We start from the raw sequence: 57,671 nt of genomic DNA, 5'->3' as shown, positions 1-57,671 counted from the left end.
GGGCCGACAGGTGGTGGTGACCTCGGAAAGCCTGCGACCCATCATGGAGGCTGCCTACCCGGGCTGCCGCGACGCGATTTCCGTCATCACGCCAGGCATCAACATGCCCAGCTTGCCGGTGAACAGCGACCGCAAGCGCGAGGCAAGGGCCGGGCTGGGTTTGCCGGCGCAAGGCACTTGTTTGTTATTTGTCGGCAATGATTACCGCAAGAAGGGCCTGCAGGCCTTGCTGCAAGCCACGACCCAGTTGCCGGATGACGTGGTGCTGGCCGTGGTGGGCAACCCGGCCCACATTGCCGAGTTCCGGGCGCTGGCCGGTGCGCTCAAACTGGGCGACAGGGTGTTTTTCCTGGGTGCGCTCAAGGACGTGAGCCCGGCCTATGAAGCCGCCGACATCCTGGTGCATCCCACCTTCGAGGACACCTTTGCGATGGTGGTGCTGGAGGCCATGGCCCACGGCCTGCCGGTGGTGGTCAGCGGGCCGAAGTACTGCGGCATTGCCGGGCTGCTGGCGCAGGGTGCCAATGCGCTGCTGCTGGATGATCCCCGGGATGCGGGCGAGCTGGCGCGGGTCTTGGGGGATTTGCTGGGCCAACCAGCGCTGCGGGAAACGCTGTCAGAGGGTGCGGCGGCGTTTGCGGCGCACTACCAGTGGCGTGAAATCGCACTGCAGCAGGAAGCGCTGTATTTTTCAGCCGTCGCGGCGAAGGACGCGCCGCTCTGAACCGTGCCCGGCTTCAGGCCACCAGCTTGAAGTGCTTGCGGCTGAAGTCCAGCCCGGTCAATGTCTCCACCTGCCGCATGAAGTGGTATTTGTTTTCCTTGGGCGTGGGCTTGTAGGCCGGGTCTAGGTTCAGGACCGGCTCGGCCTCGGTGGCCAGCCATTGCCGCACCGCCTCGGGGTGCGTGCCGGTGAAGGGGGCGAGGGCGCGGCGGTCGAACTGGCTGTAGGTGATCTGCGCGGCCTGGGCTTCGCCCCAGTACTTGCTGACCTGGTCCAGCTTCTTCTGCATTTCCTCGTTGCGGCGTATCCAGCCGTAGTGGTAGATGTGCGCGTTGGCCAGCGCGGCCTGGGGATTGCGGCCGCGCTTGTGCTGGGTGGTGACCAGCCAGTACTGGCCGTCGGGCGCGTAGCTGCGTATGGTGTTGCGGATCAGCCGGCATTCGCGGCGGTACCAGCCGGGGCTGATGGAGATCCAGTCGGGTGAGCCGTAAAAATGCAGGTAGTCAAAGACCAGCGCCTCGACGGCCGGGTTGTTGTGGTGGCGCTCGACGCTGGCGCGTATGGCGGCGAGCTCGCCCTCATGCACGACTTCGTCGCCTTCGAGGTAGAAGGCCCAGTCGCCGGTGCACGAATACTGCGCGATCATTTTTTGCTGGGCGTAGACAAAACCGCGGTCAGCCATGCGCTCGTTCCACAGGGTTTCGATGATGCGGATCTTCGGGTCGTTGATGGCTTTCACGCGCTCCAGCGTGTCGTCCTCGCCCTTGCCCACGGCCACGACAAATTCATCGACCAAGGGCAGCAGGGAGCGGATGGAGGCCTCAAACGGAAAGCCCAGGCCCACGCCGTTGCGAATAAAGGTAAAGCCGCTGATGGAAACTGGCATCGGGAAATGACTTTCTAGGCTGCGCCCTGGAAGCCCAGGCGGTAGAGGTGGGCGTAAGCGCCGTTGTTCTGGAGCAGCGCCGCGTGGCTTCCCTGCTCGACGATGCGGCCGGCGTTCATCATGATGATGCGGTCGGCATGCTGGATGGTGGACAGCCGATGGGCGATGATCAGCGAGGTGCGGCCCGCGGCCAGCCGCTGTATGGCTTCCTGCACGGCTTTTTCCGATTCCGTGTCCAGGGCCGAGGTGGCTTCGTCGAGGATGAGCACCGGCGCGTCCTTGTACAGCGCCCGGGCAATCGCCAGCCGCTGGCGCTGGCCGCCGGACAGCTGCATGGCGTTGTGGCCCAGCACGGTGTCTATGCCTTGCGGCAGTTCCTCGAGCAGCTGGCCCAGGTTGGCGGCGGCCAGGCAGCGCACGACCTTGTCCCTGTCGAAGGACTGGCCCAGCGCGACGTTGAAGGCCATGCTGTTGTTGAACATCACGACGTGCTGGCTCACGAAGGCGAACTGCGAGCGCAGCGAAGCCAGGTCCCAGTCCCGCAGCTCGGTGCCGTCCAGCCGTATGGCGCCGGCGCTGTAATCGACAAAGCGCGGCAGCAGGCTGGCCAGCGTGGTCTTGCCGGAGCCGGAAGAGCCGACCAGGGCCACGGTTTCACCGGCGCGTATCGCCAGGCTGATGCCGTCCAGCGCCGGCGGCGCATCCGGTTTGTAGACCACGCTGACGCCGGAAAACTCAATGTCGCCGGCCACCCTGGCCTTGTTGACGCTGCCGCTGCTTTCGTCCTCGATGAGATCGACCAGGTCCAGCCCGCGTTCGAGCGCCGCCAGCCCGCGCGTGATCGGCGTGGCGCCGTCAGACAGGCTTTTGATGGGCGCGATCAGCAGCAGCATGGCCGTCACGAAGGCCACGAAACCTCCTACCGTGGTGGTGTTTTCGGAGCCCTGGAGCAGGGCGATGGAAATCACGGCCGACAAGGCCATGGCGGCCAGCACCTGGGTGATGGCGCTCATGCCGGCATAGGCGACGGTGGACTTGATGGACAGCCGGCGCAGCGTGTTGCTCAGCGCCTCGAAGCGCGACGCCTGGCCGGCCTGCGCGCCGTGCAGGCGCACGTCGCGGTGGGCCAGCACGTTTTCTTCGACGACGTAGGCCAGGTTGTCGGTGGCGACCTGGCTTTCGCGGGTCAAGCGGTACAGCCGCCGCGTCAGCAGCTGGATCACCAGCGCGACCGCCGGGAACAGCAGCGAGACGATCAGCATCAGCTTCCAGTTGAGGAACAGCAGGTAGGCCACCAGCGCCGCCAGCGTGAGGACGTCGCGCGCCAGCTTCATGACCGCGTTGATCATCATCGAGGAGCCGTTGAAGACCTCGTAGACCACGGTGTTGGCGATGGCGCTGGAGGACTGGTCCGCGAACAGCGACAGGCGCGAGCTCAGCAGCTTGCCGAACATCGCCCGGCGCAGCGACTGCAGGCCCTCGTTGGTGACCTTGGCCAGGGCGTACTGCGCCACGAAGCCGGAGATGCCGCGCACGGCGAACAGCAGGATCAGCGTGACCGGCACCAGCCAGAGGTCCAGCGCGCCTTTCTGGAAGCCGCGGTCCAGCAGGGGCTTGAGCAGGGCCGGCACGAAAGGCTCGGTGACCGAAGCGACGATGGTCGCGCCCACGGCCAGCGCCCAGCCGGTGCGCGAGCCGCTGAAGTAGGGCCAGACCCGCGCGAGGCGGCGCCACAGGCTCTGCCTCGGGGCCGTGGCGGCGGTAGCGGTGTCGGCGGAGGCGCTCACGTTGCGCGTTCGGGTGAGGGCGGGCCGGCGGGTTTGCTCAAGCCCAATGCCAGCAGCAGGCCGATCAGGACGCAGAAGAAGTCCCCGATCAGGCCGTCATAGAGGCTGGAATTGAACAGGCAGGCGACAGCCAGCGCCAGCAAGGCGGACTGCGCGGCCCGGGCGTAGGGCGTTTCCATTTTCAAGGTGTCGCGCAGCACGGAGAGCATGAAGGCGGCGATCAGCAGCAGGCCGGGAATGCCGAGCTGCACACCCCACAGCAGGTACTCCTGGTGCGGGTTGCCGTTGGGCTCTATGTCTTTATGCGCCGGGTTTTTCTGGTGTTCGATCCGGTTGTATTCAGTGCTCCAGCTGCCGATGCCCGCGCCGGCAAGCGGCTTTTGGGCGGTGAGCTGGGCGGCCGTTCGCCAGAAAGTCAGCCGGACACCCGATGAGGTGTTGGTGTCCCGCTGCGGCGAATAGGCTTGCACTTCGGTCTTGAGCAAGGTCAGCCTTTCCCGCATCGTCGGCGAACTCACAAACAGCGCCAGCACCAGCAGGAAGGGCAGCGCGACCGCGGCGATGCGGTACTTTTTGGGAAGCTGCCACATGATGGCCAGCGACAACAGGGCGACGCCGACCACCTGGCCGCTGCGGCCGGCCAGCACGAAGAACACGTTGGCCAGGGAGGCCACGGCCACCACGGCGGCCACGTGCGGGCCGTAGCGGCCGGGCACCAGGCTCCGCAAATGCCAGCATACCGCGGCGAAGACGGCGCTCATGATGCCCTGGTCGAGATAGCCGGAAAAGACCGTGTAGTGGCTCAGGGTGGTGCGGGAGCTTGCCCAGGCGACGGGCAAGTGGGCAAAAAGCAGCCATGAACTGGCGACCACCAGCACTTGCGAAAACGCAAACGCGCCCAGGGCATACATAGCCTCGCGGCGCTCCCGGATCAGGCCCATCATCACGATGATGATGAGGAGCTTGCCGTATTTGGCGAGCGAGCCCAATGCCTCTCCTTGCGGCGCGGCGGTCCAGGCCAGGCTCAGCGCAAAGGCCAGCAGCGCCGCGAGCACCGCCCACGGCGTCCAGGTTTTTGTCAGGGAGGCGCCATTTTTGGGCAGGTTCCTGGCGAGCAAGGGGACAGCCAGGACGCAGCCGAGCAGAAACAGCTTGGCGATGCTGATGATGGCGATTGACAACCCCACGGAGGCCGCCGCCAGGCAGATGACGGCAAGCCGGAAATTGATTGTCTTGATTCGCAAAATGGTCGTGGGGGTTGCCTGATGGATGCCGCATTATCGGCGATTCCACTTGCCGTCCGGAGGCCGGGCGGTGGGGAGGGCTCTGCTATGCTGTCGGCGCATGGAGAGGGCCTGTTTCACTGGCAAAATCCTGTGCCGGCGTCCTGCGCTGGCGCTTCTCCCACCTCATCGAAAAGGCACCGTTGGCAAGCTTGTCCGTCACCGTCATCACCCACAACGAGGCCCACAACATAGCGGCCTGCCTTCGTTCCGTGAGCTTCGCGGACCAGGTCGTGGTGCTTGATTCCGGCAGCACCGACGACACCGTGGAGATCGCCCGTTCCCTGGGCGCCGAGGTCAGCACCAGCCCCGACTGGCAGGGCTTCGGCATCCAGAAGAACCGCGCCCTGGCGCTGGCCACTTCGGACTGGGTGCTCTCGCTCGATGCCGACGAGCGGGTGACGCCCGAGTTGCAAGTGGAAATCCTGGCTTGCCTGAAGGCGCCGGCCTTCGACGTGTATTGCTTTCCCCGGCTCTCGAGCTATTGCGGGCAGTACATGCGCCATTCGGGCTGGTACCCCGACCGGGTCACCCGTTTGTTCCGCAGCGCCGCGGCGCGCTTCAGCGAGGACCTGGTACACGAAAAAATCCTGGCCCAGGGGCCGATAGGCCAGCTGCGCTCGCAGCTGCTGCATGAGAGTTTCCGCAACTTCGAGGCGGTGCTGGACAAGGCCAACCGTTATTCCACGGCGGGCGCGCAAAGCCTGCTGGGCAAAGGCCGGTCGGCCTCGGTCGGCAAGGCCATAGGGCACGGCCTGTGGGCCTTCATACGCACCTATGTCCTGCGCCTGGGTTTCCTCGACGGCAGGATGGGCCTGGTGCTGGCGATCTCGAACGCCGAAGGCACCTATTACCGTTATCTCAAGCTCTGGCTGCTGCGGCGCGAGGCCAAGGGAGCGTCGGACGCCCCATGAAGATCAGCTTCATCGTCCTGACCTACAACCGCACGGATGCCTTGCTGGCCGTGCTGCGTTCGCTGGCCGCGCAGTGCGGTGAAGGCCATGAGGTGCTGGTGGCCGACGATGGCTCGCGGCCCGAGCAGGTGCAGATGCTGCTCGACCAGTGCCCGGCGTTCAGGTGCCCGGCGCGCCACATCTGGCATCCCGATGTGGGCTTTACGGCGGCGCGGGCTCGCAACCTGGGTGCCAGCCAGGCGACGGGCGACTACCTGGTGTTCCTCGACGGGGACTGCGTGCCCAACAAGGCTTTTGTGGCGCAGCACACGCGGTTGGCCGAAAAAGGCTGTTTCCTGAACGGGAGCCGGGTGCTTATCAGCGAACGTCTGACAGAACGTGTAGTCAATGGCGCTATCGACCTGCCCAGTCGTCCTGTATGGTTCTGGCTGGGTGCGCGGCTCAGGGGGGACAGCAACAAATTATTGCACCTGCTCCCCTGGCCGCGGCGTTTATTCAGGGTAAAACAAGGCTTTCACTGGCATGGCATACGCAGCTGCAACTTTGGTGTCTGGCGCGCGGACTTTGCCGATGTCAATGGATTTGACGAAACCTTCCAGGGATGGGGGCATGAAGATGCCGACCTCGTGCTCAGGCTCCACCACCTGGGCGTCCACCGGAAAAACGGTTTCATGGGCACCGAAGTTTTCCACCTCTGGCACCGCGAGAACCCGCGCGACCAGGAATCCATCAACAAAAAAAGGGTGCTTGAACGCATGAAAACCGATGTGGTCATGGCCGAAAGAGGGCTTCGTGAACTTGAGCCTTCCTCTGCCCTTGCTTCCACCGTCAAAATAACCTCCCTGCACGGATCCCAATCTCCCCTATGAGCATTGCACCTTTTCTACGCCGCCGTACCCTCGTCAGCCTGCTGGCGGCCAGCGCTTTCCCTGTCTTGCCGGCTTTCGCGCAGTTTCGCGTCGAGGTGTCCGGCGTCGGCCTGACCCAGCTGCCCATCGCCGTTGCCGCGTTTCGCGGCGATGCGCAGGCGCCGCAGAAAATCGGCGCCATCGTGCGGGCCGACCTCGAACGCAGCGGCATGTTCCGCCCGGTCGACACCACCGGCGTCACTGCCGATGAAAACACCCGTCCTGACCTGGGCGCCTGGCGGCAAAAGGGCGCGGATTCCATGGTCACGGGCAGCGTGACGCTGCTGGCCGACGGCCGCTACGATGTGCGCCTGCGCCTCTGGGACATCGTGCGCGGGCAAGACCTGGGCGGGCAGAGCTACACCGTGGGCCCGGCCGACCTGCGGCTGTCGGCCCACCGCATTTCCGATTTCGTCTATGAAAAACTGACCGGCGAAAAGGGCATTTTTTCGACGCGCATCGCTTATGTGACCAAGGCGGCCCAGAAGTACAACCTCTGGGTGGCCGACTCCGACGGTGAGGGCGCGCAGTCGGCCCTGACCAGCCCGGAGCCCATCATTTCTCCGGCCTGGTCGCCCAACGGCTCGCAACTGGCTTATGTGTCCTTTGAATCCCGCAAGCCGGTGATCTACGCGCACGACGTGGCCAGCGGCAAGCGGCGCCTGCTGGCGAACTTCCGCGGCTCCAACAGCGCACCGGCCTGGTCGCCGGACGGCAAGCAGCTCGTGGCGACGCTGAGCCGCGACGGCGGCTCCCAGCTTTATGCGATCGGCCTCAATGGCGGCGAGCCGAAACGGCTGACCCAGTCTTCCAGCATCGACACCGAACCGGCGTTCTCGCCCGATGGCCGCTACATCTACTTCGTGAGCGATCGCGGCGGCGCGCCGCAGATCTACCGCATGAGCCCGGGCGGCGGCAATGCCGAACGCGTCACCTTCACCGGGGGCTACAACATTTCTCCCGCGATCAGCCCCGACGGGCGCTGGCTGGCCTATGTCTCCCGGGTGGGCGGCGCCTTCAAGTTGCACGTCATGGAACTTGCCACCGGGACGGTCACTCCAATCACCGAAACCACGGCCGACGAGAGCCCGAGCTTCGCGCCCAACAGCCGCCTGATCGTCTACGCTACCCAGCAGCAGGGCAGGGAAGCGCTGATGACCACCACGCTGGACGGCAAGATCAAGGCGAAGCTGTCCGGCGCCAGCGGCGATATTCGCGAGCCCGACTGGGGCCCTTTCCAGCGCTGATCGGCAGCGGTCTTTTTTTCAATCGTCAACCCGGCCCATTTTTTTTATTTTTTGCAGAGGTACTCCATGAAACGCACCGTTTTTTCCATCATCTCCTCTCTGATCCTGGCGGCCACGCTGACCGCTTGCGGCTCCAACGTCAAGCTCAATGACGTTCCCGTCGAAGACCGCACCGGCCAGGCCACGCAGGGCGACCCGTCGGGCGCCACAGGCCGGGGCGTCGCGCCCGTAGAGATCCAGGGAGCCGATGCATCGCTCCAGGGCCCGGCCAATGTGGCCAAGATCATCTACTTTGACTTCGACAGCTATGTGGTCAAGCCCGAGTTCCAGGGCACGATCGAAGCCCATGCCAAGTTCCTGACCGCCAACAAAGCCCGCAAGATGAACATCGAAGGCCATACCGACGAGCGCGGCGGCCGCGAGTACAACCTGGCCCTGGGCCAGCGCCGCGCCGAAGCCGTTCGCCGCGCGCTGGGCCTGCTGGGCGTGTCGGATGCGCAGGTCGAGGCCGTGAGCTTCGGCAAGGAAAAACCCGCGGTTCCCGGCTCCGACGAGGAAGCCATGGCGAAGAACCGCCGCGCTGAACTGAACTACCGTTAAGCCGGATACCGACGTGAAGACGTTCCGGATCGCCGCGGCCCTCGCGGCCGGCCTGTTCGCGTTCAATGCGCACGCGGGCCTGTTTGAAGACGACGAGGCTCGCCGGGCGATCCTCGATTTGCGCCAGAAGGTCGACGCGGCACAAACCCGCACGGCCGAAGAGTTGCGCAGGACCACCGAAGACAATGCCCAGTTGCGCCGCAGCCTGCTGGACCTGTCCAACCAGATCGAGGCCTTGCGCAACGAGCTGGCCACCATGCGCGGGCAGAACGAAAATCTCACGCGTAATGTGGCCGAGATGCAGCGCACCCAGAAGGACCTGACGACGGGCGTGGATGAGCGCCTGCGCAAGTTCGAGCCCGGCAAGGTCAACGTGGACGGCAAGGAGTTTGTCGCCGAGCCCGCCGAAAGGCAGGAGTTCGAAACCGCGCTGGCCACGCTTCGCAAGGGCGACTTCGCGGGCGCGCAGACCGGCTTCCTGGCCTTCCTGAAGCGCTATCCGCAAACCGGTTACCGGGCTTCGTCCCTGTTCTGGCTGGGCAATGCGCAGTACGCCTTGCGCAATTACCGTGATGCGGTGACCAATTTCCGCTCGCTGGTGACGGCCGAGCCCGACCATATGCGCGCGCCGGAAGCGATGCTCTCGATGGCCAACTGCCAGGTGGAACTCAAGGACGCCAAGTCGGCCCGCAAGACGCTGGAAGACCTGGTCAAGGCCTATCCCCAGGCCGAGGCGGCTTCGGTCGCCAAGGAACGGCTGGCCAAGCTGAAGTAGGCCGCCTCGGGCAGGCTATGCGGCCTGCGGGGGTATCGAGCCATTCTCCCGGAGCATTCGCCCCTAAAATCGGGCGATGGACATCTCCGCACTCAACAGTCTCACGGCCCAGGTTCTCTGGGCCGGTTTTATTCTGGCCATGGTTTTTGGCGCGATTGCCCAGCGCACGCACTTTTGCACCATGGGCGCCGTCAGCGACATCGTGAACATGGGCGACTGGACCCGCATGCGCATGTGGGGCATGGCCATAGGCGTGGCCATGCTGGGCTTCTTCACCATGGCCGCGGCCGGCGTCATTGATCCCGCCAAGACGCTGTATGCCTCCAACCGTTTTATCTGGCTCTCGGCCCTGGTGGGCGGCGCGCTGTTCGGCTTCGGCATGGTATTGGCCTCGGGCTGCGGCAGCAAGACGCTGGTGCGCATAGGCGGCGGCAGCCTCAAGTCGGTCGTGGTGTTTGCCGTGATGGGCATCGCCGCCTTCGCCACGCTCAAGGGCATCACCGCCGTGGTCCGCGTGGCCACCGTCGACAAGGTGGCGCTGGATTTCACCGCCAACGCGAGCCTGCCCAACTGGGTGGCCGGTGCCATCGGCATCACGCCGGCCGCCGCCGGCATCGGCCTGGCCATCCTTATCGGTCTGGGCCTGATCGTCTGGGCGCTGTTCGGGGAGGAGTTCCGCCGCTTCGACAACCTGCTGGCCGGCCTGGGCATAGGCGGCGTCATTGCGGCCATGTGGTGGGTCAGCGGGCATCTCGGTCATGTGGCCGAACATCCGGAGACGCTACAGGAAGCCTTCCTCGCCACCAACTCGGGCCGGGCAGAGGCGCTGAGTTTTGTCTCGCCCGTGGCTTACACGGTGGACTGGCTGATGTTCTTCAGCGACAAGAGCAAGGTGCTCACGCTGGGCATCGTGTCGGTGTTCGGTGTGGTGGCCGGCTCGGCCGTCTACGCCTTGCTGTCGCGCAATTTCCGCTGGGAAGGTTTTCGTGACGCTGAAGACACCGCCAACCACCTGGTGGGCGCCACGCTGATGGGCGTGGGCGGCGTCTGCGCCATGGGCTGCACCGTGGGGCAGGGCCTGTCCGGCATCTCGACCCTGAGCCTCACCAGCTTTGTGGCGCTCGCGGCCATCCTCGCGGGCTGCGTGGCGGGATTGAAATACCAGATCTGGCGGCTTGAGCGCTCGGCCTGAGGCGCGCATCCGTTCACAGTCCATGACCTCTATCCTTGAAGACCTCCCCGCCGACCTGGAACGCCGTTTCGGCGGCCTGGCGCGCCTCTACGGCGCGGCGGGCGCCCAGCGTATACGCGAGGCGCACATCGCGGTCGTTGGCCTGGGCGGCGTAGGCTCCTGGGCGGCCGAAGCCGCGGCGCGCAGTGGCGTGGCCCGGCTGACCTTGATAGACCTCGACCACATCGCTGAATCCAACATCAACCGCCAGGTCCACGCGCTGGACAGCACCCTGGGCCAGGCCAAGGTGCAGGCCATGCGCGAGCGCATCGCGCAAATCCATCCGGGCTGCCGCGTGGACGGCATTGAAGAGTTTGTCGATGCCGCCAACTGGCCCGGCATCCTGGGCCTGGAAGGCGGCTTTGACCGCAAGCAGCTGGCCGTGATCGACGCCTGTGACCAGGTGAAAGCCAAAACCGCCATGGCAGCCTGGGCGATTGCCAACAAAGTAAACCTGGTCAGCGTGGGCGCGGCGGGCGGCAAGCGGCTGGCGCACCGCGTCGACATCGACGACCTGTCCCTGGTCACGCACGACCCCTTGCTGGCGCAGCTTCGCTACCGCTTGCGCAAGGAACACGGCGCAGCACGCAAGGGCAAGATCGGCGTGGCCTGTGTGTTCAGCCGCGAGGCCGTGCTGCAGCCCGCCGCCGCGGCCCAAAGCGACGGCAGCCTGAACTGCCACGGTTATGGGTCGGTCGTGAGCGTAACGTCCACCTTCGGCCTGTGCGCGGCAGGCTGGGCACTCGACAAAATTGCCGCCTGAGTTTTTGCGGGGCGCTGAAAAACCACGCTATAATTCAAGGCTTTGCTGCCCTCGAAGCAGTAAAAACCGGGATGTATCGCGAGATACCTTCTTGGGACCATAGCTCAGTTGGTAGAGCAGCGGACTTTTAATCCGTTTGTCGTGGGTTCGACCCCCGCTGGTCCCACCAGAATTTCCGGGTTCTTAGCTCAGTTGGTAGAGCAGCGGACTCTTAATCCGTAGGTCGACAGTTCGAATCTGTCAGAACCCACCAGCCCTTTAAAGGACTTGGCCGAAAGGCCAAGTCCTTTTGTTTTTGGGGCGTGGGAAAATCGCAGAGCCATCCATCAGGCCGAATACCCCAGCGCCGGCATATCCAGCTGCGCCTGCCTTGCCACCCGTATGCAGTCCTTCATGTGCTCTTCGCCGAAGTAGCGGATGGCCGCGTAACCGACGGCGGCCGCGACGGCCTGGCCTGCCAGTGGCACGTACTTGGCGGCCTGCTTGGCCGTCAGGCGCACGCCTATCTTGGTGGCGGCCTTGATGACCAGGTCGCGGCTGATGAATTTGCCGATCAGCACCGAACCCACCAGGGTCACGGCTTTTTGCACCTGGTCGCGTTTGTTGGGCTCCAACTGGTCGAGCTGCTGCGGCGTGAGGCCGAATTCCTTGTTGATCTCGGGAATGAGCCTGGACAGCATGGCCGCGTCCACCATCCAGTCGAGGCCGGGGACGGGCATGGCGCTGGCCGCGGCCGCGACCATGGCACGCCGGTTGAGCAGCTTGCGGCTGCGTTTGACGGCGGCCGCGAGGGCTGCGTCGCCGGACGCCATTTGCAGGGCGGTGGGCATGGCGTGCAGTGCGGCGGCTAGCCGCGCTTTTTGGTGAGCAGGCCGTAGATCAGCAGGAGGACGATGGCGCCAACGACGGAGGCAATCCAGCCCACGGCATCGCCTTCCTTGTAAAAACCGGTGGCGATGCCCGCGTACTTGGCCGCGAAGGCACCGGCGACGCCCAGCAGAACAGTCATGATGAAGCCCATGCTGTCGTTGCCCGGCTTGAGGGCACGGGCAATCAGGCCGACGATCAAACCGACAACAATGGTTCCGAGTATGGATAGCATGCTGCGAACTCCCTGTCAGTGAGGTGGTGAGGGACCGGATTGGCCCACCCAGCTCACTTTATACCGCAGCGGTCTCGATCTGCTCGGTCAGCTCCAGCCACCGTTCTTCCAGCATGCCTATTTCGCCCTCGATGGCCTTGAGGCGCTTGCCGGCCTGGGCCAGTTCCGCTGGTGCGGTCGTGGTGCCCAACAGGGCCTGCAGGCTGGCCTGCTCGGTGCTGAGGGCCTTCATGCGCAGGTCGATTTTCTCGATTTCCTTGCGCAGCGGCTTGGTGGCCTCGGCCTGCTGCTGGCGGCGCTGCGCGTCGAGCTTGCGCTGCTCGGGCGTCTCGCGCGGCACGGGCTTCTTTTCTTCCACAGCCGCGGCCGGTGCGGCTGCCTTGGCGGCCGGGGCCGCGCCGCCGGCCTTCTTGGCTTCTTCGCGCTGGCGTTTGGCGTGGTCAAGGAGGTATTTCTGGTAGTCGTCAAGGTCGCCATCAAAGGGAGCGACACCGCCTTGCGACACCATCCAGAATTCGTCGCAGACGGCGCGCAGCAAGGCGCGGTCATGGCTGACCAGCATCACCGTGCCTTCAAACTCGTTGAGCGCCATGGACAGCGCCTCGCGCGTGGCGAGGTCCAGGTGGTTGGTCGGCTCGTCGAGCAGCAGCAGGTTGGGGCGCTGCCAGACGATCATGCACAGCACCAGGCGGGCTTTTTCGCCGCCGCTCATGCTGCCCACGGCCTGCTTGACCATGTCGCCGCCGAAATTGAAATTACCCAGGAAGCTGCGTAAGTCTTGCTCGCGCGTGGGCTGGTTGCCCATCTTGCCGGCAGCAGTGACCTCCTTGACCAGTCGGATCATGTGCTCCAGCGGGTTGTCGGCAGGGCGCAGCACATCCAGTTCCTGCTGGGCGAAGTAGCCGATGTTCAGGCCTTTGCCCTCAATCATCTCGCCTTCGATGGGAGCGAGCGCACGGGCGACGGTTTTTACCAGCGTGGATTTGCCCTGGCCATTTGCGCCCAGGATGCCGATGCGCTGGCCGGCCAGCACCGATTTGCTGACGTTTTGCACAATGACGGTAGGCGGCGTGCCCTCAGGTGCGCCCTCGGGCGGCGGGTAGCCGAAGTAGGCGTTCTGCATCGACAGCATGGGGTTGGGCAAGTTGGCCGGTTCCTTGAACTCGAAGGTGAAGTCGGCTTCGGCCAGCAGCGGCGCGATTTTCTCCATGCGGTCCAGCGCCTTGACGCGGCTTTGCGCCTGCTTGGCCTTGCTGGCCTTGGCCTTGAAGCGCGCGATGAACTTCTGCAGGTGGGCGATTTTGTCCTGCTGCTTGGAAAACGCAGTCTGCTGCAGCGCCATCTGCTCGGAGCGCAGGTCTTCAAATTTACTGTAGTTGCCGCCGTAGCGGGTCAGCTTGGCGCTTTCGATGTGCACCGTCACGTCGGTCACGGCGTCCAGGAATTCACGATCATGGCTGATGACCAGCATGGTGCCCTGGTAACGTTTGAGCCAGGCTTCCAGCCAGACCAGTGCGTCCAAATCCAAATGGTTGGTGGGTTCGTCGAGCAGCAGTAAATCGGAAGGGCACATCAGCGCGCGCGCCAGCTGCAGGCGCATGCGCCAGCCGCCGGAGAAGCTGTTGACCGGGTTGTCCAGTTCGCTGACCTTGAAGCCCAGACCCAGGATAAGCGCCTGTGCGCGCGCCTGCGAGTCATGCGCGCCAGAGTCATACAACTCCATATAGGCGTGCGCCATGCGGTCGCCGTCGCCGCTTTCTTCAGCGGCTGTCACCTCGGCTTGCGCGGCCATCAGCACTACGTCGCCTTCGATCACATAGTCGGTGGCACTTTGCTCGGTTTCGGGCATGTCCTGTGCCACCTGCGCCATGCGCCACTGTGTGGGAATGGAAAATTCGCCGCCGTCCTCATGCAGTGTTCCGTTGAGCATGGCAAACAGCGAGGACTTGCCCGCGCCGTTGCGGCCCACCAGGCCGATTTTTTCGCCGGGGTTGAGGGTGACGGACGCGCTGTCCAGAATCACTTTGGCGCCGCGGCGCAGCACGACGTTTTTGAGGGTAATCATTGAATTGGAAACTTCAGGAAAATTAATCGGGCGGCGAGGGTGTTGCACGGCTTGCCATGCAAGCGCCGCGCCAGTCACCAGGCAAAGAGCCTGGGCATCAAGCCAGTTGTTCGCGCGTCAGCAGCAAGACCTGGTCGGCACCCGAGCTGGTTTCGAACCACAGCGGTTCAAGCATCGGGAAGGCGCGCTCGAAATTCTCGCGCTCATTGCCGATTTCCAGCACCAGGACCGCATTTTCGCTCATATGGCGCGCTGCGTTTTGAAGAAGGCCTCGAATAAAGTCCATGCCGTCGGCGCCGCCGGCCAGCGCCAGGCCCGGTTCCGCGCGGAATTCAGGGGGCAGGGCGGCCATGCTGGCCGCGTTGACATAGGGCGGATTGCACAAGATCAGGTCGTACTCGCCCGCGCAGGCGGCCAGGCCGTCGGACTCAAGCAGCGTGATGCGGCTGTCCAGGTGGTGGCGATCCACGTTGATGCGGGCCACCGCCAGCGCGTCCAGGCTGATGTCGGCGGCTTCTACCACGACGTCGGGATAGGTGATGGCGGCCAGCACGGCCAGGCTGCCGTTGCCGGTGCACAGGTCAAGCACACGATGCGTATGTTCGCCCAGCCAGGGGTCTATGCTGGCGTCGGCCAGCAGTTCGGCGATCAGGGAGCGCGGGATGATCACGCGCTCGTCGACGTAAAAGGGCAGGCCCATCAGCCAGGCTTCGTTCGTGAGGTAGGCAGCGGGTTTTCGGGTGCTGATGCGCGCGTCCAGCAGCGCGGCGACATGGGCTTCTTCTTCAGGGGTCACCGCCCGGGTCTCCACCGAATCAAGGTCGTCCAGCGGCAGGCCCAGCTTCCAGAGCACCAGCCAGGCGGCCTCGTCAAAGGCGTTGGTCGTACCCTGGCCGAAGCCATCGGCAAAACTCAGGCCCGCTGCGTCCAGCCTGGCCGCCATCTGCTCGACCAGCGCCAGCACCGTCAGGGGTGTCGCGGTTTGGGTCATGCCGCGGCCAGCCGTTCCAGCACGCCCTTGTAGATGTTCTTGAGCGGGGCTAGCGAGCTCACGGGCACATGCTCGTTGATTTTGTGGATGGTGGCGTTGAGGGGGCCGAACTCGATGACCTGCGGGCAGATCTTGGCGATGAAACGGCCGTCGCTGGTGCCGCCGGTGGTGGAGAGTTCGGTCTGCAGCCCGGTTTCGGCCTCGATGGCACCGCGCACCGCGTCGACCAGCGTGCCGGGTGTGGTCAAAAAGGGCAGGCCGCCCAGCGTCCATTTGAGGTCGTAATCGAGCTGGTGCCGGCTTAGCAAGGCCTGCACGCGCTGTTGCAGGCTTTCAGGGGTGGACTCGGTGCAGAAGCGGAAGTTGAAATCCACCACCAGGTCGCCCGGAATCACGTTGGATGCGCCGGTGCCGCCATGGATGTTGGACACCTGCCAGCTGGTGGCGGGAAAGAAGGCATTGCCTGCGTCCCACTGGGTGGCCACCAGCTCGGCCAGCGCCGGCGCGAACAGGTGGATGGGGTTTCTGGCCAGGTGCGGATAGGCGATATGGCCTTGCACACCCTTGACGGTGAGCTTGCCGCTAAGGGTGCCGCGTCGCCCGTTCTTGATCATGTCGCCCACCTGGGCGACGGAGGTGGGTTCGCCCACGATGCAATAGTCCAGTACCTCGCCGCGCGCCTTGAGCTGCTCGCAGACCATGACCGTACCGTCGACCGCCGGGCCTTCCTCGTCGCTGGTGACCAGGAAGGCGACGGACAGGGCCGGGTCGGGATCGGCGGCCAGGAATTCCTCGACCGCCACCACCATGGCCGCGATGGAGGTTTTCATGTCGGCGGCGCCGCGGCCGTAGAGCATGCCGTCGCGGTGGCTGGGTGTGAAGGGATGGCTCAGCCATTGGTCCAGCGGGCCGGTGGGCACGACGTCGGTGTGGCCGGCGAACACCAGGGTTTTGGCCGGCGCCGCAGGGCCGGAGGCCTTGCCTGCGCGCTTGGCCCAGAGATTGGTCACGCGAAAACTCTCGGGGCCGCTGACAATGGTTTCGCACTGGAAGCCCAGAGGCGCCAGGCGTTCAATCAGCAAGGCCTGGCAGCCGGCGTCGTCGGGCGTGACGGAAGGGCGGGCAATCAGTTGCTCGGCGAGGTGCAGGGTTCGGGACATGGTCGTTCAGTCGCGTTCGAGTCGGCCCGAAGAGACGAGCGCCGTCGTGTTTTTTCTAGTGCTTCACGTCCAGCGTGATTTCGGTGAAGGACGGTTCGTCATCCGGATCTTCCTCGGGCTCCAGCATCTTGGCCTTGACGGCAAAGTCATTCTCGAGGCGCCACATCAGGTTGGTCGGCGAGTCGGCGTACAGGATGCCTTCCTTGCGCGTGACGGTGCCGTCCACGATCAGTTTGGCGATGTCCTGCTCGAAGGTCTGGGAGCCCTCGGCCATGGATTTTTCCATGGCTTCCTTGACGCCGGAGAAGTCGCCTTTTTCAATCAGTTCGGCGATCAGCTTGGTGTTGAGCATGACCTCCACCGCCGGCGTGCGGCCGCCGTCCTGCGTGCGCAGCAGGCGCTGCGACACGATGGCCTTGAGGGCCGCGGCCAGGTCGCCCAGCATGGTGCTGCGCACCTCGACCGGGTAAAAGCTCAGGATACGGTTGAGCGCCTGGTAGCTGTTGTTGGCGTGCATGGTGGCCAGGCACAGGTGGCCCGACTGCGCATAGGCAATGGCGGCAGACATGGTTTCGCGGTCGCGGATTTCACCGATCAGGATCACGTCGGGCGCCTGGCGCAGCGCATTTTTTAGCGCCACCTGCAGGGATTGCGTGTCGCTGCCGACTTCGCGCTGGTTGACCACCGACTTCTTGTTGGTGAACAGGAACTCGACCGGGTCCTCGATCGTGAGAATGTGGCCCAGCGAGATCTCGTTGCGGCGGTCCATCATCGCGGCCAGCGTGGTGCTCTTGCCGGCGCCGGTGGAGCCCACCATCAGCAGCAGCCCGCGCTTTTCCATGATCAGGTCGGCCAGGATGGGCGGCACGTTCAGGCTGTCGAGCGGCGGAATTTCCGTGGGGATGAAGCGGATCACCGCGGCATAGGTGCTGCGCTGGCGGAAGGCGCTGATCCGGAAATTGCCCAGGCCGGCGATGGGCAGCGCCATGTTGAGCTCGCCGATTTCCTCCATCTCCTCGATGCGCTCGGGCGGCAGCACCTCGGCCAGCAGGTTTCGCGGCGCGTCCGGCGGCAGGATTTGCGCATTGATGGGAATGGCCTGGCCGTTGATCTTGATCAGGGCGGGCGAATGGGCCGACAGGTAAACGTCCGACGCTTTTTTGTCCGCCATCAAGCGAAGGATTCTTTCCATCGTGCTCATAGTCCGCTCCCATGCAATTCAATATGTGTCATCAAGCCCAAAGACCCGTGTTTCAGTCCCTGAGCAAATCGTTCAGGCTCGTCGTGGAACGGGTTTTCGCGTCCACGCGCTTGACGATCACCGCGCAGTACATGCTGTACTTGCCGCCGGCCTTGGGCAGGTTACCCGAGACCACCACGGAACCCGCGGGGATGCGGCCGTAGGAGACCGTGTCGGCTTCGCGGTCGTAAATCGGCGTGCTCTGGCCGATGTAGACGCCCATGGAGATGACCGAGTTTTCTTCGACGATCACGCCTTCGACGACTTCGGAGCGCGCGCCTATGAAGCAGTTGTCTTCAATGATGGTGGGGTTGGCCTGCAGGGGTTCGAGCACGCCGCCCAGGCCCACGCCGCCGGAGAGGTGGACGTTGTTGCCGACCTGCGCGCAGCTGCCCACGGTGGCCCAGGTGTCGACCATGGTGCCTTCGCCGACCCAGGCGCCGATGTTGACGTAGCTGGGCATCAGGATCGCGCCCTTGGCGATGTAGCTGCCGCGGCGCGCCACGGCGGGAGGCACCACGCGCACGCCGGTGGCGCGCATTTCGGCTTCGCTCAGGTGGGCGAACTTGGTGGGCACCTTGTCGAAAAAGCCCAGGTCGCCGGCGCGCATCAGTTCGTTGTCCTTCAGGCGAAAGCTCAGCAGCACGGCCTTCTTGATCCACTGGTGGGTGGTCCACTGGCCCACGCCTTCGCGGGTGGCCACACGCAGCTTGCCGCTGTTGAGCTGGGCGATGGTGTGCTCGACGGCGTCCAGCACTTCCTTGGGAGCCGACTGGGGCGAGAGGTTCGCGCGATTTTCCCAGGCCGCGTCAATGGTGCTTTGCAGGTTGTCTTGTGTCATGTTGGTTTCGGTCTTGTTTTCAGTGAACTTTGGATTGGATGAACTGAACGATGCGCTGCGCCGCTTCCACGCATTCTGCGGTTTCTGCCACCAGCGCCATGCGGATTCTGCCGGCGCCGGGATTGTGCCCCTGCGCGTCGCGCGCCAGGTAACTGCCCGGCAACACCACGACATTGTAGAGAGCGAGCAGCTCGCGCGAAAACGCGGTGTCCGAGCCCTTGAAAGACGCGGGGATTCCGGCCCACAGGTAAAAGCCGGCGTCGGGCAGGGCGACGTCCATCACGGCCGAGAGCATGGGCGTGACCTGGGCGAATTTTTCGCGGTACATCGTGCGGTTGGCTACTACGTGCTGCTCGTCGTTCCAGGCCGCGATGCTGGCCGCCTGCACGATAGGGCTCATGGCACTGCCGTGGTAGGTGCGGTAGAGCAAAAAGGGCTTGATCAGGGCGGCGTCACCGGCCACAAAGCCGCTGCGCAGGCCCGGCACGTTGCTGCGTTTGGAGAGGCTGGTCAGCGAAACCAGGTTCTTGAAGTCATGCCGGCCCAGCGCGGCCGCCGCCTGCAGGCCGCCCAGGGGCGCCTCGTCGCGGAAGTAGATCTCGCTGTAGCACTCGTCGGAGGCGATCACGAAACCGTGGCGGTCGCTGAGCTCGAACAGCAGTTTCCACTCGGACAGCGACATCACGGCGCCCGTGGGGTTGCCCGGCGAGCAGACAAACACCAGCTGGGTCTTGGCCCAGACCGCCTCGGGCACACCGGCCCAGTCGACCGCGAAGTTGCGTGCCGGGTCGCTGGGGGCAAACCAGGTCTGGGCGCCCGCCAGCAGGGCCGCGCCCTCGTAGATTTGATAGAACGGGTTGGGACAGACCACGGTGGCCCCGGGCTTGCCGGCGTCCAGCACGGTCTGCGCGAGCGAAAACAGTGCTTCGCGTGAGCCGTTGACGGGCAGGATCTGCGTGGCAGGGTCCAGCTTGAGGTCGTAGCGGCGGGCCACCCAGTCGGCCATGGCCTGGCGCAATTTGGGCTCGCCCAGGGTGCCGGGGTAGCTGGCCAGGCCGCTGAGGCTGGCCGTCAGCGCATCCTTGATCAGCTGCGGTGTGGCATGGCGGGGCTCGCCTATGCCCAGGCTGATGGCTTTGAAGGCGGGATTGGGGGTGACGTCGGCGTGCAGCTGGCGCAGCCGCTCAAAAGGATAGGGCTGGAGGCGTGAAAGCAAGGGATTCATACCCGGATTATCCAGCCTTGGCCCGGCCCCAAAACGACTGGCCACCCGACCCGCATGTCCAAGGGGGTCAGGTTGCTGCCAAATTGATAGCTTGAGCGCCAGACCCCATGCCGCGGCAGCGGCGCTGGCGAGGGTGGTTTAGGGCCGGACTGCCATGACGGGACGGAAGGCGCCCGGGCCGGGCGCGCGCGGTGCGAAGCAAAGTGTTTCACGCCGGCCCCGTCAAGGGCCTTTTTCCCGGCAAAATCCCGGTCCCGCTCGGGTAACATGACGGACCGTGCCGCTTGCCGAAAGCGGCGCCCGATATGTCAGCGTTTGCCGTAAAACGCTATAAAAATCAACGAGTTAGCCTCGGGCTACGCTCAAGCTCATAAAAACAGGGACAGCCGTGCGTCTCAATTCGATCAAGCTATCAGGTTTCAAGTCATTCGCGGAGCCCACCAATTTTGTCTTGCCGGGCCAATTGGTGGGTGTGGTAGGCCCCAACGGCTGCGGCAAGTCCAACATCATGGACGCGGTGCGCTGGGTGCTCGGTGAGAGCAAGGCCTCCGAACTGCGCGGCGAGTCCATGCAGGACGTCATCTTCAACGGCACCACCACGCGCAAGCCGGCCAGCCGCTCCAGTGTGGAACTGGTGTTCGACAACGCCGACCACCGCGCCGGCGGCCAGTGGGGCCAGTTTGTCGAGATCGCCGTCAAGCGCGTGCTGACGCGCGACGGCACCTCCAGCTACTACATCAACAACCAGCCGGTGCGCCGCCGCGACGTGCAGGACGTGTTCCTGGGCACCGGCCTGGGCCCGCGCGCCTACGCCATCATCGGCCAGGGCACCATCAGCCGCATCATCGAGTCCAAGCCCGAAGAGCTGCGCCTCTTCCTCGAGGAAGCCGCCGGCGTCTCCAAGTACAAGGAACGCCGCCGCGAGACCGCCAACCGCCTGTCCGACACCCGCGAGAACCTGACCCGCGTCGAGGACATCCTGCGCGAACTCAACGCCAACCTCGACCGGCTCGAAAAGCAGGCAGAAGTGGCCCTGCGCTACAACACCCTGCACGCCGACGCCAGCCTCAAGCAGCACCAGCTGTGGTTCTTGAAGCGCGCCGAAAGCGAGGCCGACCAGTCCAAGGTCAAGGCCGATGCCGAAAAAGCCGTGAACGACCTGGAAAGCCGCGTGGCCGACCTGCGCCACATCGAGGCCGACCTGGAAACCATTCGCCAGGCCCACTATGCGGCCGGCGACCAGGTCAACCAGGCCCAGGGCAAGCTTTATGAAGCCAGCGCCGAAGTCGGCCGGCTGGAAGCCGAGATCCGCTTTGTGGTCGACGGCCGCCAGCGCGTCGAGCAGCGGCTGAACCAGCTCAAGGAACAGACCGCGCAGTGGGCCACCCGCAAGGAAGACGCCGCCGTCGAAACCGAAAGCCTGGCCGCGCAAGCCATCGAGGCCGAGGAAAAGGCCGAACTGCTGGCCGCGCAGACCGAAGAACACCAGACGCAGCTGCCCGCGCTCGAAGATGCGCTGCGCCAGGCCCAGGCCAAGGCCAACGAGCAGCGCGCCAGCGTGGGCCAGGTGCAGCAGCAGATCCAGGTGCTGGCCGCCGACCAGCGCAACATCGAAGAGCAGTCGCGCAGCCTGGGCCTGCGCCTGGAAAAGCTCACCGCCGACCGCAACGCGCTGAACGCGCCCGACGAAGCCCGGCTGGCCAACCTGAACACCCAGTTCGCCGCCGCGCAGGAAGCCCAGGCCGAAGCCGAGGCCCGCCTGCACGAGCTGACCGACAGCGTGCCGCAGCTCGACGAAGAGCGCCGCACGCTGCAGCACACCGTCAACACCGAATCCGCCAAGCGGGCCGACCTGTCGGCGCGCATGGAAGCGCTCAAGGCCTTGCAGGAAAAGGTCAAGACCGACGGCAAGCTCAAGCCCTGGCTGGCCAAGCACGGCCTGGACGGCCTGCAGGGCCTGTGGAGCCGCATCCACATCGAGCAGGGCTGGGAGAACGCACTGGAAGCCGCGCTGCGCGAACGCCTGGGCGCCCTGGAAGTTTCCCGGCTCGACATGGTGCGCGGCTTTGCCGGCAGCGATGGGCAGGGCACGCCGCCGGCCAAGCTCGCCTTTTATTCGCCGCCCAGCGCCGCCGCGCCCGCACGCGTCAACACGGCCATCAACCTTAAGCCGCTGACCGAGCTGCTGCGCTTGAACGACGCCGGGCAATCGGCGTTGCTGGGCGACTGGCTCAACGGCTGCTACACCGCCGCCAGCCTGGACGACGCGCTCGCCGCGCGCGACAAGCTGCAGGCCGGCGAGGTGATTTTTGTGCAGAGCGGCCATGCCGTGACGCACCACAGCGTGAGTTTTTACGCGCAGGATTCCGAACAGGCCGGCCTGCTGGCCCGCGCCCAGGAGATCGAAAACCTCGACAAGCAGCTCAAGGCCCAGGCCCTGATCAGCGAGGAAGCCCGCTCCGCCCTGGTGCGCGCCGAAGCCGCCTATGCCGATGCCGCCCAGCGCCTGGCCACGGCGCGCCGCGAAACCGCCGAAGGCCAGAGCCGCACCCACGAGCTGCAGGTCGAAGTGCTGCGCCTTACGCAGCTGGCCGAGCAGACCCGCGCGCGCAGCGAGCAGATCCAGGCCGACATGGCCGAAATCGAAGCCCAGCTCGGCGAGCTGCAGGAGCGCAAGGTCACGGCCGAGGGCCGTTTTGAAGAACTCGACATGCAACTGGCCGACAGCCAGGAACGCCATGCGCAGCTTGATGACCGCGTGATCGAAACTGAGCGCAAGCTCGGCGAGTCGCGCGAGCAGCAGCGCACACTCGAGCGCCAGGCCCAGGAAGCCACCTTTGCATTGCGCAGCCTGGCCTCGCGCCGCGAAGAGCTGACCCGCTCCATAGACATCGCCGCCCAGCAGGCTGCCTCCATCGCCAGCGAAGAGGCGCAGGCCCGCGAAGAGCTCACGCGCCTGACCGACGCCGCCGCGCAGGCCGGCCTGCAAAGCGCCCTGAGCGTGAAGCTCGAGCGCGAGGCCGACCTGGGCGCCAAGCGCAGCCAGTACGACGACCTGACCAGCAAGCTGCGCGCCAGCGACGAGCGCCGCCTGCAGCTGGAGCGCGAGCTCGACCCGCTGCGCCAGCGCATCACCGAGTTCCAGCTCAAGGAGCAGGCCGCGCGCCTGGGCTTTGAGCAGTACGCGCAGCTGCTGGCCGACGCCCAGGCCGACCTTGCCGCGGTGGAGCAGTCCATCCAGTCCGGCAATGTGCGCCTCACGGGCCTGCAGGGCGAGATCGACCGCATCAACCGCGAAATCCAGTCGCTGGGCGCCGTCAACCTGGCCGCGCTGGACGAGTTGAGCACCGCGCGCGAACGCAAGCAATTCCTCGACGCGCAGTCCGCCGACCTGAACGAGGCCATGACCACGCTGGAAGATGCGATCAAGAAGATCGACATCGAAACGCGCGACCTGCTCTCGAGCACTTTCGAGACGGTGAACGGCCATTTCGGCCGCATGTTCCCCGAGCTCTTCGGCGGCGGCAACGCCAAGCTCATGATGACGGGCGAGGAAATTCTCGACGCCGGCGTGCAGGTGATCGCCCAGCCGCCCGGCAAGAAGAATCAGACCATCCACCTGCTGTCCGGCGGCGAAAAAGCGCTCACGGCCATCGCGCTGGTGTTTGCCATCTTCCAGCTCAACCCCGCGCCTTTCTGCCTGCTGGACGAGGTCGACGCGCCGCTGGACGACGCCAACACCGAGCGTTACGCCAAGCTGGTGCGCTCCATGAGCAAGGAAACCCAGTTCCTGTTCATCAGCCACAACAAGATCGCCATGGAAATGGCCGAGCAGCTGATCGGCGTGACCATGCAGGAGCAGGGCGTTTCGCGCATCGTGGCGGTGGACATGGAAGCCGCCATCGGTTTCGCAGAAGCAGCCTGATCCCAAAATGAGCACTTTGCAGATCAGTCTGGCAGTGGTGGGCGGGCTGGTGCTGGCCGGCGTCGTGGCGCATAGCGCCTGGTCGTCGCGCCGCAACCTGCCCAAGCGTGCTACGCCGGAGGCCGTGCCTATGCCTGAACCGGCTACGGCAACCCATCCACAAACCGAGGGTGATGAAGGCGGCGAGCCGGAGCGCCTGGAGCCCAGCTTCGACGCCGATTCGGGCCTGGCCTCCCTCAATTCGCTGACCCGGCTCACCACGCCCGAGCGCAAGCCCGGGCTGGACATCCTGATCGACGCCATGGCGGCCGTTGCCCTCGAGGGCGTGGTCTCGGGCGAAGCCGCGCTGGCTGCCATGCCCAGCACGCGCCGCGCCGGCAGCAAGCCTTTCGGCGTCGAAGGCCTCAGCGTGATCACTGGCGAATGGGAATTCCCCACGGCCGGCCATCGCTACAGCGCCTTCCAGTGCGGTGTGCAACTGGCCAACCGCACCGGCGCGCTGAACCAGATCGAATACTCCGAGTTCGTCATGAAGGCCCAGGCCTTTGCCGACGCCGTGGGCGGTGAGCCCGAGTTTCCCGAGATGCTGGACGAGGTCGCCCGCGCCCGCGAACTCGACCAGTTCGCCAGTGCCCACGACGCGCAGCTGAGTTTCACGCTGCGCGCCGTCAACACCGCCTGGAGCCCCGGCTATGTGCAGCAAAGCGCGGCACGCCTGGGTTTTGTCGCCGGCTCCATTCCCGGCCGCATGGTGCTGCCGGCCAGCCAGCAGGGCCACGCGCCCATCCTGGGCCTGGCCTTCGACACCCAGGCCGCCATGGCCGAAGACCCCGAACAGACGGCCTTGCGCGAACTCACGCTGTCGCTGGACGTGCCCCAGGTGCTGCGTTCCGAGCAGCCCTTCGCCCGCATGTGCGAAGCCGCGCTGGCCCTGGCCGCCAACATGGACGGCGTGATCATCGACGACAACGGCAACCTGATCCGCCCCGAGGCCATGGAAGTCATACACGCCGACCTTGAGCAGCTCTACGACACGCTGGACAGCCGCGATTTATCCGCGGGCTCGGTGCTGGGGCGCCGGCTTTTTTCCTGATTTTCCCCGGCCTTGCGCCCCATTTCGAGTGTTTTGATGGCCACCAAAGACCTGTTTGCGCAGCCCCAACCGTCGCCGCAGCCAACTTCCGCCGCGGCGCGTGCCGCTGCCTTGCGCGCGGAGCTGCACCTGCACGCGCACCGCTACTACGTGCTTGACGAACCCACGATTCCGGATGCCGAGTACGACAGGCTGTTCAGGGAGCTGCAGGAACTTGAAGCCGCCCACCCCGAACTGCTGACGCCGGACTCGCCGACCCAGCGCGTGGGCGGCAAGCCGCTGGACCAGTTCGCCAGCGTGCGCCACAAGCTGCCCATGCTCAGCATACGCACCGAAACCGATACCGAAGCCACCGGTGCCCAGAACTTCGACACCCGCGTGCGCAAGGAACTGGGCCTGGCCGAGTCAGACCCGCCGGTCGAGTACGTGGCCGAACTCAAGTTCGACGGCCTGGCCATGAGCTTGCGTTATGAAAACGGCATCCTGGTGCAGGCCGCCACGCGCGGTGACGGCGAGGTCGGCGAAGACGTCACGCAGAACATCCGCACTATCAACCAGATTCCGCTGCGTTTGCCTGCCGATGCGCCGCCCGTGATGGAAGTGCGCGGTGAGGTTTACATGCGCCGCGCCGATTTTGAGGCGCTCAACGAAAAGCAGCGCGAGAAGATCGCGCAAGGCGCCAAGGGCGAAAAAACCTTTGTGAACCCGCGCAATGCGGCGGCCGGCGGTGTGCGCCAGCTGGACCCGGCCCTGGCGGCTCGGCGGCGCCTGAGCTTTTTTGCCTACGGCCTGGGCGAGGTCACACCGGCGGAAGAGGGCGGCCCGGCCTTCGAGAGCCACCTCCAGTTGCTGCTGACGCTGCGCTCCTGGGGTTTCCCGGTGGCGACGCAGACGCAGCTGGCGCAGGGCGCGCCCGAGCTGATCGCCTTCCACCAGGCCATGGGCAAGCAGCGCGACAGCCTGCCTTACGACATCGACGGCGTGGTCTACAAGGTCAACAGCCTGGCGCTGCAGAAAAAGATGGGCTTTGTCTCGCGCGAACCGCGTTGGGCCGTGGCGCACAAATACCCGGCACAAGAACAGCTCACCACCGTGCAGGCCATCGAGGTGCAGGTGGGGCGCACCGGCAAGCTCACACCGGTGGCCAAGCTGGCGCCGGTATTCGTGGGTGGTGTCACCGTGACCAATGCCACGCTGCACAACGAGGATGAAGCGCGCAGAAAGGACGTGCGCGTGGGCGACACCGTGATCGTGCGCCGCGCGGGCGACGTGATCCCCGAGGTTGTCAGCGTGCTGCTTGAGAAACGCGTGCAGGACGCGCCGCAGTTCAGCATGCCGCGCAAATGCCCGGTCTGCGGCTCGGACGCCGTGCGCGAGGAAGGCGAGGCAGACTACCGCTGCACAGGCGGCCTGTTCTGCGGCGCCCAGCGCAAGGAGGCCATCCTGCATTACGCGCACCGCCGCGCCGTCGAGGTCGAAGGCCTGGGTGACAAGCTGGTCGAGCAACTGGTAGACGCCAACATCATCCGTACCCTGCCTGACCTCTACAAGCTGGGCCTCACGGCGTTGGCCGAGCTGGACCGCATGGCCGAAAAGTCGGCCAACAAGCTGCTCGAAGCACTCGAAAAGTCCAAGCAGACGACCTTGCCGCGCTTCCTGTTCGGCCTGGGCATACGCCACGTCGGCGAAGCCACCGCCAAGGAACTGGCGCGGCATTTCGGCAAGCTGGATGCCATCATGGGCGCGACGGAAGAGCAACTGCTGGAGGTCAGCGACGTGGGCCCCATCGTCGCGCAAAGCATTCGCACCTTCTTTGAGCAGCCGCACAACCGCGAAGTGGTCGAGCAGCTGCGCGCCTGCGGCGTGACCTGGGAAGAGGGCGAGCCCGCCGCCCGGGCGCCGCAGCCGCTGTCGGGCAAGACCTTTGTCATCACCGGCACCTTGCCCACCCTGAGCCGTGACGAGGCCAAGGACAGGGTCGAGGCCGCCGGCGGCAAGGTGGCCGGTTCGGTCAGCAAAAAGACCGACTACGTGGTGGCGGGCGAGGAGGCCGGCAGCAAGCTGGTCAAGGCGCAAACGCTGGGCGTGCCCGTGATTGATGAGGCTGCGCTGCTGGCCATGCTGGCCGGCCCGTCAGAGTGACGTTTCCTGACGATCTTTGCATGGTGAGCCAGGTCTGCCGCAGCGCCGGCACCACGGAGTAGCTGTCGCCGGCTTCGGCTTACATGGCGTTACCGGGGTTTGCACGCGGGACGTCAGGCCGGAGGCCCTCGCCGGACGTTGAAAAGACCTGTACACACAGGAGCTCTCCATGAATAACAAACGTTTGCCCGCCTTGGTGGCGGCCGCCGGCCTGGCCGCCTTGCTGTCCGGTTGCGTCGTCGCCCCTGTCGGCCCACCCGTGGCCGTTTACCCGTCCCGCCCCGTGTATGTTGAACCCGCCCCTGTGGTTGTGGTACCCGCGCCAGGTTATTACCGGGGCTGGGGCTACAGGCATTGGCGCTAAGCCAAAAAGGCTTCGCGCCGCCATAATCGGCGCATGACCATTCGCGAAATCCTCAAGATGGGTGACCCGCGGCTGCTGCGTGTCGCCCAGCCCGTCACCGCTTTCGACACCGACGAGCTGCACCTGCTGATCTCGGACATGTTCGACACCATGCGCGCCGTCAACGGCGCGGGCCTGGCGGCGCCGCAAATCGGTGTGGACCTGCAACTGGTGATTTTCGGCACCGACGCGGTGAACCCGCGCTACCCCGACGCGCCGCTGGTGCCGCGCACGGTGCTGCTCAACCCGGTGATCAAACCCCTGGGCCCTGAGGAAGAGGACGGCTGGGAAGGCTGCCTCTCGGTGCCTGGGTTGCGCGGCGTGGTGCCACGGTATTCGCGCATCCACTACGCCGGTTTTGACCAGTATGGCGATGCGATAGAACGCACGGTGGAAGGCTTTCATGCGCGTGTGGTGCAGCATGAATGCGACCACCTGATCGGCACGCTGTACCCCATGCGCATCCGCGATTTCACGCAGTTTGGTTTCACTGAAGTACTCTTTCCCGGGCTGGATGCGTCGGACGACGACTAAAAAGAAGGGCGGCCAGCCGGGGGCGATGGAGAAATATTAAAGAGACATTCCGATGTATGGCGTAGCGCCGGCCGTTGCGCACCGCCAGAAGATCACTCTGCTTTATGCCCATCTGCGATTGTCAGCAGACGAACGGTCAATGGCTAGCGCCTGAAGGAGAAAGCATGAGTGTGCATTTGTTCAAACTGGCCGTCCTGGCGGCGACGATAGCCGGGGCCACCCAATTGCTTGCGATCGCCCAGGCCACCCGTTCGCCGGAACCCATTCTTCCGTTGCCGGACAAGGTGACCGACGTTGACCCGGCCAAAGTGAAACTGGGCGAGAAGTTGTTTGCGGACAAGCGTTTCTCGGGCGATGGCTCGGTGTCGTGCCAATCCTGCCATCTCCCGCATGCTGGAGGGGCGGATTCCCGCCGGCATTCCGTCAGTGCATTCGGCAAGGTGCGTGAACTGAATTCGCCAACCATTTTTAATGTGCGCTACAACACGGCAGGACTCAACTGGACGGGCCGCACCAAGGACCTTGAGGCCCAGATTTCGGGATCGGTCGGCAACGCCGACACCATGGCCCACGACTGGGGCAAAGTGCTCCAGATCCTTGCGGTCGACCCCGCCATGGTTTCCGAGTTCAAAGCCATTTATGGCGGTGATGAGCCCGTGACCCAGAAGAATGCAAGCGAAGCCATTGTCAGTTTCGAACGTTCCCTGGTCACGCCCTCGCGCTTCGACGACTGGCTCAAGGGAGATGACAAAGCGATCACCGCGCAGGAAAAAGTCGGCTACGACAAGTTCAAGAGTCACGGCTGCGTGGGTTGCCACAACGGAATCAATGTGGGTGGCAACACGTTCATGAAGTTCAGCCTGATCGGCGACTACTATGGCGACCGTGCCAAAAAGGGCCGCGGCGCCATGGTCGAGGTGGACAAGGGGCGCTTGCTGGTCACCAAAAAAGACGAAGATATGCACGTGTTCCGCGTCGCCTCCTTGCGTAACGTCGCCATCACCGCCCCGTATTTTCATGACGGCGCCGTAGATAGCCTGGATGAGGCCATCCAGTTGATGGGCCGCCATCAACTGGGACGGGAAATCCCGCCGGCCGACCGCAAGGACATCGAAGCATTTCTGAAGAGCCTGACCGGCAAGCAGCTGGAAAAACGCTGAGTCTGGATGCGTTAGCCGATGACGAGGCCAAGGTGAGCATCGCTGCGACGGGGACGGCGGGGGCGTACACTGGCCCCGGTTGAGGGCAATTTCGCCCCGCTTGAGCGTGTTGCCACGCAAGGAAAATTCCGGATGTTGCTCGCTCCCGCGTCGGGAGCAGTTCCCATCACCGGAGCTGCCTCTCCGCCGCCTTACCTGCTCAAATATGAAACCGTGAGCGGCAGCGGCGACGACCTGCAGCTGCGTTCGCTGCTGGACCGCCAGCAATTCCACGATCCCCTGGGCGAGGCCGAACGCGAAGGCATCTCTTCGTCGGCCTGGCCGATCTTCGGGCTGCTCTGGCCTTCGGGCCGGGTGCTGGCCCATGCCATGCTGACCTTCGAGCTCGAGGGCAAGCGCATCCTGGAACTGGGCTGCGGCCTGGCGCTGGCCAGCCTGGTCGTGCACAGGCGCGGCGGCAACATCACGGCCAGCGACTGCCACCCGCTGGCGGCGGAGTTCCTGCTCGAAAACCTCAAGCTCAACCACCTGCCGGCGATGAAATACCAGACCGGAAACTGGTCGCGTGCCAACCCGCTGCTGGAGCGCTTTGACCTGATCATCGGCAGCGACGTGCTCTATGACCGCGGGCAGCCCGAGGTGCTGTCGCAGTTCATCGAGCTGCATGCACTGCCGCACACCGAGGTGCTGATCGTGGACCCGGACCGCGGCAACCGGGCCAGCTTCAACCGCAAAATGGATGGGCTGGGCTATTCACGCACCGAGATGCGTGTGACCGAATTGCCGGCCGGCGGCAGCTACAAGGGGCGGCTGCTGCGCTACCTGCGCCAGCCGGCCGTCTGACGCTCAGGTATTGAGCGCTTCCAGGAGTTCCGTTTCGATCGCGATCTGCGCCTTGTTGTGCTGCAGTTCGGGGCCGTCAATCAAGAACGTGTCTTCCACGCGCTCGCCCAGGGTGCTGACCTTGGCCAGCTGCAGGTTGATGCGGTGGCGCGCCAGTACCCGCGCGATGCGGTAGAGCAGGCCCACGCGGTCGCTGGCCGAAACGCTGAGCAGCCAGCGCTGGGCTTTTTCATCGGGCCGCAGGTCCACGCGCGGCGCGATCGGGAAGCTCTTGACGCGGCGCGACACGCGGCCCTTGCCGGGCGGGGGCAGCGGGCCGGGCTCCTCGATGGTGCGGTCCAGGTCGGCCTCTACCATGGCCGCGAGTTCGCGGTAGTGGTCGGCCAGCGTCGGGCTCACGACCTGGAAAGTGTCCAGCGCGTAGCCGTTCTGGGCAGTGTGGATCTTGGCATCCAGGATGCTGAAGCCGGCTTCGTCGAAGTAGCCGCATATGCGCGCGAACAGGTCGGGCGCGTCGGGCGTGTAGACCAGCACCTGCATGCCTTCGCCCGCCGAGGATCGACGCGCTCGGACAATCGCCTTGGCCTTGCCGACGTGGCGCGAGAGCTGGCGCGCGTGCCAGGCGATGTCGGAGGCCTCATGGCGCATGAAATAGCTGACGTCCAGCGTGTCCCAGAGCGCCTTGTGTGCCTCGAAGGGTTCGGCGTGCAGGGCCAGTGTGGTCAGGGCCTCGCGCTTGCGGGCCTCGACTTCGGCGTCCGCGTCGGGCGCTCGGCCGCCCAGCACGCGCAGCGTGTAGCGGTACAGGTCTTCGAGCAGCTTGCCTTTCCAGGCGTTCCAGACCTTGGGGCTGGTGCCGCGTATGTCGGCCACCGTCAGCAGGTAGAGCGCCGTCAGGTAGCGTTCGTTGCCCACGCGTTTGGCAAAGGCGGCGATGACCTCCGGGTCGCTGAGGTCTTCCTTTTGCGCGATGCGGCTCATGCTCAGATGCTCGCCGACCAGGAACTCGATCAGCTTCGCGTCCTCGGCGGCGATGCCGTGCTGGCGGCAGAAGATGTGCACTTCCCGGCAGCCCAGCTCTGAATGGTCGCCGCCGCGGCCCTTGGCGATGTCGTGGAACAGCGCGGCGATGTAGAGGATCCAGGGCTTGTCCCAGCCGCCCGCGAGTTGCGAGCACATCGGGTACTCGTGCGAGTGCTCGGCCATGAAAAAGCGCCGCACGTTGCGCAGCACCATCAGGATGTGCTGGTCCACCGTGTAGACGTGGAACAGGTCGTGCTGCATCTGCCCGACGATCTTGCGGAAAATCCAGAGGTAGCGGCCCAGCACCGAGGTCTGGTTCATGAGCCGCATCGCATGTGTGATGCCTTCGGGCTGCTGCAGGATGCGGCGGAAGGTGTCGCGGTTGACCGGGTCGCTGCGGAACTTGCTGTTCATCAGCCCGCGGGCGTTGTAGAGCGCGCGCAGGGTGCGCGCCGACAGGCCCTTGATGCCCACGGTGGTCTCGTAGACCAAAAAGGTTTCGAGGATGGCGTGCGGTTCGCGCGCGTACAGGTCGTCGCTGGCCACCTCCAGCATGCCGGCCTTGTCGCAAAAGCGCTCGTTGATGGGCCGCAGCGGGTAGGTATTGGGGTTCAGCCGCTCCTCGATGTTGAGCAGCAGGATCTGGTTGAGCTGGGTCACGGCCTTGGCGGCCCAGTAATAACGCTTCATGAGCGCCTCGCTGGCGCGGCGCGGCAGCTTGCTGCCGTCGTCGGCCTCGGCCGAATAACCAAAGGACTCGGCTACCGCGGTCTGCAGGTCGAACACCAGGCGGTCTTCGCGCCGGCCCGCGATCAGGTGCAGGCGGGCGCGTATCAGGCTCAGCAGCGCCTCGTTGGCCTTGATCTGCCGCACCTCGAAGGGCGTGGCCAGGCCCTTGCGGGCCAGGTCGTCCCAGGATTTGCCCAGGCCGGCGGCGCGCGCCACCCAGAGGATCACCTGCAGGTCGCGCAGGCCGCCCGGCGATTCCTTGCAGTTGGGCTCCAGCGAGTAGGGCGTGTTCTCGAACTTGTTGTGGCGCTGGCGCAGTTCCAGGGTCTTGGCCACGTAAAAGGCCTGCGGGTCCAGCACGGCGGCCAGGCGTTTTTGCAGTTGCTGGAAGTTCTTTTTGGAACCGGCGACCAGGCGCGCTTCCAGCAGCGAGGTCTGCACCGTGACATCCTTGGAGGCTTCCTCGACACAGCCGGAAGCGGTGCGCACGCTGGAGCCGATTTCCAGGCCCACGTCCCAGCAGGCGCCGATAAAACGCTCGACCTTGGTTTTCAGGGCGGGGTCCGCGTCGACGTCGGCGTTGTCGGGCAGCAGCAGCAGCACGTCCACGTCGGAATGGGGAAACAGCTCGCCGCGGCCGAAACCGCCGGCGGCGACCAGGCAGGCCGCGGCCGGAAAGCCCGCGCCTTCCCAGAGCGCCTGCAGCGTGGCGTCGGCGTGGCGGGCGAATTTTTGCAGCAGGCTGTGGATGCCGCGCGAGGATGCGCCGCTGGCCGCCAGCGAGGCCAGCAGGGCGGCTTTGCCGGCCTTGTACTGCTCACGCACCGGGCCGAGGCCGTTCAATGTGGCAGAGGCCGTGTCGGAGGACGCGCGCGGTACCGGCACTGGTGGTGCCCCGCTCAGGCGCTGACCGTGGCCTGGAGCTGGCTTTGCTGCGGCACAAAGGCCGGAATCGCCGGGCTGCCGGCGGAAAGGGTCAGCACCTCGTAGCCGGTCTCGGTCACCAGGATGGTGTGTTCCCACTGGGCGGACAGCGAATGGTCGCGCGTCACGATGCTCCAGCCGTCTTTTTCGGGGCCGTCCTTGATGTCACGCTTGCCGGCGTTGATCATGGGTTCGATGGTGAAGGTCATGCCGGGCACGAGTTCTTCGAGCGTGCCGGGGCGGCCGTAGTGCAGCACCTGGGGTTCTTCATGGAAGTTCTTGCCAATGCCGTGGCCGCAGAACTCGCGCACCACCGAAAAACCCTGCTTTTCGGCGAAGGCCTGGATCGCGAAGCCGATGTCGCCCAGGCGTACGCCGGGCTTGACGCGCATGATGCCCTGCCACATGGCTTCATAAGTGATGTTGCACAGGCGCTTGGCGGCGATCGAGGCCTCGCCGACCAGGTACATGCGGCTGTTGTCGCCGTGCCAGCCGTCCTTGGTGATGACCGTCACGTCGATGTTGACGATGTCGCCTTTTTTGAGCGGTTTGTCGTTGGGAATGCCGTGGCAGACCTGGTGGTTGACCGAGGTGCACAGCGATTTGGGGTAGGGCACATAGCCCGGGGGGCCGTAGCCCAGGGTCGCGGGGATGGTGCCCTGGACCTGGGTCATGTAGTCGTGGGCCAGCCGGTCGATTTCATTGGTGGTCACGCCCGGTTTCACGAAGGGGGCGAGGTAGTCCAGTACTTCGGAAGCCAGCCTGCCGGCCAGGCGCATGCCTTCAATCCCGTCAGCATCTTTGTAAGTAATACTCATGGCCCCGATTATCCCACCGCTCCCAGGCACATGCATTTTCAGCATGGGTGCAAGGGCCTTTAGGGTGTTTGGCCCGAATGGATCGCAAAACTTGCCCGGCTTTGGCGACCGCTTCGTCTGCCAACGCCCCAGTCGCTGATAAAATTACGGGTTAACGCGTACCCCGCAAAACCCGGCCCCACCAGGCACTTGCAGGCGGTGTTAAACCCCCAAACAGCCATGAGCTGCCCACCTCCCACTACAAGGCCACCGCTACCGTGACCCTGCACCTGACGACTTTTGAGGGCGAACCCCACGGGATCAGCGCCCTCAGCGACTTCCGCGTCCAGCAACTCCTTCCCCGCCTGCAAGCCATCCACGACAAGATCGTCGGCATCAGCGCCCGCTTTGTGCACCTGGTGGCGACCGAGTCGCCGCCCTCGGAGGCCGCCAAAGCCCAGCTCGCGGCGCTGCTCGCCTACGGCGAACCTTGCCCGCCGGCCGACGGAAAAGCCGGTGAAGCCCTGGCCTTTATCGTCTCGCCGCGTTTCGGCACCGTCTCGCCCTGGGCGTCCAAGGCCACGGACATTGCCCACAACTGCGGCCTGGCCGTCAAGCGCGTCGAACGCATCACCGAATACCGCGTCACGCTGAAAACCGGCTTCTTCAGCAAAACGGCCCTGAGCGCCACCCAGCGCGAGCAGGTCGCCGGCCTGCTGCATGACCGCATGACCGAAAGCGTGATGTTCGATCGCGCGGAAGCCGCGGGCCTGTTCACCGAGCTGCAGGGCGCGCCGCTGCAAACGATTGACGTGCTGGCCGGCGGCAAGGCCGCGCTCGAAAAAGCCAATGCCGAGTTCGGCCTGGCGCTGGCCGCCGACGAGATCGACTACCTCGTCAACGCTTTCACCCAGCTCAAACGCAACCCGACCGACGTCGAGCTCATGATGTTCGCCCAGGCCAACAGCGAGCATTGCCGCCACAAGATTTTCAACGCTGACTTCACGATTGACGGCGTGGCGCAGGAAAAAAGCCTGTTCGGCATGATCCGCAACACCGAAAAGCTGCACCCCCAGCACACGGTGGTGGCGTATTCGGACAACGCCTCCGTCATGGAAGGCTACAAAACCCAGCGTTTTTATGCCAAACCGGGCTCATCCGGCCAGCAGACCTACAGCGCCACCGACGACGTGCAGATGCACGTGCTCATGAAGGTCGAGACGCACAACCACCCGACGGCGATCTCGCCTTTCCCAGGCGCGTCCACCGGCGCGGGCGGCGAGATCCGCGACGAGGGCGCGACCGGCCGCGGCTCCAAGCCCAAGGCCGGCCTGACCGGCTTCACGGTCTCCAGGCTGTTTGATGGCGACTACGGCAAACCCGAGCACATCGCCAGCCCGCTGCAGATCATGACCGAGGGCCCGCTGGGCGGTGCGGCCTTCAACAACGAGTTCGGCCGTCCCAACCTGAACGGCTACTTCCGCGAATACGAGCAGACCGTGGGTGGCCAGCGCTGGGGTTACCACAAGCCCATCATGATCGCGGGCGGTGTCGGCACGATTGACGCGGCGCTCACCAAAAAAATCTTGTTCCCGGCCGGCACGCTGCTGATCCAGCTGGGCGGCCCCGGCATGCGCATCGGCATGGGCGGCAGCGCGGCCAGCTCCATGGCCTCGGGCGCCAACGCGGCCCAGCTCGACTTCGACTCGGTGCAGCGCGGCAACCCTGAAATCGAGCGCCGGGCCCAGGAAGTCATCAACCAGTGCGCCCAGTTGGGCGCGGCCAACCCCATCCTGGCCATCCATGACGTGGGCGCCGGCGGTTTGTCGAATGCATTCCCCGAACTCGTGAACGACGCAGGGCGCGGCGCGAAGTTCGACCTGCGCGCCGTGCCGCTCGAGGAAAGCGGCCTCTCGCCCAAGGAAATCTGGAGCAACGAGAGCCAGGAGCGCTACGTGATGGCGGTCGCGCCTGAATCGCTGCCGCAGTTCCAGGCCTTCTGCGAACGTGAGCGTTGCCCTTTTGCCGTGATCGGCGTGGCCACGGAAGAAAAGCAGTTGATGCTGTCCGACAAGGATGCGGCCGCTCCCGTGGATATGCCCATGAATGTGCTGCTGGGCAAACCGCCCAAGATGCACCGCGACGTGAAGTCCTCCAAACAATCGATCGAGCCCATAGACCTGACCGGCGTGGACCTGCAGAAGAGCGCGATTGCCGTGCTGGGCCACCCGACAGTCGCTTCCAAGCGTTTCCTGATTACCATCGGCGATCGCACCGTGAGCGGCCTCACGCACCGCGACCAGATGGTCGGCCCCTGGCAGGTGCCGGTGGCTGATTGCGCGGTCACGCTGGCCGACTACAGCGGTTTTGCCGGCGAGGCCATGAGCATGGGCGAACGCACGCCGTTGGCCACCGTCAACGCGGCCGCCTCCGGCCGCATGGCGGTCGCCGAGGCCATCACCAACCTGCTGGCCGCACCGATTGAACTGCCGCGCGTCAAGCTGTCCGCCAACTGGATGGCCGCCTGCGGCGAGCCCGGCCAGGATGCCGCGCTTTATGAAACCGTCAAAGCCGTGGGCATGGAGCTGTGCCCGGCGCTGGGCGTGTCGATTCCCGTCGGCAAGGATTCCCTGTCCATGCGCACTGTGTGGAAGGAAGGCGACGCCGGCAAGAAGGTCACCTCGCCGGTCTCGCTGATCGTGAGCGCCTTCGCCACGCTGCCCGACGTGCGCGGCACGCTGACGCCGCAGCTGGACCGCGACGAGGCCGACAGCACACTGATCCTGATCGACCTCGGCAAGGGCAAAAACCGCATGGGCGGCTCCATCCTCGCGCAGGCGCTCAACAAGGAAGAGGGCGAAGTACCCGACCTCGACGACCCCAAAGACCTGGTTAATCTGGTCAACGCCGTCAATGCGCTGCGTAAAGAAGGCAAGCTCATGGCCTACCACGACCGCAGCGACGGCGGCCTGTTCGCGGCGGTCTGCGAAATGGGTTTTGCCGGCAACGTGGGCGTGTCGCTCAACATCGACATGCTGCTGGTCGAAGGCGACGGCATTTCTGACAGCCGCATGGACACCGGCGACAGCAAGAACTGGGCAAGCCAGGTCGGCGCGCGCCGCGAAGAACTCACGCTCAAGGCGCTGTTCAACGAAGAACTGGGCGCCGTGATCCAGGTGGCCACCGCCGCGCGCAACGAAGTCATGCAGACCCTACGCGAGCACGGCCTGTCAAAGTTCAGCCATTTCATCGGCAAGACCCGCCCGCAACACGCTTCGCTCGAGGTCGGCAAGGGCGAGATCCAGGTCTGGCGCGACACCAAGGCGGTGTTCTCGGCCAAGCTGCAGGACCTGCACCAGGTCTGGGACTCCGTCAGCTGGAAGATCTGCCAGCAACGCGACAATCCCGATTGCGCCAACACCGAACACGCGGTCGCCGGCAATCCCGCCGACCCGGGCCTGCACGTTCAACTGGGCTTTGACCCCGCCAAGATGCCTGCCGCTCCTGCGCTCAACCTGTCGGCACGCCCGCGTGTGGCCGTGCTGCGCGAGCAGGGCGTCAACTCGCATGTGGAAATGGCTTACGTCTTCACCGAAGCCGGTTTTGAAGCCTGTGACGTGCACATGACAGACCTGCAGACCGGCCGCGCCAAACTGGCCGACTTCAAGGGCATCGTGGCCTGCGGCGGTTTCAGCTATGGCGACACCCTGGGCGCCGGCGTGGGCTGGGCGCGCTCGGTGACTTTCAACCCGGTGCTGTCCGAAGAGTTCAAGGCCTTTTTCGCGCGGCAAGACACCTTCGGCCTGGGCGTGTGCAACGGCTGCCAGATGTTCGCCGAGCTGGCCGACATCATCCCGGGTGCTGAAGCCTGGCCGCGTTTCACCACCAACCGCAGCGAGCGCTTCGAGGCCCGCCTGAGCATGGTCGAAGTGCTGGAGTCCCCCAGCATCTTCCTGCAGGGCATGGCTGGCAGCCGCATGCCGATCGCGGTGGCGCACGGTGAGGGTTATGCCAATTTCGCCTTCCGGGGCGATGCGTCCAAGGCGATTGCCGCGATGCGTTTCACCGACAACCAGGGCCAGCCGACGGAAGCTTACCCGGCCAATCCCAACGGCAGCGCCGGCGGCCTGACGGCAGTGACCACGGCCGACGGCCGCTTCACGGCTATGATGCCGCACCCCGAACGCGTGTTCCGCAACATCCAGAAAAGCTGGACTTCAGGCGACGCCAGCGAGCGCAGCCCGTGGATGAGCCTGTGGCACAACGCGCGCAAGTGGGTGGGTTGATCAACTGTCCCGAATGGGAGGAATGTCCATGAACCGACTACTCAAACGCGCCTTTATCGCCGTCCTGTCCGGATTGCTCGCCTGCGGCGCCATGGCCGCCGACATGCGCGTGGCGCTGCCCGAGCGGCCGGCGCTGGTCATCCCGCTTCCTGTCGGCTGGAGGGGCCAGGTGCGGCGCGCCACGCCTGAGCTGCCGCCCACCATCATCCTATCGTCCATCACCGAAAAGAACTTCACGATCATGGTCACGCCCATCTGGCCGACCCGCGCCGACGCCACGCCCCTGACGCCCGATTTTTTGCGGGCGATGGTGGCTGCCGCGGCTCAGAAGTCCAAGGCGCAGGCTGTCGAGGCCGACCTGCCAGTGCGCGACTTGTCGGGCCAGGGCCTGTTCGGCGCCTACTATTCGGCCACCGACAAGGCGCCCAAGCCCGGTGAATACCGCAACCTGACCCAGGGCATGGTGGCAATCGGTGAACTGCACGTTGGCTTCACCATCCTGAGCAATGGCGACGCGGCGGCGGTCAACAGGCCCGCGCTGCAGATGCTGCAATCCTTGCGGCGGGATTGATTCCCCGGCCTTAGGGACTTAGCGGCTGGGCGGGGCGACCGCCGCCCCTTCGATCCCATGCCGCGCCAAGGCCTGCGCGACAAAACCCGAGGCCTTCATCTCCTCGATAAAAGCCACCAGGTAACGCGCACCGGCCTCACGTCCCTTGGGCAGGCCCATGGCCTGGTTGATTACCATGAAGCGTCCTGGCAACAGGCGCACGCCCCCCACGCGTTTCGCGTCGGCTTCCAGCTGCTGCTTGACGCCGGCCGCGACCTCGACGTTCTGCGCGACCATGACGTCGGTGACCGCCGGCGAGGTCGGGGCCTTGACCAGCTTGGCCGCTTTCAGTTCGCGGCTCAGGTAGAGGTCGTAGGCGCTGCCATTGCCGACCACGACGCGGTTCGCCGCCTGGTCCACGTCTTCGTTGCGGCGTATCGCTGAATCGTTTCGTACCAGGTAGGCGCCTTCGATGATGACGTAGGGCGGCGTTTGCAGCATGTCGGCGCCGCGCACCGGGTCTATCGCGACAAAGGCGATGTCCACCTGCGCATCCTTCACCGCTTCCACTACCTTGCCGGCCGAGGTGAAGGTGACCAGTTCCACGGGCACGCCCAGGCGCTTGCCGAGCTCGTTGGACAGGTCCACCGAGACGCCGCGCGGTGAACCGTCCGGCATGCGAACCGCCAGGATGGGGTTGCCGAAGTTGATGGCGGCCTTGAGCCTGCCGGAAGGCGCCAGTTCGGCGACGGGCGCCGGCGGCGTGGAGGCGCAGCCCAGCAGCGCAAACGTAGCCAGCCCCAGCACGGCCAGCGCAACAAGCCACCACCACAAGCCGTTGGAGCCGCGCACCTGGCCGGGAGACAGGCCCTCGCTCGCGCCCGGTCCTGCGTCATCGCTCACGCCCTCCACCGCATCCTTGGCTTCCTTGAGCCCCATGCCCGTCAGGCCCCGCAAGCGCCGAACCGCCTCTATTTTGTTGCCCTGATCCAGCGCTTCTTGCACCTGTGCGGGCAGGGGCGCGCCGGTAGCCAAAGCCTTGGGGGCAAAGCCGCCAACCGGCGGCTCGCCGCGCATATAGGCTTCCAGCGCGTCCTTGGTTTCCTTGAGGCCCAGGCCGGTGCCGGCGCGCATCAGCTTGATGGCTTCGACCAGATTGCCGCGCTGCAGGGCATCCTGCACGGGCTGGGGAAGGGCGGGGGCGAGAGGGGTAGAAAGAGGGTCGAATCCGGCCATGGTGCTCAGAAGTCCAGTTTCTGGCCGGGGTCCAGCGCCACCATGCGCGCCGTGCCGGGTGCGGTCCCGAGCGCCGCGTTGAATTCGGCCGGCGTGCCGCGCAGCACGGGCGTGGTGCCGTAATGGATGGGCAGCGCGAACCTGGGCCGTATCATCTCGCGCACCGCCATGGCGGCGTCCACCGGGTTCATCACAAAATGGCCGCCAATGGGGATGAGCACCAGGTCGGGCCGGTACATGTCGCCGATCAGCCGCATGTCGCCGAAGACGGCGGTATCGCCCATGTGCCAGAGCTTGAAGCCGTTTTCCATTTCAAGGATGAAGCCCACCGGCTCACCGCCGGGCTGCACCTCGTCCTTGCCGGTGGCCGGGTTCTTGTAGGCCAGCTCCGAGGAGTGCTCGGCATGCACCGCCGTGATCTTCACGCCGGTGGGGCCGAAAGGCATGATGGTGCCGCCCTTGCCGAAGCGCGGTGCGAGTTCCGCTGGCAGTATGCCCAGCGCGGCCACCGTCTGGTTCAGGCCGGCGGGGCCGTACATGGGCGCGTTGTGCATTTTGGCCAGCGCGGGCGCATCGGCGAAGTGGTCGAAATGCGCATGCGTCACCAGGATCAGGTCCACCTTGCCCAGCGCCTCCAGCGCGCGGAAGTTGGCGGGCGTCTTGGGGTTGGACGTGAGCCATGGGTCGATCATGATGACCTTGCCCGTGGGTGTGGTGATGCGCGTGGCCGCCTGGCCCAGCCAGAGCACTTCGGTTTTGCCGTTCTGCGCGAAGGCCGGCAGGCCGAGCAGCAGGGCCGCGCCGAGCAGCAGCCCGCGCAGCAGCGGGGCGGGAAATGAGGAGAAGGGGATCAAGGCAAGGCGGTTTGACATGGGACCTCCTGAAAGATGTGAGCCATTGGAACGGCCCGCGCCACCTTCGTCAATCGGCAATTCACGCAAATCGCCCCCGATTGGAAGGCGCCCAATAAAAAAGCAGCCAAAAGGCTGCTTTTTTGAACCGGTTCGGTGGCGCTTATTCCACCTTGGCTTTCTTGCGCAGGTCGGTCTGGAAGGCGGCCAGCTTTTGCTGCTGCATCTGCTGGGCGATCTGCGGCTTGACTTCGTCGTACGAAGGCAGCTGCGCCGTGCGGATGTCGTCCACGCGGATGATGTGGTAGCCGAACTCGGTCTTCACCGGGGTGTCGGTGGTCTGGCCCTTGCTGAGCTTGACCAGCGCTTGGGTGAACTCTGGCACGTAGCTGGAGGGGTTGGCCCAGTCGAGGTCGCCACCCTTGGCGCCGGATCCGGGATCCTTGGATTTCTTCTTGGCGATGTCGTCGAACTTGCCGCCTTTTTTCAGGCTGGCGATGATGTCCTTGGCTTCGGCTTCCTTTTCCACCAGGATGTGGCGGGCCTTGTATTCCTTGCCGCCGTTGGCTTCGGCGAACTTGTCGTATTCGGCCTTCATCTCGGCTTCGGTGACAGGGTTGTTCTTCTGGTAGTCGGCGAACAGCTCGCGGATCAGGATGGTCTGGCGCGCCAATTCCATCTGCACCTTGACGTCGTCGCTGGTGGACAGGCCGCGCTTTTCAGCTTCCTGCATGAAGACCTCGCGCGCGATGACTTCTTCGCGCAGCTGGGCTTCCATGTCCGGCGTCACGGGGCGGCCCGACTTGGCGACCTGCTGGGCCAGCGAGTCCAGGCGGGTTTTGGGGACAGCCTTGCCGTTGACGATGGCCAGGTTCTGCGCCATCACGCCTTGGGCGCCCAGGGCCAGCAGGCCGGCAACGGCGGTGACCAGTAAAAATTGTTTCTTCATGATGTCTTGCAGTCCTTTGATGAATGCTTGTTGGTGTCTGGATAAGGCCCGGCCTTCGCGGCCGAAGTTCCGGGGCGCCGCCAGGTTTCAGGGTGACTCGATGATCTCGATCGCCAGGGCATGTAGACCCCCGTCAATGAAATTTTGCAGTGCATCATACACAAGCCGGTGCCGCGCCACCCGGCTTTGGCCGGTAAACAGTGGGCTCGCGATACGGATGCGGAAATGGCTGCCGAAGCCCTCGGCGTTGGCGCCGGCATGGCCGGCATGGGCGGCGCTCTCGTCAATCACTTCCAGCCGCGTGGGCTGCAGCCGCGCCTGGAGCTGCCGCTCTATCTCTTGAGTGCGCACGGGCAGCGCGCCGGAAAGGGCGCCGGAAGAGGCGATGGTCATGGCGTCGTGCCGGGTTTGATGTGTTTGTTGAGGTAAATCGCCTGCGCCAGCACAAACACCACCATCAGGCCCAGGCCGCCGAAGAGCTTGAAGTTGACCCAGGTGGCGGTGGGGAAGGTGAAGGCCACCCACAGGTTGAGGACGCCCATGACGGCGAAAAAGCCGACCCAGCTCAGGTTGACCACGCGCCAGATCGAATCCGGCAGGGCCATCTGCGCGCCCATCAGCGACTTGATGCCGTTTTTCTTGAAGACCAGCTGGCCGACCAGCAGGGCCGTGCCCATGACCCAGTAGAGCACCGTGGGTTTCCACTTGATGAAGTTCTCGCTGTGAAAATAAATAGTGGCGGCCCCAAGAACGGTAACCAGCCCACAGCTGACCCACAGCATGGTGTCGACCTTCTTGCCGCGCGCCTTGAGCCAGAGGATTTGCGCCAGCGTGGCGATGATCACCACCACGGTCGCCAGCAGCACGGGCGCTTCAGTGGCGCCCACCACGCCGCCGGACACCATAAAACCCAGCCATTCGGTGGCGGTGGCGGCGGCCCAGTCCTTGTGGCCTTCGGCGTACTTGAACATGCCGAAAAACAGGGCGATCGGCAAAAAGTCGAAAAGAATTTTCATGTGCTGATTATCTGGCCTAAGCGCAGGCCCTTGAATGATCTCCGGCCGGGCGCACGGCCCGGCCCCAATGCATTTCCCGCTTCAGGCTTTTGATTTGAAGTCCAGGGAGGCGGAATTCATGCAGTAGCGCAGGCCGGTTGGGGACGGCCCGTCGGGAAACACATGGCCCAGATGCGCGCCACAGCTGGCGCACACCGTTTCGGTGCGCAGCATGCCGTGCTTGCGGTCCACGATTTCCTCGATCGCGCCCGGCACCGCTTCCTCGGAAAAGCTGGGCCAGCCGCAACCCGCGTCGAATTTGGTTTCGGATTCGAAGAGCTTGGCGCCGCAGCAGATGCAGTGGTAGCTGCCGTCGGCCCAGACGGCCTCGTATTTGCCGGTGTAGGGACGTTCGGTGGCAGCGTGGCGGGTGACCTCAAAGGCGGCCGGCTCGGCGCCTTTTTCGGCCAGCAGGGCTTTCCATTCGGCGTCGGTTTTCTGGATCTTGGCGCTCATGTTCTAGGTCCTGAGAGTGTTGGTTTTGATGTTACGAACTGCAACTAATTTCAATCGATGACGCCCAGTCGGGCGGAAAACCGGCAAAGCTGTCATGGCCGGGATGTTCCTCACATGGGGACTGCAGCAGGGCAAGCAAGGTATCGACACCCGAAAAGTCTTTTAGTTTCGCGGCGCGTATGGCTTCTTCGCCCAGATGGTTGCGCAGCACGAATTTCGGGTTGTTCCTCTGCATCAAGCCGGCACGCAGGTCGGGGTCCGCGCCGGCCAGCCGTTCCGAATACTGCAGGGCCCAGGCATTGAAGGATTCGCGGTCGAAAAACAGGTCGCGCACCGGTTCATGGCCGCTTTGCGGCGTGAAGCCGTTCAGGCGTCGCCAGAAGATGCTGTAGTCGGCCTTGTTGGCGGCCAGCAGCTTGAAAGTGTCGTCCACCAGGGCCTTGTCCTCGGGCCGCTCGTCCGCCAGGCCCAGCTTGCCGCGCATGCGGGCGTACAGGGCCTCGGGGAACAGGGTTTTGTAGGGTTCCAGTGCGGCCAGCGCCAGTTCCTGTTCGCCGATCAGCGGCAGCAGGGCCTGGCCCAGGCAGAACAGGTTCCAGTAAGCCATATTGGGCTGCCGGTTGTAGGCATAGCGGCCCTGGGCATCCGAATGGTTGCAGATGTGGCCGGGGTCGAAGGCGTCCAGGAACTGGAAGGGGCCGTAGTCGATGGTCAGGCCCAGGATGCTCATGTTGTCGGTGTTCATCACGCCGTGGCAAAACCCCACGGCCTGCCAGGCCGCCATCAGGTGCGCCGTACGCTCGCTGACGGCCTCCAGCAACGCCGCATAGGGCTGCGGCGCCTCGCGGCAGGCGGGGTAAAAGCGGTCTATGACGTAGTCTGCGAGGGCTTTGAGCTGTGCGTGCTGGCCGGTATAGCTGAAGTGCTCAAAGTGGCCGAAGCGGATGAAGCTGGGCGCGGTGCGGGTCACCACGGCGGCGGTTTCGATTTCCTCGCGCCGCACCGGCGCGTCGGAACCCGTGACGCACAGCGCCCGCGTGGTCGGGATGCCCAGGCCGTGCATGGCTTCGGAACACAGAAACTCACGGATCGAACTGCGCAGTACAGCCCGGCCGTCGCCCATACGGGAATAGGGGGTCTGGCCCGCGCCCTTGAGCTGGATTTCCCGCGGCCCGAGCGGGGTGTCTATTTCGCCCAGCAGCAGCGCGCGGCCGTCGCCCAACTGCCCGGCCCAGACGCCGAACTGGTGGCCGCTGTAGACGCTGGCCAGGGGCCGCGAGCCCGGCAACAGGCGGTTGCCCGTGAGGGCCTCCAGCGTGTCCGCTGATTCGAGCCAGCTGTCTTCGAGCCCGAGTTCGCGCGCCAGCGCGCGGCTTTTGCCGACCCAGTAGGGCGAGGGCAGGGGTGTGGGCTGAAGCTCGGTGTAGAAGTCCGGGCCCAGGCCGGCGAAGCTGTTGCGCCAAGCCAGGGTGTCGCCGGTGGCCGCGGTATCGGTCGCTAAAAGGTTTGCGGAGGTCATGGGCAAATTGTCCCCTACCTGACATGGACCCGTGGATTCACGGGCAATCCCGCATGACCGTGCCGCTGTGCTGCGGCATGATGGGCCGCTTGCGGATGTTTACGTAAAACAATGGAGACTCTTGATGCTCGGGTTAATGCAAAGCCAGCCACTGCTGATTTCCGGTTTGATCGAATTTGCGGAACGCCACCACGGCGACGCGGAAATCGTCTCCCGGCGGGTTGAAGGCGACATCCATCGCTACACCTACAAGGACCTGGGCCAGCGCGCACGCCGCGTCGCCAGGGCACTGGACGGCCTCAAGCTGGCCTTCAGCGACCGCGTCGCCACGCTGGCCTGGAACGGCTACCGCCACCTGGAGCTTTATTACGGCGTAAGCGGCTCGGGCCGGGTGCTGCACACCATCAACCCGCGCCTGCACCCGGACCAGATCGCCTGGATCGCCAACCACGCCGAAGACCAGGTGCTGTGCTTCGACCTGAGTTTCCTGCCGCTGGTGCAGGCCGTGCACGCCCGCTGCCCGACCATCAAGCATTACATCGCGCTGTGCGACGCCGGCAAGCTGCCGGCCGATTCCGGCGTCCCGAATCTGCAAAGCTATGAAAGCTGGATAGGCGCGCAGGCGGCCGATTACGACTGGCCCAGCTTTGACGAGAACACCGCTTCGAGCATGTGCTACACCAGCGGCACCACGGGCAACCCCAAGGCCGCGCTCTACAGCCACCGTTCCAGCACGCTGCACGCCTATGCGGCCGCGCTGCCCGACGTCATGTGCATCTCCGCGCGCGACGCCATCCTGCCCGTCGTGCCCATGTTCCACGTCAACGCCTGGGGCATTCCGTACTCGGCCGCTCTCGCCGGCGCCAAGCTGGTGTTCCCGGGCCCGGCGCTGGACGGCAAGTCGATTTACGAGCTGATCGAGGCCGAGAAGGTCACCTACGCGGCCGGCGTGCCCACGGTGTGGCAGATGCTGCTGACCCACATGAAGCCCGCGGGCCTGAAGTTCTCCACGCTCAAGCGCACCGTCATCGGCGGCTCGGCCTGCCCGCCGGCCATGATCAATGCCTTCCGCGAAGACTACGGCGTCGAAGTGCTGCACGCCTGGGGCATGACCGAGATGAGCCCGCTGGGCACGCTGTGCACACTCAAGAACAAGCATGACACGCTGCCCGAAGCGGAAAAAATGAAGATACGCCTAAAGCAGGGCCGCGCCCTCTATGGCGTCGACATGAAGATCGTCGACCCCGACGGCAAGGAGCTGCCCTGGGACGGCAAGGTCTTCGGCGACCTCTACGTGAAGGGGCCATGGATCGTGCGCGAATACTTCAAGGGCGAAGGCGGCGACCCGCTGGTGGACGGCTGGTTCCCCACGGGCGACGTCGGCACCATAGACCCCGACGGCTACCTGCAGATCACCGACCGCAGCAAGGACGTCATCAAGTCCGGCGGCGAATGGATCAGCTCCATCGACGTCGAGAACATCGCCGTGGCGCATCCGGCCGTGGCCATGGCCGCCTGCATAGGCGTGGCGCATCCCAAGTGGGACGAACGGCCCATCGTGGCGGTGGTCAAAAAGCCCGGCATGGACGTCACGTGCGAAGAGTTGCTGCGCTTCTACGAGGGCAAGACCGCGAAATGGCAAATCCCCGACGACGTGGTCTTCGTCGACGCCATCCCCCTGGGAGCCACCGGCAAGATGCTCAAGACCAAGCTGCGCGAGCAATTGAAGGATTACAAATTGCCACAAGCATGAAAGCCCCCACGTTCGCTCACTGCGTGTAGCTCTCTGCCCCCCGAGGGGGCGCTGCGCCTGCGGCCCGGCAAAGCCGGTTCCGCGGCCCCGGCTGGTATGGACGAGTCTTTGCCATTAGCCTGGGTCACGTGGGAGACATACCGCTAGGGCATTCCCTGACGCAGTGCAACATTTTTTACCCTAACCTGTGCCGGTTCCCGCGTTAGATTTCGTTCGCAAATTCATAATTTCCAGGAGACAAGGGATGACAACCCAAACCCGATTTTTCGCACGGCACGCCGGCGTCGCCATGGCAGTGTCCGCCTTGCTTTACAGCGGCATGACGCTGGCCCAGGCACCCGCAGCCAAGGCCGCCGCACCGGCCAAGGCTGCCACCGCCGCGCCCGCCGCCGGCGGTGCGGTCAACCTGAACCAGACCGTCAAGATCGCCTGGCTGGACCCGCTGTCCGGCCTGATGGCGGCGGTCGGCACCAACCAGCTCAAGGGCTTCCAGTTCCTGGCCGAGCAGTTCAGCAAAAAGAACAAGGCCGGCGTGAAGTTCGAGATCATTGGCATCGACAACAAGCTCAGCCCACAGGAAACCACCAACGCGCTGAAGTCCGCCATCGACCAGGGCGCGCGCTACGTGGTGCAGGGCAACGGCTCCGGCCCGGCGCTGGCCATCATGGACGCGCTGTCCAAGTACAACGAGCGCAATCCCGGCAAGGAAGTCGTCTACCTCAACTACGCCGCGGTGGACCCCGACCTCACCAACAGCAAGTGCGAGTACTGGCACTTCCGCCTGGACGCCGACACCTCCATGAAGATGGAAGCCCTGACGGCCTTCATGAAGGACCAGCAGGACATCAAGAAGGTCTACCTGATCAACCAGAACTACTCGCACGGCCAGCAGGTCGCCAAGTTCGCCAAGGCCAACCTGGCCAGCAAGCGCCCCGACATCCAGATCGTCGGTGAGGACCTGCACCCGCTGGCGCAGGTGCGCGACTTCGCGCCCTACATCGCCAAGATCAAGCAGTCGGGCGCCGACACCGTGATCACCGGCAACTGGGGCTCCGACCTCTCGCTGCTGGTGAAAGCCGCCAACGAGGCGGGCCTGAACAACGTCAAGTTCTACACCTACTACGCCGGCGTCACCGGCACGCCGACCGCGCTGGGCGCGGCCTCGGCCGGCCGGGTCTACATGGTGTCCTACAACCACCTCAACATGGGCGGCGAGATCCAGCAGATCCAGGCCGACTACAAGAAGAAGTTCAACGACGACTTCTATACCGGTGCGATTTTCCACGCCTTCACCATCCTGACCGAAGCGATGGCGCAGACCAAGTCGACCGAGCCGGCCGTGGTGGCCAAGGCCATGGAAGGCCTGCGCTTCAAGAGCTTCAACGGCGACGTCGAGATGCGCAAGACCGACCACCAGCTGCAGCAGGGCCTCTACATCGACAAATGGGAAAAAGCCGGCGGCAAATACCCCTACGATGCCGAGAATACCGGCTACACCTTTGTGCCGGTCAAATACTATGAGCCCTATGTGGCCAGCACGCCCACCTCGTGCCAGATGAAGCGCCCGGGGTGATCCCGGCGTCCCGCTGACGGACACAGGCCCGATCCGAGTTCGGGCCTTTTTTTCATCCGGCTTTTTCCAACAGGCGCTTATCGATGAATCTGGAATCCTTCACCATCGCGATGCTCAACGGCCTCAGCTACGGCTTGCTGCTGTTCATGCTCAGTTCCGGCCTGACGCTGATCTTCAGCATGATGGGCGTGCTCAATTTTGCGCACGCGTCCTTCTACATGGTCGGTGCCTATATCGCCTACAGCACTTCGCAGGTCATAGGCTTCTGGTGGTCGCTGCTGGTGGCGCCGCTGCTGGTGTTTGTGATGGGCGCGGCCTTCGAGCGCTTCTGCCTGCGCAAGGTGCACAAGTTCGGCCACGTGCCCGAGCTGCTGGTCACCTTCGGGCTGTCCTACCTGCTGCTGGAGCTGGTGCAGCTGGTCTGGGGCCGCTCGGCCGTCAACTACGTGCTGCCCGAAGGCCTGCAGGGCCCGCTGTTCACGGTGTTCGGCACCAACTTCCCGAAATCGCGCGCTTTCATCATGTTCATCTCGCTGGCCATGCTGGCCGGCATCTGGCTGCTGCTGACGCGCACGCGCATAGGCCTGGTCATCCAGGCCGCGCTCACCCATCCTGAAACGGTGGAGGCGCTGGGCCACAACGTGCCGCGCGTCTTCATGCTGGTCTTCGGCGGCGGCGCCGCGCTGGCGGGCCTGGCCGGCGTCATAGGCGGCAATACCTTCATCACAGAGCCGGCCATGGCCGGCTCTGTCGGCGCCATCATCTTTGTGGTCGTGGTGGTGGGAGGCATGGGCTCGCTGAGCGGCGCCTTCCTGGCTTCGCTGCTGATAGGTCTGATCCAGACCTTCGCGATCCAGATGGACCAGTCGCTGATCACGCTTTTGGGGCACTTCAAGTACGTGGTGACGCCCGAGACCTTTGGCTACCCGCTGCTCAAGCTCACGATTTCGCAGGTGGCGCCCATCCTGCCGTTCCTCTTTTTGGTGCTGATCCTGATCTTCCGGCCCAAGGGCCTGCTCGGTACGCGGGAAGGATGAGTCGCCACATGTCTACCGCTTACCACCAATTCAAACCCTATAACGTCGGCCGCTGGCTGCTGTGGTCGCTGTACGCGTTGCTGCTGATCGTCGCGCCCATGATGTTCAAGAGCAGCCTGGCGCTCACCATGCTGTCGCAGGCCGGCTACCTGGTCATCATCTGCCTGAGCTACAACATCCTGCTAGGGCAGGGTGGCATGCTGAGTTTCGGCCATGCGGTCTACGCCGGGCTGGGTTCCTTCCTGGCCGTGCATGCGATGAACCTGGCCGCCAAAGGCACGTTCTACATCCCGCTGCCGCTGATCCCGCTGGTAGGCGGCCTGTCGGGCCTGTTCTTTGCCGTGCTGTTCGGCTACGTCACCACCAAGAAGGCCGGCACCACCTTTGCCATGATCACGCTAGGCGTGGGTGAGCTGGTGTTCGCCATGTCGCTGATGTTCCCCGAGTTCTTCGGCGGGGAGGGCGGCATCACCACCAACCGGGCCTACGGCAAGCCGGTGTTCGGCATCAGCTTCGGCCCGCAGATCCAGGTTTATTACCTGATTGCTTTTTACTGCTTCATCTGCACGGCAGCCATGTTCGCTTTCACGCGCACGCCGCTGGGCCGGATTTTGAACGCCGTGCGCGACAACCCCGAGCGTGTCGAATTCATCGGCTACAACACGCAACGCGTTCGCTATTACGCCTTCATCATCGCGGGCTTCTTCGCCGGCATAGGCGGCGGGCTGGCGGCCATCAATTCAGAGATCGTGACCGCCGAAGTCGTGAGCGGCCTGCGCTCGGGCAGCCTGCTGCTGTTCACCTTCCTGGGCGGGGCGACCTTCTTCTTCGGCCCTATCATCGGCGCCGGCCTGCTGGTGCTGGCGCTGATCCTGCTGTCGGAACTGTCCATGGCCTGGCTGCTGTATGTGGGCCTGGTCTTCCTCTTCATGGTGATGTATGCGCCCGGCGGCATCGCCAGCCTGATCATGATGAATTTGCGCGTGGCCTCCTTCGGCAAGCTCAGGGAGCTGTGGGTGGGTTACCTGGGCCTGGCCGTGACGGCGTTCACAGCGCTGGCCGGCGCGGCCGCCATGGTGGAAATGGTCTACCACCTGCAGCTCAACGCGGCGCTGGGCCCCGAACTCGGCTTCATGGGCGTGCGCCTCAACGCCACCAACCTCAACAGCTGGCTGGGCGCGGGTTTTGTGCTCGCCACCGGGCTAGGTCTTTTTGAACTCACGCGCCGTCAATTCCTCACGCAATGGGGCGAAATCCAGAATGACATTGAAAAAGAAATCAAGCGGAGGGAACTACTGTGAACCCCCACGCTAATTCACTTCGTGTAAACGCTGCCCCCCGAGGGGGCGCTGCGCCTGCGGCCCGGCAAAGCCGGTTCCGCGGCCCTGGCTGGGGGGGGAAGGTGATATGACTTGTTCGCTTGAACTCAAAGACCTGCGCAAGAACTTCGGCAAGACCGAAATCATCCGCGGCGCCAACCTGCAGGTGCAGGCCGGCGAGCGCGTCGCCATCATCGGCCCCAACGGCGCGGGCAAGTCGACCTTGTTCAATCTCATCAGCGGGCGCTTTGAACCCACCAGCGGCGAAGTGCTGCTCAACGGCCAGCGCATAGACGGCAAAAAGCCGTTTGAAATCAACCGGCTGGGTTTGTCGCGCAGTTTCCAGATCACCAACATCTTCCCCAAGCTCAGCGTGTTTGAAAACCTGCGCTGCGGTGTGCTGTGGAGCCTGGGCTACAAATACACCTTCTTTCGCTTCTTGGCCGACCTCGACGACGCCAACGAGCGCGCCGAGCAACTGATGGCCATGATCAAGCTCGACAAAAAGCGCGACGTGCTGGCCACCAACCTGACCTATGCCGAGCAGCGCGCGCTCGAAATCGGCATCACCATCGCCGGCGGCGCCAGCGTCATCCTGCTCGACGAGCCCACGGCCGGCATGAGCCGCTCGGAAACCAGCCGTTTCATCAACCTGATCAAGGAAGTCACCGTGGGCAAGACCCTGCTGACGGTGGAGCACGACATGGGCGTGGTCTTCGGCCTGGCCGACAAAATCGCGGTGGTGGTCTACGGCGAAATCATTGCCTACGACACGCCCGAAGCCGTGCGCGCCGACCAGCGGGTGCAGGAAGCTTATTTAGGCTCCTCGGTAGCCGACGCACAGGCAGGGGGCCACTGATGCTGCACATACAAAACCTCCACGCCTTCTACGGCAAAAGCCACGTGCTGCATGGCGTGCATTTCGATGTGCAGCCTGGCCAGATCGTCGCGCTGCTGGGCCGTAACGGCTCAGGGCGATCCACCACGGCCAAGGCGATCATGGGCCTGGTTGACTGCCAGGGCTCCATCCTCTGGAAAAAGCAGGAGATCGTCGGCAAAAAGGCCTACCAGATCGCCCACCTCGGCATAGGCTATGTGCCCGAAAACCGCGACATCTTCCCCAAACTCACGGTGCACCAGAACCTGCTGCTGGGCCAGAAGGGATCCGGCAAGGGCTCGCGCTGGTCGTTTGAGGACATGTACCAGATGTTCCCCCGGCTGCGCGAACGCCAGCACACCGAGGCCGGCGTGCTCTCCGGCGGCGAGCAGCAGATGCTGACGCTGTGCCGCACGCTGATGGGCGACCCCGACCTCATCATCATCGACGAACCCACCGAGGGCCTGGCGCCCAAGATCGTCGAACTGGTGGGCCAGTATTTGCAAACGCTGAAAGCCAAGGGTATTTCGGTGCTGCTGATCGAGCAGAAACTGACGATTGCCATGGCGATCTCCGACCGCGCGCTGGTCATGGGCCACGGCAGCATCGTGTTTGACGGCACGCCCGACAGCCTGCGGGCCGACGCCTACATCCGCAAAGAGTGGCTCGAAGTGTAAAAAGCTGCCGGGGCATGTCACCGCTGGGACAAAAATAGACCAAACAGTCCAACCCGGGACTTGTGCCGTCACAAACGCCCCCTACAATGGAAAAAGAACGGTCGTACTTTTTTGACGACCGCCAGGGCTGCAGAGGCCGTGACGCGCCAGCCGAGACAACTGAATCACTGAAACTCCCATCAAGGAAAGAAGCAGCAATGACCACCCTTTACGAAGTTCACGGCAGCGTGGCCGTCATCACCCTGAGCAACCCTCCCGTCAACGGCCTGGGCCATGCCACGCGCCTGAGCCTGACCGACAACCTGCAGAAAGCCAACGCCGATGCGGCCGTCAAGGCCATCGTGCTCACCGGCGCCGGCAAGGCCTTCTCGGGCGGCGCCGACATCAAGGAGTTCGGCACGCCCAAGGCGCTGTCCGAGCCGAATCTGCTCAGCGTGATCCGCGCGGTCGAGAATTCCGCCAAGCCCGTCGTCGCGGCCATCCATTCGGTCTGCATGGGCGGCGGCCTGGAACTAGCCCTGGGCTGCCACTACCGCATCGCGGCGCCTGGCACCAACATCGCCTTGCCCGAAGTCAAGCTGGGCCTGCTGCCCGGCGCCGGCGGCACGCAGCGCCTGCCGCGCGTGCTGGGCGTGGAGCCAGCCCTGAACATGATCGTGAGCGGTGAACCCGTCAAGAGCGAACTGCTCGCGCAAATCCCCGGCCAGAAGCTGTTCGACAAGCTTGCCGCATCGCCCGAGTCGCTGGCCCAGGAAGCCCTGGCCTTCGCGCAGTCGATTTCCGACACCCGGCCGCTGCCGCTGGTGCGCGAACTGCGCGCCAAGCACCCCAACGGCGACGCCTACTTCCAGTTCGCCCGCAACATGGTCAAGGGCATGGCCAAAAACTTCCCCGCGCCGCTCAAGTGCGTGGACGCCGTGGAAGCCGCGACCAAGCGGAAGTTCGAAGACGGCATGGCCTTTGAGCGTGAGCTCTTCATCAACCTGATGTGGACACCCGAAAGCCGCGCGCTGCGCCACATCTTCATGGCCGAACGCGCCGCCTCCAAGATCCCCGACGTGCCGGAAGACACGCCCAAGCGCGAGATCAATTCGGTGGCCGTGATCGGCGCCGGCACCATGGGTGGCGGCATCGCGATGAACTTCCTGAATGCCGGCATCCCGGTCAAGATCCTCGAGATGAAGCAGGAGGCGCTGGACAAAGGCCTGGGCATCATCCAGAAGAACTACGAAGCCCAGGTCAAGAAGGGCAAGCTCAAGCAGGACAAGTACGAGCAGCGCATGGGCCTGCTCAGCACCACGCTGAGCTACGACGACCTGAAAGACGCCGACTTGGTGATTGAGGCGGTGTTTGAAGAGATGGGTGTCAAGGAAAAGGTCTTCAAGGAACTGGACCGCGTGATGAAGCCGGGCGCCATCCTGGCCTCCAACACCTCCACACTCGACGTCAACAAAATCGCCGACTTCACCAAGCGTCCGCAGGACGTGGTGGGCCTGCATTTCTTCAGCCCCGCCAACGTGATGAAGCTGCTTGAAGTGGTGCGCGGCGCCAAGACCGGCAAGGACGTGCTGGCCACCGTGATGGCCGTGGGCAAGAAGATCAAGAAGACCGCCGTGGTGTCGGGCGTTTGCGACGGCTTTATCGGCAACCGCATGATCGAGCAGTACGGCCGCCAGGGCGGTTTCCTGCTCGACGAAGGCTGCACGCCCGAGCAGGTCGACAAGGCCGTCGAGAAATTCGGCTTTGCCATGGGCCCCTTCCGCATGGGCGACCTGGCCGGCAACGACATCGGCTGGGCCATCCGCAAGCGCCGCTACACCGAAAAGCCCGACATGAAGTACAGCAAGACGGCTGACCTGCTCTGCGAAAAAGGCCGCTTCGGCCAGAAGACCGGCGCCGGCTGGTACGACTACGTGCCCGGCAAGCGCGACGCGATCCCGAACGCCGAGGTCGTCAAGATGATCGAGGACCACCGCAAGTCGCTGGGCATCACGCCGCGCAAGATCTCCGACGAGGAAATCGTGCAGCGCCTGGTGTTCTCGCTGGTGAATGAAGCCGCGCATATCCTGGAAGAAGGCATCGCCTCCAAGGCCAGCGACATCGACATGGTCTACATCATGGGCTACGGCTTCCCGGTCTACCGCGGCGGCCCCATGCTGTACGCCGACCAGCTCGGCCTCTTCAACGTGGTGCAAAGCATGAACCGCTTTGCGCAGAACCCGCTGGACGACGCCAAATTCTGGAAGCCCGCGCCGCTGCTGGCCAAGCTGGCCGCCGAAGGCAAGACCTTCAACCAGTCCACCTGATCCGCATAGATCAACGTTCCAGACAACGCACCAGATTCCGGAGATTTCCATGACTTCAGCAGTAATCGTTTCCACCGCACGCACCCCCCTGGCCAAAAGCTGGAAGGGCTCCTTCAACATGACGCACGGCGCTACGCTGGGCGGCCACGCCGTCGAGCACGCGCTCAAGCGCGCCGGCATCGAGGCGGCAGAAGTCGATGACGTGATCATCGGCTGCGCCACGCCCGAAGGTGCGACCGGCGCCAACATCGCGCGCCAGATCGCGCTGCGCGCGGGTTGCCCCGTCACCGTGTCGGGCATGACGGTCAATCGTTTTTGCTCGTCCGGCCTGCAGACCATCGCGCTGGCAGCCCAGCGCGTGATCGCCGGGGAAGCCGACATCTACGTGGCCGGCGGCGTCGAAAGCATCTCCTGCGTGCAGCAGGAAATGAACACCCACATGCTGCAGGAAGGCTGGCTTGCCAAGAACAAGCCCGAGATCTACTGGAACATGCTGCAGACCGCCGAGCAGGTCGCCAAGCGCTACAACATCTCGCGCGACCGCATGGACGAATACGGCGCGCTGAGCCAGCAAAAGGCCACGGCCGCGCTGGCCGCCGGCCTGTTTGAAGCCGAAATCGCACCCATCACCGTGACGGCCGGCGTGGCCGACAAGATCATGGGCCTCACCACCAAGCAGGTCACCGTCAGCAAGGACGAGGGCATTCGCGAAGGCACGACCAAGGAAGGCATCAGCGGAATCAAGCCGGCCATCCCCGGCGGCGTGATCGCGGCCGGCAACGCCAGCCAGTTCTCCGACGGCGGCGGCGCCGTGGTCGTCATGAACGAAACCCTCGCCGAAAAGAAAGGCCTCAAGCCCCTGGGCCGCTTCCTCGGCTTTGCCGTCGCCGGTTGCGAACCCGATGAAATGGGCATTGGCCCGGTCTTCGCCATTCCAAAGGTTCTCGCCAAGCTGGGCCTGAAGATCAGCGACATCGACCTGTGGGAGCTCAACGAAGCCTTCGCCGTGCAGGTGCTGTACTGCGCCGACAAGCTGGGCATCCCGATGGACAAGCTCAACGTCAATGGCGGCGCGATTGCCGTCGGCCACCCTTACGGTGTGACCGGCCAGCGCCTGACGGGCCACGCGCTGATCGAAGGCAAGCGCCGCGGCGCCAAGCGCGTCTGCGTGACCATGTGCATCGGCGGCGGCATGGGCGCGGCCGGCATTTACGAAGTCCTCTAAGCCGGGCGAACACCATGAATGAAACCCTGCTCCTTCAGAAAGGGCAGGCGTTTCCTGCCTTGCCGCTCGCCCTTGCGCCGGGGAGGCTGTCATGAGCCTCAGGCCCACCCTCGACTTCCTGCTTTACCACTGGCTGAGCGCCGAGTCCTTAAACCAGCGCTCGCGCTTCGCCGACCATTCGCGCGAGACCTTTGATGCGGTCTTCGACACCTGCGAGCGCATCGCGCGCGAGAAATACGCGCCTTTCAACCGCACGGTGGACACGCAGGAGCCGCACTTCGACGGCGAAAAAGTGATCCTGCCGCAGGCCACGCACGATGCGCAAAAAGCCTATGCCGAATCCGGCATGCTGAGCGCTGCGCAAGACTATGAAGTCGGCGGCATGCAACTGCCCTATACCGTGGAAGCGGCGGCCAATGCCTTCTTTGCGATGGCGTCGGTCAGCATGGGCTCGGGCCTGCTGACCACCGGCAACGCCAACCTGCTGATGGTGCATGGCACCGAGCTGCAAAAAGAGGTCTTCGCGAAGAACGAATTCTCGGGCCGCTTCTCGGGAACCATGTGTTTGTCCGAGCCGCAGGCCGGCTCCTCGCTGAGCGACGTGACCACGCGCGCCATGCCTGACGGCGAAGGTTTTGAAGCCGACCCGCTGGGCGCCCGCTACCGCCTCAAGGGCAACAAGATGTGGATTTCGGCCGGCGAGCACGAGCTGACCGAGAACATCATCCACCTGGTGCTGGCCAAGATACCGGGGCCGGACGGCAAGCTGACCGCCGGCACGCGCGGCATCTCGCTGTTCATCGTGCCCAAAAAGATGGTCGACACCCGGGGTGAACTCACCGGCGTGCGCAACGACGTGGCGCTCGCCGGCCTCAACCACAAACTGGGCTGGCGCGGCACCACCAACACGCTGCTCAATTTCGGCGAAGGCAAATACCCCGTGGACGGCCAGGCCGGCGCCGTCGGCTACCTGGTCGGCAAGCCGCATGAAGGCCTGCGCTGCATGTTCCACATGATGAACGAGGCGCGCATAGGCGTGGGCACGGCTGCGACCATGCTGGGCATGGCGGGTTATTACGCCAGCCTTGATTACGCCAAAAACCGGCCGCAGGGCCGGCCGGTGGGTGTGGGCGGCAAGGACGCCTCCCAGCCGCAGATTCGCATCATCGAGCACGCCGACGTCAAGCGCATGCTGCTGGCGCAAAAAGCCTATTGCGAAGGTGCGCTGGCGCTGGAACTGTACTGCGCGCGCCTGGTCGACGAACACCACACGGCGGGCGGCCAGGCCGCCGACGATGCGCGGCTGCTGCTCGAGGTGCTGACGCCGATCGCCAAGAGCTGGCCCAGCGAGTGGTGCCTGGAGGCCAATTCCCTGGCCATCCAGGTGCACGGCGGCTACGGCTACACGCGCGACTTCCCGGTGGAGCAGTACTGGCGCGACAACCGCCTGAACATGATCCACGAGGGAACGCATGGCATCCAGGCCATGGATCTGTTGGGCCGCAAGGTGCTGATGGAAGGGGGCAGGGGTCTGCAGCTGCTGGCCGGGTGCATCAACGCCACGATTGAAAAAGCCATACAGCGGCCCGAACTCGCGGTGCACGCCAATGCGCTGGGCAAGGCGCTGCAGCACGTGGGCAGCGCCACCAAGGCGGCCTGGGCCACCGGCGAGCCCGGCGAGGCGCTGGCCAATGCGGTACCCTATATGCAGGCCTTCGGCCACACCGTGCTGGCGTGGCTGTGGCTGGACGTGGCGCTGGCCAGCCTTTCATTGCCGCAGGATGCACCGCACACGGGAAGAATGGGGGCCATGCGCTACTTTTTTCATTACGAATTACCGAAGATCGACGCCTGGCTCAAGGTGGTTGAAAACCGCGACCTGACCTGCGCCGACCTGCCCGAGGAGGCTTTTTAATGGCATTTTTCAAACCGTCCGCCGACCCTGTGTCCAACAAGAACGTGGCGCGCCTGCAGGCCCTGATCTGGGTGCTGATTTACGGCGGGCTGCTGACGCTGGTGCTGGGCCTGTCGGTCGAACGCGTGGACGACGCCATCGGCTGGTCCATGGTGGTCGCCGGCGGTATCGTCGCGGCGGTGGGTTTTGTGCTGATCTACGTCCGTTCGCGCGTCAACGTCGGGCCCTGAGCGGCACCCAAAGCCAAGTCGCCGCCATGACAGCAGGGACTGCAACAGGCTCGATGTTGTGCCAATATGGCGAAGTCAACGCAAGTGAATGCATCGCAGCCGCGGCTGCCTGACACCAACCTCATTTCAACATCATCATCCCCGCCCGGCATAAAGGGCGGCGCATGAACAACACTCCAGGAGACCCCCCATGACCCGTACCATCCAGCAACTGTTCGACCTCAAAGGCAAGACCGCCCTCGTGACCGGCGGCTCGCGCGGCCTGGGCCTGCAACTGGCCCAGGCGCTGGGCGAAGCCGGCGCCAAGGTCATCCTGAGCTCGCGCAAGGCCGAAGACCTCATCGAATCCGCCGCCGAACTGAAAGCCGCCGGCATTGACGTCGACTGGATTGCCGCCGACTGCTCGAAAGAAGAAGACATTCGCGCGCTGGCCGACGAGGCCATCAAGCGCCTGGGCCACGTCGACATCCTGGTCAACAACGCCGGCGCCGCCTGGGGCGCGCCCGCCGAAGACCACCCGGTCGAAGCCTGGGACAAGGTCA

At 64.6% G+C, this 57,671-nt stretch carries 48 protein-coding genes, 2 tRNA genes and 1 pseudogene (2 of these 51 only partly in view); 30 read left to right on the top strand and 21 right to left on the bottom strand.

Going from position 1 to position 57,671, the window contains the following annotated elements; all coding sequences use genetic code 11:
* Positions 1–724: the 3' portion of a glycosyltransferase family 4 protein gene (locus tag AC1D0O_RS02180; RefSeq protein ID WP_477651908.1), read on the top strand. It extends 467 nt beyond the left edge of the window; only the last 724 of its 1,191 coding nucleotides appear in the window; its start codon lies off the left edge, out of view; its stop codon occupies positions 722–724.
* Between the two features lie 13 nt (positions 725–737).
* On the opposite strand, the gene AC1D0O_RS02175 is transcribed toward AC1D0O_RS02180, so the two are convergent.
* The 3 genes from AC1D0O_RS02175 to AC1D0O_RS02165 are packed head-to-tail and all read right to left on the bottom strand — an operon-like array spanning position 738 to position 4,641.
* The gene (locus tag AC1D0O_RS02175; protein ID WP_477651907.1) at positions 738–1,610 is read right to left on the bottom strand and encodes a glycosyltransferase family protein; all 873 of its coding nucleotides are present in this window, start codon (positions 1,608–1,610) and stop codon (positions 738–740) included.
* A gap of 14 nt (positions 1,611–1,624) precedes the next feature.
* Entirely contained in the window at positions 1,625–3,397 is a 1,773-nt protein-coding gene (gene msbA, locus AC1D0O_RS02170) for a lipid A export permease/ATP-binding protein MsbA (protein ID WP_477651906.1), read from the bottom strand.
* Positions 3,394–4,641 (bottom strand): O-antigen ligase family protein, encoded by a 1,248-nt coding sequence (locus tag AC1D0O_RS02165; RefSeq protein ID WP_477651905.1) that lies wholly within the window; start codon positions 4,639–4,641, stop codon positions 3,394–3,396. The genes msbA and AC1D0O_RS02165 overlap by 4 nt, the downstream gene beginning before the upstream one ends.
* 182 nt (positions 4,642–4,823) lie before the next feature.
* Between AC1D0O_RS02165 and AC1D0O_RS02160 the strand changes: the two genes are divergently transcribed.
* The 9 genes from AC1D0O_RS02160 to AC1D0O_RS02120 all read left to right on the top strand — a co-directional run bounded on the left by AC1D0O_RS02160 (position 4,824) and on the right by AC1D0O_RS02120 (position 11,371).
* Positions 4,824–5,594 carry a glycosyltransferase family 2 protein gene (locus AC1D0O_RS02160; protein WP_477651904.1) on the top strand — a complete coding sequence of 257 codons (771 nt, stop codon included), beginning with the start codon at positions 4,824–4,826 and terminating at the stop codon, positions 5,592–5,594.
* A complete protein-coding gene (locus tag AC1D0O_RS02155; protein WP_477651903.1) occupies positions 5,591–6,463 on the top strand; it encodes a glycosyltransferase family 2 protein in 873 nt (290 codons plus the stop codon). Before AC1D0O_RS02160 ends, AC1D0O_RS02155 begins: the two co-directional genes overlap by 4 nt.
* Positions 6,460–7,749, top strand: a complete 1,290-nt coding sequence (gene tolB, locus AC1D0O_RS02150; protein ID WP_477651902.1) for a Tol-Pal system beta propeller repeat protein TolB — start codon at positions 6,460–6,462, stop codon at positions 7,747–7,749. The genes AC1D0O_RS02155 and tolB overlap by 4 nt, the downstream gene beginning before the upstream one ends.
* 66 nt (positions 7,750–7,815) lie before the next feature.
* Positions 7,816–8,349 (top strand): peptidoglycan-associated lipoprotein Pal, encoded by a 534-nt coding sequence (pal, locus tag AC1D0O_RS02145; RefSeq protein ID WP_477651901.1) that lies wholly within the window; start codon positions 7,816–7,818, stop codon positions 8,347–8,349.
* 13 nt (positions 8,350–8,362) lie between these two features.
* Positions 8,363–9,124 (top strand): tol-pal system protein YbgF, encoded by a 762-nt coding sequence (gene ybgF, locus AC1D0O_RS02140; protein WP_477651900.1) that lies wholly within the window; start codon positions 8,363–8,365, stop codon positions 9,122–9,124.
* A 76-nt stretch (positions 9,125–9,200) separates the two neighbouring features.
* On the top strand, positions 9,201–10,316 hold the full coding sequence (locus AC1D0O_RS02135) for a YeeE/YedE family protein (protein WP_477651899.1): 1,116 nt from the start codon (positions 9,201–9,203) through the stop codon (positions 10,314–10,316).
* A gap of 22 nt (positions 10,317–10,338) precedes the next feature.
* The gene (locus tag AC1D0O_RS02130) at positions 10,339–11,118 is read left to right on the top strand and encodes a tRNA threonylcarbamoyladenosine dehydratase (RefSeq protein WP_477651898.1); all 780 of its coding nucleotides are present in this window, start codon (positions 10,339–10,341) and stop codon (positions 11,116–11,118) included.
* Between the two features lie 93 nt (positions 11,119–11,211).
* Positions 11,212–11,287, top strand: a tRNA-Lys gene (locus tag AC1D0O_RS02125).
* 8 nt (positions 11,288–11,295) lie between these two features.
* Positions 11,296–11,371 (top strand) — tRNA-Lys (locus tag AC1D0O_RS02120).
* Between the two features lie 73 nt (positions 11,372–11,444).
* Here the strand turns inward: AC1D0O_RS02120 and AC1D0O_RS02115 are convergent.
* The 8 genes from AC1D0O_RS02115 to dapC all read right to left on the bottom strand — a co-directional run bounded on the left by AC1D0O_RS02115 (position 11,445) and on the right by dapC (position 19,742).
* Entirely contained in the window at positions 11,445–11,948 is a 504-nt protein-coding gene (locus AC1D0O_RS02115; protein ID WP_477651897.1) for a hypothetical protein, read from the bottom strand.
* A 17-nt stretch (positions 11,949–11,965) separates the two neighbouring features.
* Positions 11,966–12,220, bottom strand: a complete 255-nt coding sequence (locus tag AC1D0O_RS02110; protein ID WP_477651896.1) for a GlsB/YeaQ/YmgE family stress response membrane protein — start codon at positions 12,218–12,220, stop codon at positions 11,966–11,968.
* A gap of 58 nt (positions 12,221–12,278) precedes the next feature.
* A complete protein-coding gene (locus tag AC1D0O_RS02105; protein ID WP_477651895.1) occupies positions 12,279–14,285 on the bottom strand; it encodes an ABC-F family ATP-binding cassette domain-containing protein in 2,007 nt (668 codons plus the stop codon).
* A gap of 97 nt (positions 14,286–14,382) precedes the next feature.
* Positions 14,383–15,276 carry a 50S ribosomal protein L3 N(5)-glutamine methyltransferase gene (gene prmB, locus AC1D0O_RS02100; protein WP_477651894.1) on the bottom strand — a complete coding sequence of 298 codons (894 nt, stop codon included), beginning with the start codon at positions 15,274–15,276 and terminating at the stop codon, positions 14,383–14,385.
* Complete coding sequence (gene dapE / locus AC1D0O_RS02095) at positions 15,273–16,436, bottom strand: succinyl-diaminopimelate desuccinylase (RefSeq protein WP_477651893.1); 1,164 nt, start codon at positions 16,434–16,436, stop codon at positions 15,273–15,275. The genes prmB and dapE overlap by 4 nt, the downstream gene beginning before the upstream one ends.
* Positions 16,437–16,491: 55 nt before the next feature.
* Positions 16,492–17,637: a PilT/PilU family type 4a pilus ATPase gene (locus tag AC1D0O_RS02090; RefSeq protein ID WP_477651892.1), complete on the bottom strand. Its 1,146-nt coding sequence runs from the start codon at positions 17,635–17,637 to the stop codon at positions 16,492–16,494.
* 52 nt (positions 17,638–17,689) lie between these two features.
* Positions 17,690–18,517 (bottom strand): 2,3,4,5-tetrahydropyridine-2,6-dicarboxylate N-succinyltransferase, encoded by an 828-nt coding sequence (dapD, locus tag AC1D0O_RS02085; protein ID WP_477651891.1) that lies wholly within the window; start codon positions 18,515–18,517, stop codon positions 17,690–17,692.
* Between the two features lie 19 nt (positions 18,518–18,536).
* Positions 18,537–19,742: a succinyldiaminopimelate transaminase gene (gene dapC, locus AC1D0O_RS02080; RefSeq protein WP_477651890.1), complete on the bottom strand. Its 1,206-nt coding sequence runs from the start codon at positions 19,740–19,742 to the stop codon at positions 18,537–18,539.
* 388 nt (positions 19,743–20,130) lie between these two features.
* Here dapC and smc point away from each other — a divergent pair, with 388 nt between their 5' ends.
* The 7 genes from smc to AC1D0O_RS02045 all read left to right on the top strand — a co-directional run bounded on the left by smc (position 20,131) and on the right by AC1D0O_RS02045 (position 29,842).
* On the top strand, positions 20,131–23,667 hold the full coding sequence (gene smc / locus AC1D0O_RS02075) for a chromosome segregation protein SMC (protein ID WP_477651889.1): 3,537 nt from the start codon (positions 20,131–20,133) through the stop codon (positions 23,665–23,667).
* A gap of 7 nt (positions 23,668–23,674) precedes the next feature.
* Entirely contained in the window at positions 23,675–24,760 is a 1,086-nt protein-coding gene (locus AC1D0O_RS02070; RefSeq protein WP_477651888.1) for a cell division protein ZipA C-terminal FtsZ-binding domain-containing protein, read from the top strand.
* A gap of 36 nt (positions 24,761–24,796) precedes the next feature.
* The gene (gene ligA / locus AC1D0O_RS02065) at positions 24,797–26,902 is read left to right on the top strand and encodes an NAD-dependent DNA ligase LigA (RefSeq protein ID WP_477651887.1); all 2,106 of its coding nucleotides are present in this window, start codon (positions 24,797–24,799) and stop codon (positions 26,900–26,902) included.
* A gap of 169 nt (positions 26,903–27,071) precedes the next feature.
* Entirely contained in the window at positions 27,072–27,266 is a 195-nt protein-coding gene (locus tag AC1D0O_RS02060; protein WP_477651886.1) for a hypothetical protein, read from the top strand.
* Positions 27,267–27,299: 33 nt separating this feature from the next.
* Positions 27,300–27,839 (top strand): peptide deformylase, encoded by a 540-nt coding sequence (gene def / locus AC1D0O_RS02055; protein WP_411879299.1) that lies wholly within the window; start codon positions 27,300–27,302, stop codon positions 27,837–27,839.
* Between the two features lie 164 nt (positions 27,840–28,003).
* On the top strand, positions 28,004–28,999 hold the full coding sequence (locus tag AC1D0O_RS02050) for a cytochrome-c peroxidase (RefSeq protein WP_477651885.1): 996 nt from the start codon (positions 28,004–28,006) through the stop codon (positions 28,997–28,999).
* Positions 29,000–29,131: 132 nt separating this feature from the next.
* Positions 29,132–29,842 (top strand): class I SAM-dependent methyltransferase, encoded by a 711-nt coding sequence (locus tag AC1D0O_RS02045; protein ID WP_477651884.1) that lies wholly within the window; start codon positions 29,132–29,134, stop codon positions 29,840–29,842.
* 3 nt (positions 29,843–29,845) lie between these two features.
* Here the strand turns inward: AC1D0O_RS02045 and AC1D0O_RS02040 are convergent, their stop codons facing one another.
* Together AC1D0O_RS02040 and map are read right to left on the bottom strand one after the other, a co-directional pair.
* Complete coding sequence (locus AC1D0O_RS02040; RefSeq protein WP_477651883.1) at positions 29,846–32,437, bottom strand: [protein-PII] uridylyltransferase; 2,592 nt, start codon at positions 32,435–32,437, stop codon at positions 29,846–29,848.
* A gap of 56 nt (positions 32,438–32,493) precedes the next feature.
* Positions 32,494–33,336 carry a type I methionyl aminopeptidase gene (gene map / locus AC1D0O_RS02035; RefSeq protein WP_477651882.1) on the bottom strand — a complete coding sequence of 281 codons (843 nt, stop codon included), beginning with the start codon at positions 33,334–33,336 and terminating at the stop codon, positions 32,494–32,496.
* A gap of 257 nt (positions 33,337–33,593) precedes the next feature.
* On the opposite strand from map, the gene purL reads away from it, so the two are divergent.
* Positions 33,594–37,601, top strand: a complete 4,008-nt coding sequence (gene purL / locus AC1D0O_RS02030; RefSeq protein WP_477651881.1) for a phosphoribosylformylglycinamidine synthase — start codon at positions 33,594–33,596, stop codon at positions 37,599–37,601.
* A 28-nt stretch (positions 37,602–37,629) separates the two neighbouring features.
* A complete protein-coding gene (locus tag AC1D0O_RS02025; RefSeq protein ID WP_477651880.1) occupies positions 37,630–38,172 on the top strand; it encodes a hypothetical protein in 543 nt (180 codons plus the stop codon).
* Between the two features lie 18 nt (positions 38,173–38,190).
* Here the strand turns inward: AC1D0O_RS02025 and AC1D0O_RS02020 are convergent, their stop codons facing one another.
* The 8 genes and pseudogenes from AC1D0O_RS02020 to AC1D0O_RS01985 all read right to left on the bottom strand — a co-directional run bounded on the left by AC1D0O_RS02020 (position 38,191) and on the right by AC1D0O_RS01985 (position 44,217).
* Positions 38,191–38,934: an ABC transporter substrate-binding protein gene (locus AC1D0O_RS02020; protein WP_477652241.1), complete on the bottom strand. Its 744-nt coding sequence runs from the start codon at positions 38,932–38,934 to the stop codon at positions 38,191–38,193.
* Between the two features lie 129 nt (positions 38,935–39,063).
* A pseudogene (locus AC1D0O_RS02015) lies at positions 39,064–39,228 on the bottom strand (hypothetical protein); the annotation flags it as partial.
* Between the two features lie 164 nt (positions 39,229–39,392).
* A complete protein-coding gene (locus AC1D0O_RS02010; protein WP_477651879.1) occupies positions 39,393–40,259 on the bottom strand; it encodes a metal-dependent hydrolase in 867 nt (288 codons plus the stop codon).
* Positions 40,260–40,401: 142 nt separating this feature from the next.
* A complete protein-coding gene (locus AC1D0O_RS02005; protein WP_477651878.1) occupies positions 40,402–41,187 on the bottom strand; it encodes a peptidylprolyl isomerase in 786 nt (261 codons plus the stop codon).
* Between the two features lie 87 nt (positions 41,188–41,274).
* Positions 41,275–41,580, bottom strand: coding sequence for a BolA family protein (locus AC1D0O_RS02000; RefSeq protein WP_477651877.1), 306 nt, complete (start codon positions 41,578–41,580; stop codon positions 41,275–41,277).
* On the bottom strand, positions 41,577–42,203 hold the full coding sequence (locus AC1D0O_RS01995) for a septation protein A (protein WP_477651876.1): 627 nt from the start codon (positions 42,201–42,203) through the stop codon (positions 41,577–41,579). The genes AC1D0O_RS02000 and AC1D0O_RS01995 overlap by 4 nt, the downstream gene beginning before the upstream one ends.
* 81 nt (positions 42,204–42,284) lie before the next feature.
* Positions 42,285–42,698 carry a peptide-methionine (R)-S-oxide reductase MsrB gene (gene msrB, locus AC1D0O_RS01990; RefSeq protein WP_477651875.1) on the bottom strand — a complete coding sequence of 138 codons (414 nt, stop codon included), beginning with the start codon at positions 42,696–42,698 and terminating at the stop codon, positions 42,285–42,287.
* A 31-nt stretch (positions 42,699–42,729) separates the two neighbouring features.
* Positions 42,730–44,217, bottom strand: coding sequence for a protein adenylyltransferase SelO (locus tag AC1D0O_RS01985; protein ID WP_477651874.1), 1,488 nt, complete (start codon positions 44,215–44,217; stop codon positions 42,730–42,732).
* Between the two features lie 124 nt (positions 44,218–44,341).
* Between AC1D0O_RS01985 and AC1D0O_RS01980 the strand changes: the two genes are divergently transcribed.
* The 11 genes from AC1D0O_RS01980 to AC1D0O_RS01930 all read left to right on the top strand — a co-directional run.
* Positions 44,342–45,970 (top strand): 3-(methylthio)propionyl-CoA ligase, encoded by a 1,629-nt coding sequence (locus tag AC1D0O_RS01980; protein WP_477651873.1) that lies wholly within the window; start codon positions 44,342–44,344, stop codon positions 45,968–45,970.
* Positions 45,971–46,289: 319 nt separating this feature from the next.
* Entirely contained in the window at positions 46,290–47,543 is a 1,254-nt protein-coding gene (locus tag AC1D0O_RS01975; RefSeq protein WP_477652240.1) for a branched-chain amino acid ABC transporter substrate-binding protein, read from the top strand.
* 83 nt (positions 47,544–47,626) lie between these two features.
* Positions 47,627–48,580 (top strand): branched-chain amino acid ABC transporter permease, encoded by a 954-nt coding sequence (locus AC1D0O_RS01970; RefSeq protein ID WP_436154584.1) that lies wholly within the window; start codon positions 47,627–47,629, stop codon positions 48,578–48,580.
* An 8-nt stretch (positions 48,581–48,588) separates the two neighbouring features.
* A complete protein-coding gene (locus AC1D0O_RS01965; RefSeq protein WP_477651872.1) occupies positions 48,589–49,881 on the top strand; it encodes a branched-chain amino acid ABC transporter permease in 1,293 nt (430 codons plus the stop codon).
* A 106-nt stretch (positions 49,882–49,987) separates the two neighbouring features.
* A complete protein-coding gene (locus AC1D0O_RS01960; RefSeq protein WP_477651871.1) occupies positions 49,988–50,758 on the top strand; it encodes an ABC transporter ATP-binding protein in 771 nt (256 codons plus the stop codon).
* Complete coding sequence (locus AC1D0O_RS01955; RefSeq protein ID WP_074574254.1) at positions 50,758–51,453, top strand: ABC transporter ATP-binding protein; 696 nt, start codon at positions 50,758–50,760, stop codon at positions 51,451–51,453. The genes AC1D0O_RS01960 and AC1D0O_RS01955 overlap by 1 nt, the downstream gene beginning before the upstream one ends.
* Before the next feature lie 197 nt (positions 51,454–51,650).
* Positions 51,651–53,759: a 3-hydroxyacyl-CoA dehydrogenase NAD-binding domain-containing protein gene (locus AC1D0O_RS01950; RefSeq protein WP_477651870.1), complete on the top strand. Its 2,109-nt coding sequence runs from the start codon at positions 51,651–51,653 to the stop codon at positions 53,757–53,759.
* 49 nt (positions 53,760–53,808) lie between these two features.
* Positions 53,809–54,984, top strand: coding sequence for an acetyl-CoA C-acyltransferase (locus AC1D0O_RS01945; RefSeq protein WP_477651869.1), 1,176 nt, complete (start codon positions 53,809–53,811; stop codon positions 54,982–54,984).
* Positions 54,985–55,075: 91 nt separating this feature from the next.
* Entirely contained in the window at positions 55,076–56,899 is a 1,824-nt protein-coding gene (locus tag AC1D0O_RS01940) for an acyl-CoA dehydrogenase (protein WP_477651868.1), read from the top strand.
* The gene (locus tag AC1D0O_RS01935; RefSeq protein WP_477651867.1) at positions 56,899–57,129 is read left to right on the top strand and encodes a hypothetical protein; all 231 of its coding nucleotides are present in this window, start codon (positions 56,899–56,901) and stop codon (positions 57,127–57,129) included. The genes AC1D0O_RS01940 and AC1D0O_RS01935 overlap by 1 nt, the downstream gene beginning before the upstream one ends.
* Before the next feature lie 190 nt (positions 57,130–57,319).
* A protein-coding gene (locus tag AC1D0O_RS01930; RefSeq protein ID WP_074574258.1) for an SDR family oxidoreductase crosses the window boundary here: on the top strand, positions 57,320–57,671 show its beginning. It continues 440 nt past the right edge of the window; the window shows 352 of its 792 coding nt (coding positions 1–352); the start codon lies at positions 57,320–57,322; its stop codon lies off the right edge, out of view.

The organism is Polaromonas sp. P1_F2 (genome assembly GCF_056405735.1).
This window is presented reverse-complemented; position numbering and strand designations above follow the sequence as displayed.

Bases quoted from the DNA above. Each gene is read 5' to 3' on its own strand.
- AC1D0O_RS02175 (WP_477651907.1), bottom strand. From the start codon at position 1,610: ATGCCAGTTTCCATCAGCGGCTTTACCTTTATTCGCAACGGCGTGGGC.
- AC1D0O_RS02155 (WP_477651903.1), top strand. From the start codon at position 5,591: ATGAAGATCAGCTTCATCGTCCTGACCTACAACCGCACGGATGCCTTG.
- tolB (WP_477651902.1), top strand. From the start codon at position 6,460: ATGAGCATTGCACCTTTTCTACGCCGCCGTACCCTCGTCAGCCTGCTG.
- pal (WP_477651901.1), top strand. From the start codon at position 7,816: ATGAAACGCACCGTTTTTTCCATCATCTCCTCTCTGATCCTGGCGGCC.
- AC1D0O_RS02135 (WP_477651899.1), top strand. From the start codon at position 9,201: ATGGACATCTCCGCACTCAACAGTCTCACGGCCCAGGTTCTCTGGGCC.
- AC1D0O_RS02130 (WP_477651898.1), top strand. From the start codon at position 10,339: ATGACCTCTATCCTTGAAGACCTCCCCGCCGACCTGGAACGCCGTTTC.
- AC1D0O_RS02115 (WP_477651897.1), bottom strand. From the start codon at position 11,948: ATGCCCACCGCCCTGCAAATGGCGTCCGGCGACGCAGCCCTCGCGGCC.
- AC1D0O_RS02110 (WP_477651896.1), bottom strand. From the start codon at position 12,220: ATGCTATCCATACTCGGAACCATTGTTGTCGGTTTGATCGTCGGCCTG.
- AC1D0O_RS02105 (WP_477651895.1), bottom strand. From the start codon at position 14,285: ATGATTACCCTCAAAAACGTCGTGCTGCGCCGCGGCGCCAAAGTGATT.
- prmB (WP_477651894.1), bottom strand. From the start codon at position 15,276: ATGACCCAAACCGCGACACCCCTGACGGTGCTGGCGCTGGTCGAGCAG.
- dapE (WP_477651893.1), bottom strand. From the start codon at position 16,436: ATGTCCCGAACCCTGCACCTCGCCGAGCAACTGATTGCCCGCCCTTCC.
- AC1D0O_RS02090 (WP_477651892.1), bottom strand. From the start codon at position 17,637: ATGAGCACGATGGAAAGAATCCTTCGCTTGATGGCGGACAAAAAAGCG.
- dapD (WP_477651891.1), bottom strand. From the start codon at position 18,517: ATGACACAAGACAACCTGCAAAGCACCATTGACGCGGCCTGGGAAAAT.
- dapC (WP_477651890.1), bottom strand. From the start codon at position 19,742: ATGAATCCCTTGCTTTCACGCCTCCAGCCCTATCCTTTTGAGCGGCTG.
- AC1D0O_RS02070 (WP_477651888.1), top strand. From the start codon at position 23,675: ATGAGCACTTTGCAGATCAGTCTGGCAGTGGTGGGCGGGCTGGTGCTG.
- ligA (WP_477651887.1), top strand. From the start codon at position 24,797: ATGGCCACCAAAGACCTGTTTGCGCAGCCCCAACCGTCGCCGCAGCCA.
- AC1D0O_RS02060 (WP_477651886.1), top strand. From the start codon at position 27,072: ATGAATAACAAACGTTTGCCCGCCTTGGTGGCGGCCGCCGGCCTGGCC.
- def (WP_411879299.1), top strand. From the start codon at position 27,300: ATGACCATTCGCGAAATCCTCAAGATGGGTGACCCGCGGCTGCTGCGT.
- AC1D0O_RS02050 (WP_477651885.1), top strand. From the start codon at position 28,004: ATGAGTGTGCATTTGTTCAAACTGGCCGTCCTGGCGGCGACGATAGCC.
- AC1D0O_RS02045 (WP_477651884.1), top strand. From the start codon at position 29,132: ATGTTGCTCGCTCCCGCGTCGGGAGCAGTTCCCATCACCGGAGCTGCC.
- map (WP_477651882.1), bottom strand. From the start codon at position 33,336: ATGAGTATTACTTACAAAGATGCTGACGGGATTGAAGGCATGCGCCTG.
- AC1D0O_RS02025 (WP_477651880.1), top strand. From the start codon at position 37,630: ATGAACCGACTACTCAAACGCGCCTTTATCGCCGTCCTGTCCGGATTG.
- AC1D0O_RS02010 (WP_477651879.1), bottom strand. From the start codon at position 40,259: ATGTCAAACCGCCTTGCCTTGATCCCCTTCTCCTCATTTCCCGCCCCG.
- AC1D0O_RS02005 (WP_477651878.1), bottom strand. From the start codon at position 41,187: ATGAAGAAACAATTTTTACTGGTCACCGCCGTTGCCGGCCTGCTGGCC.
- AC1D0O_RS02000 (WP_477651877.1), bottom strand. From the start codon at position 41,580: ATGACCATCGCCTCTTCCGGCGCCCTTTCCGGCGCGCTGCCCGTGCGC.
- AC1D0O_RS01995 (WP_477651876.1), bottom strand. From the start codon at position 42,203: ATGAAAATTCTTTTCGACTTTTTGCCGATCGCCCTGTTTTTCGGCATG.
- msrB (WP_477651875.1), bottom strand. From the start codon at position 42,698: ATGAGCGCCAAGATCCAGAAAACCGACGCCGAATGGAAAGCCCTGCTG.
- AC1D0O_RS01985 (WP_477651874.1), bottom strand. From the start codon at position 44,217: ATGACCTCCGCAAACCTTTTAGCGACCGATACCGCGGCCACCGGCGAC.
- AC1D0O_RS01980 (WP_477651873.1), top strand. From the start codon at position 44,342: ATGCTCGGGTTAATGCAAAGCCAGCCACTGCTGATTTCCGGTTTGATC.
- AC1D0O_RS01975 (WP_477652240.1), top strand. From the start codon at position 46,290: ATGACGCTGGCCCAGGCACCCGCAGCCAAGGCCGCCGCACCGGCCAAG.
- AC1D0O_RS01970 (WP_436154584.1), top strand. From the start codon at position 47,627: ATGAATCTGGAATCCTTCACCATCGCGATGCTCAACGGCCTCAGCTAC.
- AC1D0O_RS01965 (WP_477651872.1), top strand. From the start codon at position 48,589: ATGTCTACCGCTTACCACCAATTCAAACCCTATAACGTCGGCCGCTGG.
- AC1D0O_RS01960 (WP_477651871.1), top strand. From the start codon at position 49,988: ATGACTTGTTCGCTTGAACTCAAAGACCTGCGCAAGAACTTCGGCAAG.
- AC1D0O_RS01955 (WP_074574254.1), top strand. From the start codon at position 50,758: ATGCTGCACATACAAAACCTCCACGCCTTCTACGGCAAAAGCCACGTG.
- AC1D0O_RS01950 (WP_477651870.1), top strand. From the start codon at position 51,651: ATGACCACCCTTTACGAAGTTCACGGCAGCGTGGCCGTCATCACCCTG.
- AC1D0O_RS01945 (WP_477651869.1), top strand. From the start codon at position 53,809: ATGACTTCAGCAGTAATCGTTTCCACCGCACGCACCCCCCTGGCCAAA.
- AC1D0O_RS01940 (WP_477651868.1), top strand. From the start codon at position 55,076: ATGAGCCTCAGGCCCACCCTCGACTTCCTGCTTTACCACTGGCTGAGC.
- AC1D0O_RS01935 (WP_477651867.1), top strand. From the start codon at position 56,899: ATGGCATTTTTCAAACCGTCCGCCGACCCTGTGTCCAACAAGAACGTG.